The sequence below is a fragment of the Pantoea sp. Acro-807 genome, assembly GCF_011752675.1.
In the GTDB taxonomy this organism is placed as follows: Bacteria; Pseudomonadota; Gammaproteobacteria; order Enterobacterales; family Enterobacteriaceae; genus Pantoea; species Pantoea eucrina.
In genome coordinates, this window is the sequence record NZ_VWXE01000008.1 from 115,344 (window position 1) to 165,006 (window position 49,663).

General features: G+C 54.8%; 32 protein-coding genes and 5 pseudogenes (1 of these 37 running past the window's edge). 32 read left to right on the forward strand and 5 right to left on the reverse strand.

Annotated elements, in window-relative coordinates; genetic code table 11:
* The 22 genes and pseudogenes from F3J39_RS16250 to F3J39_RS18895 all read left to right on the forward strand — a co-directional run.
* A protein-coding gene (locus tag F3J39_RS16250) for a TerD family protein (RefSeq protein WP_094111573.1) crosses the window boundary here: on the forward strand, positions 1-309 show its 3' portion. Its footprint begins 270 nt before the window's first position; 309 of the gene's 579 nt are visible here — the last part of the coding sequence; its start codon lies off the left edge, out of view; its stop codon occupies positions 307-309.
* Positions 309-1,469, forward strand: coding sequence for a TerD family protein (locus F3J39_RS16255; RefSeq protein WP_166714427.1), 1,161 nt, complete (start codon positions 309-311; stop codon positions 1,467-1,469). Before F3J39_RS16250 ends, F3J39_RS16255 begins: the two co-directional genes overlap by 1 nt.
* A 12-nt stretch (positions 1,470-1,481) precedes the next feature.
* Positions 1,482-1,937 carry a tellurite resistance TerB family protein gene (locus F3J39_RS16260; RefSeq protein WP_065648021.1) on the forward strand — a complete coding sequence of 152 codons (456 nt, stop codon included), beginning with the start codon at positions 1,482-1,484 and terminating at the stop codon, positions 1,935-1,937.
* Positions 1,938-1,965: 28 nt separating this feature from the next.
* Positions 1,966-3,000 carry a TerC/Alx family metal homeostasis membrane protein gene (locus F3J39_RS16265; protein WP_065648022.1) on the forward strand — a complete coding sequence of 345 codons (1,035 nt, stop codon included), beginning with the start codon at positions 1,966-1,968 and terminating at the stop codon, positions 2,998-3,000.
* A gap of 68 nt (positions 3,001-3,068) precedes the next feature.
* Complete coding sequence (locus F3J39_RS16270) at positions 3,069-3,647, forward strand: TerD family protein (RefSeq protein ID WP_040113371.1); 579 nt, start codon at positions 3,069-3,071, stop codon at positions 3,645-3,647.
* A 69-nt stretch (positions 3,648-3,716) separates the two neighbouring features.
* On the forward strand, positions 3,717-4,292 hold the full coding sequence (locus F3J39_RS16275; protein WP_040113372.1) for a TerD family protein: 576 nt from the start codon (positions 3,717-3,719) through the stop codon (positions 4,290-4,292).
* A 75-nt stretch (positions 4,293-4,367) separates the two neighbouring features.
* Positions 4,368-5,600 (forward strand): VWA domain-containing protein, encoded by a 1,233-nt coding sequence (locus F3J39_RS16280; protein WP_166714428.1) that lies wholly within the window; start codon positions 4,368-4,370, stop codon positions 5,598-5,600.
* 168 nt (positions 5,601-5,768) lie between these two features.
* Positions 5,769-6,515 carry a MerR family transcriptional regulator gene (locus tag F3J39_RS16285; protein ID WP_065648024.1) on the forward strand — a complete coding sequence of 249 codons (747 nt, stop codon included), beginning with the start codon at positions 5,769-5,771 and terminating at the stop codon, positions 6,513-6,515.
* 216 nt (positions 6,516-6,731) lie between these two features.
* On the forward strand, positions 6,732-7,658 hold the full coding sequence (locus F3J39_RS16290; RefSeq protein ID WP_104085946.1) for an aminoimidazole riboside kinase: 927 nt from the start codon (positions 6,732-6,734) through the stop codon (positions 7,656-7,658).
* A gap of 203 nt (positions 7,659-7,861) precedes the next feature.
* Positions 7,862-8,086 carry a DUF6290 family protein gene (locus F3J39_RS16295; protein ID WP_065648026.1) on the forward strand — a complete coding sequence of 75 codons (225 nt, stop codon included), beginning with the start codon at positions 7,862-7,864 and terminating at the stop codon, positions 8,084-8,086.
* A gap of 339 nt (positions 8,087-8,425) precedes the next feature.
* Positions 8,426-10,477 carry a lipase family protein gene (locus F3J39_RS16300; RefSeq protein WP_166714429.1) on the forward strand — a complete coding sequence of 684 codons (2,052 nt, stop codon included), beginning with the start codon at positions 8,426-8,428 and terminating at the stop codon, positions 10,475-10,477.
* Positions 10,461-11,252 carry a hypothetical protein gene (locus tag F3J39_RS18890; RefSeq protein ID WP_247648276.1) on the forward strand — a complete coding sequence of 264 codons (792 nt, stop codon included), beginning with the start codon at positions 10,461-10,463 and terminating at the stop codon, positions 11,250-11,252. Before F3J39_RS16300 ends, F3J39_RS18890 begins: the two co-directional genes overlap by 17 nt.
* Positions 11,253-11,800: 548 nt before the next feature.
* Positions 11,801-13,009 carry an aldose 1-epimerase family protein gene (locus F3J39_RS16310; RefSeq protein ID WP_166714430.1) on the forward strand — a complete coding sequence of 403 codons (1,209 nt, stop codon included), beginning with the start codon at positions 11,801-11,803 and terminating at the stop codon, positions 13,007-13,009.
* Between the two features lie 248 nt (positions 13,010-13,257).
* A complete protein-coding gene (locus F3J39_RS16315; protein WP_108570192.1) occupies positions 13,258-14,778 on the forward strand; it encodes a carbohydrate porin in 1,521 nt (506 codons plus the stop codon).
* Between the two features lie 61 nt (positions 14,779-14,839).
* Positions 14,840-16,210, forward strand: coding sequence for a sucrose-specific PTS transporter subunit IIBC (locus F3J39_RS16320; RefSeq protein WP_065648030.1), 1,371 nt, complete (start codon positions 14,840-14,842; stop codon positions 16,208-16,210).
* Entirely contained in the window at positions 16,210-17,619 is a 1,410-nt protein-coding gene (locus tag F3J39_RS16325; RefSeq protein ID WP_166714431.1) for a sucrose-6-phosphate hydrolase, read from the forward strand. The genes F3J39_RS16320 and F3J39_RS16325 overlap by 1 nt, the downstream gene beginning before the upstream one ends.
* 29 nt (positions 17,620-17,648) lie before the next feature.
* Positions 17,649-18,656, forward strand: a complete 1,008-nt coding sequence (locus F3J39_RS16330; RefSeq protein ID WP_065648032.1) for a substrate-binding domain-containing protein — start codon at positions 17,649-17,651, stop codon at positions 18,654-18,656.
* A 21-nt stretch (positions 18,657-18,677) separates the two neighbouring features.
* Positions 18,678-18,877: pseudogene (locus F3J39_RS16335) on the forward strand (type II toxin-antitoxin system RelE/ParE family toxin); the annotation flags it as partial.
* 364 nt (positions 18,878-19,241) lie between these two features.
* Positions 19,242-20,903 (forward strand): ShlB/FhaC/HecB family hemolysin secretion/activation protein, encoded by a 1,662-nt coding sequence (locus F3J39_RS16340; protein WP_211049722.1) that lies wholly within the window; start codon positions 19,242-19,244, stop codon positions 20,901-20,903.
* 12 nt (positions 20,904-20,915) lie between these two features.
* Positions 20,916-32,603: a hemagglutinin repeat-containing protein gene (locus tag F3J39_RS16345; protein WP_166714432.1), complete on the forward strand. Its 11,688-nt coding sequence runs from the start codon at positions 20,916-20,918 to the stop codon at positions 32,601-32,603.
* A complete protein-coding gene (locus F3J39_RS16350; protein ID WP_108570188.1) occupies positions 32,600-32,965 on the forward strand; it encodes a hypothetical protein in 366 nt (121 codons plus the stop codon). Before F3J39_RS16345 ends, F3J39_RS16350 begins: the two co-directional genes overlap by 4 nt.
* 624 nt (positions 32,966-33,589) lie before the next feature.
* The gene (locus F3J39_RS18895) at positions 33,590-34,723 is read left to right on the forward strand and encodes a hypothetical protein (protein ID WP_233499593.1); all 1,134 of its coding nucleotides are present in this window, start codon (positions 33,590-33,592) and stop codon (positions 34,721-34,723) included.
* A gap of 160 nt (positions 34,724-34,883) precedes the next feature.
* Here the strand turns inward: F3J39_RS18895 and F3J39_RS16360 are convergent, their stop codons facing one another.
* Positions 34,884-35,654 (reverse strand): GntR family transcriptional regulator, encoded by a 771-nt coding sequence (locus F3J39_RS16360; RefSeq protein ID WP_104085952.1) that lies wholly within the window; start codon positions 35,652-35,654, stop codon positions 34,884-34,886.
* Positions 35,655-35,814: 160 nt separating this feature from the next.
* On the opposite strand from F3J39_RS16360, the gene F3J39_RS16365 reads away from it, so the two are divergent.
* The 6 genes from F3J39_RS16365 to F3J39_RS16390 are packed head-to-tail and all read left to right on the forward strand — an operon-like array spanning position 35,815 to position 43,297.
* Positions 35,815-37,014: a M20 family metallopeptidase gene (locus tag F3J39_RS16365; protein ID WP_166714443.1), complete on the forward strand. Its 1,200-nt coding sequence runs from the start codon at positions 35,815-35,817 to the stop codon at positions 37,012-37,014.
* Positions 37,015-37,032: 18 nt separating this feature from the next.
* Complete coding sequence (locus tag F3J39_RS16370) at positions 37,033-38,631, forward strand: ABC transporter substrate-binding protein (protein ID WP_104085953.1); 1,599 nt, start codon at positions 37,033-37,035, stop codon at positions 38,629-38,631.
* Positions 38,632-38,640: 9 nt separating this feature from the next.
* Entirely contained in the window at positions 38,641-39,588 is a 948-nt protein-coding gene (locus tag F3J39_RS16375) for an ABC transporter permease (protein ID WP_071669468.1), read from the forward strand.
* Positions 39,581-40,411: an ABC transporter permease gene (locus F3J39_RS16380; RefSeq protein WP_071669467.1), complete on the forward strand. Its 831-nt coding sequence runs from the start codon at positions 39,581-39,583 to the stop codon at positions 40,409-40,411. Before F3J39_RS16375 ends, F3J39_RS16380 begins: the two co-directional genes overlap by 8 nt.
* Positions 40,408-42,045, forward strand: coding sequence for an ABC transporter ATP-binding protein (locus F3J39_RS16385; RefSeq protein WP_166714433.1), 1,638 nt, complete (start codon positions 40,408-40,410; stop codon positions 42,043-42,045). The genes F3J39_RS16380 and F3J39_RS16385 overlap by 4 nt, the downstream gene beginning before the upstream one ends.
* 10 nt (positions 42,046-42,055) lie before the next feature.
* Positions 42,056-43,297 carry a M20/M25/M40 family metallo-hydrolase gene (locus F3J39_RS16390; RefSeq protein ID WP_166714434.1) on the forward strand — a complete coding sequence of 414 codons (1,242 nt, stop codon included), beginning with the start codon at positions 42,056-42,058 and terminating at the stop codon, positions 43,295-43,297.
* 408 nt (positions 43,298-43,705) lie between these two features.
* Here F3J39_RS16390 and F3J39_RS16395 read toward each other — a convergent pair.
* The 4 genes and pseudogenes from F3J39_RS16395 to F3J39_RS16410 all read right to left on the reverse strand — a co-directional run.
* Positions 43,706-43,942, reverse strand: a pseudogene (locus F3J39_RS16395) (ISNCY family transposase); the annotation flags it as partial.
* A 145-nt stretch (positions 43,943-44,087) separates the two neighbouring features.
* Positions 44,088-44,954, reverse strand: a pseudogene (locus tag F3J39_RS16400) (Rpn family recombination-promoting nuclease/putative transposase); the annotation flags it as partial.
* Between the two features lie 63 nt (positions 44,955-45,017).
* A complete protein-coding gene (locus F3J39_RS16405) occupies positions 45,018-46,139 on the reverse strand; it encodes an RNA-guided endonuclease TnpB family protein (RefSeq protein WP_211049725.1) in 1,122 nt (373 codons plus the stop codon).
* 89 nt (positions 46,140-46,228) lie between these two features.
* Positions 46,229-46,327: pseudogene (locus F3J39_RS16410) on the reverse strand (Rpn family recombination-promoting nuclease/putative transposase); the annotation flags it as partial.
* 36 nt (positions 46,328-46,363) lie between these two features.
* Here F3J39_RS16410 and F3J39_RS16415 point away from each other — a divergent pair.
* The 4 genes and pseudogenes from F3J39_RS16415 to F3J39_RS16430 all read left to right on the forward strand — a co-directional run.
* A complete protein-coding gene (locus tag F3J39_RS16415; protein WP_166714435.1) occupies positions 46,364-46,582 on the forward strand; it encodes a hypothetical protein in 219 nt (72 codons plus the stop codon).
* Positions 46,583-46,836: 254 nt separating this feature from the next.
* The gene (locus tag F3J39_RS16420) at positions 46,837-48,048 is read left to right on the forward strand and encodes an SfnB family sulfur acquisition oxidoreductase (protein WP_166714436.1); all 1,212 of its coding nucleotides are present in this window, start codon (positions 46,837-46,839) and stop codon (positions 48,046-48,048) included.
* 9 nt (positions 48,049-48,057) lie between these two features.
* The gene (locus F3J39_RS16425; protein ID WP_247648277.1) at positions 48,058-48,585 is read left to right on the forward strand and encodes an acyl-CoA dehydrogenase family protein; all 528 of its coding nucleotides are present in this window, start codon (positions 48,058-48,060) and stop codon (positions 48,583-48,585) included.
* Positions 48,524-49,207: pseudogene (locus F3J39_RS16430) on the forward strand (aliphatic sulfonate ABC transporter substrate-binding protein); the annotation flags it as partial. The gene F3J39_RS16425 and the pseudogene F3J39_RS16430, both read left to right, overlap by 62 nt.
* Positions 49,208-49,663: the final 456 nt, after the last annotated feature.

Consider the following 49,663-nt stretch of genomic DNA (forward strand, 5'->3'; position numbering starts at 1 on the left):
GGCGATGATGAGGTGATCAAAGCCGATCTGTCGCGTCTGCCAGCCAGCATTGAAAGCCTGGTGCTGACGGTAAACAGCTTTACCGGGCAAACCTTCAACGATGTAGCGAATGCCTTCTGTCGCGTTGTTGATCAGCAGGGCAAAGAGCTGGCGAAATTTACCCTGACCGAGCAGGGCTCGCATACGGCGGTCGTAATAGCTTCACTGCGCCGCAGCGGCGGCGAGTGGAACTTTACTGCGCACGGCAACGCTTCGCGTGCCCGCACCATTCAGGACATGATCCCCGATATTCAGGCGGTACTCTACTGATGAACCTGACGCCAGGGGGCAATGCCCCCGTACCTAATCAATCGCTGGTGGTGCGTGTCTCCTCTGGCGTACCGGTCGATATCTCAGCGTTTCGTCTCTATGACAAAGGCAAAGTGCGCGGCGATTCGGACATGGTGTTTTATGGTCAGCGCGAAAATGATGACAGTACAGTGCGTCTTTCCGCGTCCGGCAACGAAACCATGTTTACCGTTAATCTGGCAACGCTGAAAAGCGATGTGCAGAAAATAGCCTTTACCGCCACCTGTGATGCCGGCAAAACCGTTGCGTCACTGGCGCGTCTCGCCATTCAGGTCGAAGCCGGCGGAAGCGTGCTGGTGCAGTGTGATGTTGATACCACCGGACGCAGTGAGGCTGCGCTGATCCTGGGCGAGCTTTATCGTCGTAACGGCGAATGGAAGTTCCGCTTTGTCTCTCAGGGCTTTAACGGCGGCCTGCAGCCGCTGGCTGAACACTTTGGTATAGAAGTGGATGAGAGCAGCGCTGCGCCCGCACCGGCTCCGGCACCAGCACCACAGCCCGTCGTAAATCTGAGCAAAGTCAGTCTGACAAAAGAGAAGCCCTCCATCAGCCTGACGAAAAAGGATGACTATGGTCAGATCCGCGTCAACCTGAACTGGAACCAGCGCGCTGCCGGCAACAGCGGCGGCGGTTTCCTGAAGGGCATCTTTAACAATAACAAAGGTGTTGACCTTGATCTGGCTGCGTTTGTGGAGCTGAAAGATGGCTATCGCACTATCGTACAGGCGCTGGGCAACAAATTTGGCAGCTTCCGCGGCGAACCCTTCGTTGAGCTGAAGGGCGATGACCGTACCGGCGCCGTCAGCGACGGTGAGTGGATCCATATCAACGGCAGCGAATGGAAGCAGATCAAAGAAGTCCTGATCTTTACCTTTATCTATGAAGGTGTGCCGAGCTGGGAAAACACTGACGGCATGGTGACCATTCAGGTTCCGGGACAGCCGCCGGTGGAAACCGCGCTTACTGAAGGCAACAACCGGCAAAACATGTGTGCGATTGCCCGTCTGATTAACGACAACGGCGCAATCCGCGTAGAGCGTATCAACCGCTATTTCAGCGGCCATCAGGAACTCGATCAGGCGTTTGGCTGGGGCTTTAACTGGCGCGCCGGTTCCAAGTAATCAGGAGTAATTATGAGCTTTTTTAACTCTCTTAAAGACAAATTTAACGCCGGCCGCGACGAGCTGACAAAACAGGTAAGCCGCTACAAAAACCGCGCCTTTCTCGAAGGCACCGTGGCCGTCTGTGCCCGTATTGCTGTTGCCAGCGACGGCGTCAGCAGCGAAGAGAAGCAGAAAATGATGGGATTTCTGCGCGCCTCTCCGGAGCTGAGTATTTTTGATACCAATGAGGTGATCCAGTTTTTTGAAAAGCTGGTGACCTCATTCTCTTTCGATATGGAAGTGGGCAAGGGTGAGACAATGAAATATATCCTCGCCTTAAAAAATAAACCGGAACAGGCGCAGCTTGCGGTCCGGGTGGGTATTGCCGTGGCCAAAAGCGACGGTGACTTTGACGCCACTGAGCAGGCTAACGCCCGCGAAATTATTCAGGCGCTGGGCTTTCAGCCCGCTGAATTTGGCCTGTAACCGTTACTGACTTTTCTGGAGCTAATAGATGGAATCGACCCATATCGGGTTTCCGATTGAAACGGTAGCGGTGTTTTTACTGCTCTCTGTCGGAGCTATTTTTATCGACCTGTTCATGCACCGGCATGACAAACCTATTTCGCTGAAAAGCGCGGCGGGCTGGTCAGTATTCTGGATCCTGATGGCGCTGGCCTTTGCAGGCTTCCTGTATGTCCATCACGGCGCGGAAGTGGCCAGCCTGTTTGTGACCGGCTATGCGCTGGAAAAAGTCCTGTCGGTAGACAACCTGTTTGTCATGATGGCGATCTTTTCCTGGTTTGCCATTCCTAATAACTACCGTCACCGCGTGCTCTACTGGGGAATTATCGGTGCCATCGTATTCCGCGGCGTTTTTGTTGCCATCGGTACCGGCCTGCTGGCGCTCGGTCCGTGGGTGGAAGTGGTATTTGCCGTTATCGTAGGCTGGACCGCGGTGATGATGCTGAAAAGCGGCGACGACGATGATGAGATCGAAGATTACTCTCAGCATTTCGCTTACCGCATGGTGAAACGTTTCTATCCGATCTGGCCAAAACTCAAAGGCAGCGCCTTTGTGCTGAGCCAGAAAGAGGTCGATGCTGAACTCGCTAAGCCGGAGAACGCGGATGTGCAGGTAGGTCGCGTAAGCAAAGCGGCCCGCTACGCTACGCCGATGCTGCTCTGTTTAGCTGTGGTTGAACTTTCAGATGTGATGTTTGCGTTCGACTCGGTGCCGGCCGTGATCGCGGTCAGCCGCGAGCCGCTGATTGTGTACAGCGCCATGATGTTCGCTATCCTTGGTCTGCGTACACTCTATTTCGTGCTGGAAGGACTGAAGCAGTATCTGGTGCATCTGGAAAAAGCGGTGATCGTGCTGCTGTTCTTTATCGCCTTCAAGCTGGGCCTGAACGCGACCGAGCACTTCTTCCATCACGGTTACGCTATCGGCGCAACCACCAGCCTCTATGTTGTATTGGGCGTGCTGGCACTGGGGATTATCGCGAGCCTGCTGTTCCCGGGTAAAAAAGAAGAGCAGGCAGAGTAAGTCAGGGCGCGGCCCAGCCGCGCTATTGAATACCGCATACAGCGTATGCACGACGTGAGGAAAATAACATGGCAGTGACTCTCTCTAAAGGCGGCAACGTCTCCCTGGCAAAAGTCGACCCTTCACTGAAAAATGTGAAAATTGGTCTGGGCTGGGATACCCGCTCCACTGACGGTCAGGATTTTGACCTTGACGCCTCCGCTTTTCTGCTCACCGATGCAGGCAAAGTGCGTGGCGATCACGACTTCATTTTTTACAACAATCTGAAATCGGCTGATGGTTCCGTGACCCATACCGGTGACAACCGTACCGGTGAAGGTGACGGGGATGACGAATCGCTGATCGTTGAACTGGACCGCGTACCGCAGGACGTGACCAAAATTGTTTTTGTGGTCACCATTCATGATGCCGCAACCCGCCGCCAGTCATTCGGGCAGGTGGCAAACGCCTTTATCCGTCTGGTCAACAACGACAGCAACGTGGAAGCCGCGCGTTACGATCTGTCTGAAGATGCCAGCACGGAAACCGCAATGCTGTTTGGCGAGCTCTATCGCCACGCGGGCGAGTGGAAATTCCGCGCCGTTGGTCAGGGCTATGCAGGCGGCCTGGCCTCAGTCTGCGCGCAGTATGGTATCAACGCGTCCTGATCCGCAGTTACATACCCATTATCTGCCCGGTCTGGCCGGGCATCAGCCACAAGCAAAGAGGATTTCACCATGGCAGTTAATCTGACAAAAGGCGGTAACGTAAACCTGTCCAAAGAAGCCCCAACCATGACCAAAGCTATTGCTGGTCTGGGCTGGGACTCACGCGTCACCGATGGTCAGGCGTTTGACCTGGATGCATCGGTCTTTCTGGTCGGCGCAGACGGCAAAGTGTTATCCGATCAGCACTTCGTGTTCTTCAACAACGCCACCAGCCCGGACGGCTCTGTCGCGCATCAGGGCGACAACCGCACCGGTGAAGGCGAGGGTGACGATGAGCAGGTAAAAATTTCGCTGGCTACCGTGCCCGCCGACGTGCAGAAAGCCGTTTTTGCGGTAACCATCTACGATGCGGAAGCGCGTAAGCAGAACTTCGGTATGGTCTCTAATGCCTACATCCGTATTGTTAACGAAGACAACAACAGCGAAATCGCCCGTTACGATCTGTCAGAAGATGCCAGCACCGAAACGGCCATGGTCTTCGGCGAGCTCTATCGTCACAACGGTGAGTGGAAATTTAAAGCGGTGGGCCAGGGCTTTGCCGGCGGCCTGAAAGCGCTGGCAGCTCAGCACGGCGTATCCGTGTAACGGACTGCTGCAAAAGAGCCTCTTCCCCGTGAAGGGGCTTTTTTTTGTCTGTTAACCACCCACAGGGAGTGAAATATGGAACTGACCACCGGACAGAATATTGCTCTTAATAGCACGTGTCCTGAACTCTGCCTGACCTGGAAAACCAGGCCTGGATTCAGCAGCGACATTGATGCTTCAGCGTTTTTGCTCGGCGCAAATGAAAAAGTCCTCGGTGATTCGTCGATGATTTTTTTCAACCAGCCGCATAACGAAAACCGCAGTATTGTCATGCACAGCCATGCCGGAGAGGCGCGTTTTCAGATTCAGCTTCACGCGCTACCCGCTGCCGTCATGCGTATTGCTGTTACGCTGGTTATCGATGGCAGCGATACAGTAGGGGGTTTACAGCAGCTTACTCTGCAGTGTGGTGAACATCGCTACGATATCGCACCCGGCGATCGACGCGAGAAAGCCCTGATTGTCTGCCATCTCTATCGTCATAACGAACAGTGGAAACTGCGAGCGGTCGGGCAGGGATTTGATGGAGGCCTTCATCCGCTGGCGCTGCATTTTGGCGTGGATGTAGCAGAACCTGTGATCGCATCAGTACCCGCAGTTAGCCTGGAGAAGAAGCTTGAAAAACTGCCGCAACTGGTCAGCCTGGCAAAACCAATCCGCGTCAGTCTGGAGAAACACCGGCTCTCAGAAGTTAAAGCGCAGGTCGCCTTTGTGCTGGATGCGTCAGGCTCCATGACGGCACAGTTTAAGCGCGGTAATGTGCAGAAGGTGCTGGAGCGGGTAGCGGCGCTGGCCGTGCAGTTTGATGATGACGGCAGCATGCCGGTCTGGGCGTTTGGCGAAAAATTTCGTCAGTACGCGGATGTGTCACTGGATAACCTTGAGGGTTACATCGATCGTATTCGCAACGACGGCAGGCGGACGATGTGGGAAATCCTGCCGGGTCTGGGCGGCACGAACAATGAGCCACCGGTACTGGAAGCGATTAACAATACCTATCGCGACGCCACACTACCGGTGTATGTAGTCTTTATTACCGATGGCGGCATCAATAAAACACGCCTTATCAAAGAGAAACTCAGAGAGTCCGCCACACTGCCAGTTTTTTATAAATTCTTAGGCCTGGGCGGCAATAATTATGGCGTGCTGGAGCGTCTGGATACCTTTACCGATCGCCTGATCGACAATACACATTTTTTTCCGGTTGATGATGTCGGAAATATCAGCGATGAGCAGCTTTACGACTGGCTGCTGGTGGAGTTTCGTGACTGGCTGGATGCAGCAAAGCAAAAACGTATTCTGCGATAAGGTACGGCAGAGCGTTTTTCCTGCCGCTGCGGTTTACAGTCAGAACGCTGCAAGTTTTATGCAAATCAATGTCAATACGGTATCAATTGCGGATAACTAAGCGCACAATAGGGGTTCGTCGGCAGCGTTCTGAGCTACTGACCCACACCCGATATCGGGGGACCTGTAATGAGTTTATATTCTGTCGAGGCCATCTGCGACCTCACCGGCCTTTTACCCGCCACCTTACGCAACTGGAAGCGCGCAGGCCTGATTACCCAGCCACAGCATAATGGTGAATACACCAGCGGACAGCTAACGCGTATCTATAGCGTGCTGGACCTGACGGCTACCGGCAGCACGCTGCCTGAAATTTACGCCTTTCTGCAGGGCAGGTCACCGCTGCCGCAAAATCGCTGGCAATGCCGGCAGGAAGAGATGACGGACCAGCTGCGCGACAGCTCGGATTTAGCGCTGCAGGCGCGCATGCGACAGATGGGCAGCGACTACAGCGGTGATGATTTTGTTAACGCTTATCTGAAGCCGCTGAACCTGCTGTTGCGCAGTGATAACAGCGCAGATTCGGTTATAAAGCAATCACGCTTTCATGATGCCGTGGTTTTTCACGCACGCTGTATCATGCGTGCATCGGAGCGTCGTAAAACTGTCCCTGTTTTTCTGGAAGCTATCAGCGTGACAGACGCAACCGAAATCTGGCTGGAAGCTATTCGCCTGACCGGGCAGGGCTGCCGGGTCGAGATTTCCGAGAATGTGACCGGGTTGCCGGCCACCTCAATTTATCGGCACGATCACCATATGATGTGGTGTGGAGCAGGGATCTCGCAGCTGATGCAGTGGAACTATCGTGAAAAACTGCGCAACGATAAACCGGTGATGCTAAGCGGCCCCGATCGCACATTGCTGACTGCAGCCTGATAAAGTTTTACAACCCGGCTGGCTGCCGGGTTGTACCTGTCGGCTAGCCTTCAGCCACCCTCTGAACACTCTGCCCATCAACTTCTGCACCCATAAAATCTGGTATCACCCGCACACTTTCGCAAAATAGTGGCCTGAACCTTTCTAACCCCCTCCGTTTGTGCATAATAATATGTTATTGCTAAACCGATTTAGCTTGCGATCAGGAGAAGTGAAATGGTCAAACGGGTATGGTGTCTGGGCGATGCAGTTGTGGATCTGCTGCCGGAGTGTGATAACAGATTGATTCAGTGTCCCGGCGGTGCGCCCGCCAATGTGGCGGTGGGTATCGCCAGGCTTCAGGGCAACAGCGGCTTTATTGGTAAAGTAGGCGGCGATCCCTTTGGCACGTTCCTGATTGATACGCTTAATGCCGAGCAGGTAAACACCGAGTTTATGCAGCCAGATAACACGCAGCGCACCTCGGTTGTCGTGGTGGCGCTGGACGCAGACGGTGAGCGCAACTTTACTTTTATGGTGCGTCCTTCAGCAGATCTGTTTATCGAAACGCACGAGCTGCCAGCTTTCCGGGCGGGCGAATGGCTGCACTGCTGTTCGATTGCACTGCTCAGAGATCCCTCACGAAACACCACGCTGACGGCGATGCAGCAACTTCATGAAGCGGGCGGCTTTGTGAGTTTTGACCCCAACATCCGGCACGATTTATGGGCAGATGAAGCGGAGCTGCGCGACGCGCTTGCCCGCGCGCTGGCTCTTGCTGACGTAGTAAAGCTTTCAGAAGAAGAGCTGACCTTTATCTGTAACACCAGCGATATCGCGGCAGGTATGCAGCAGCTGGCTGAGCAATATGCTATCAGGCTTATTCTGGTTACCCAGGGCCGCCAGGGCGTGCAGGCATGGTCCCGTGGCACGCTGCAGCACTATCCGACGCGCCCGGTTGTCAGTGTGGATACGACCGGCGCCGGAGACGCTTTTGTTGCCGGGCTGCTGTGGCATTTAGCCGGTCAGGGTTTGCCGCAGGATGACGTGCAGCTCAGAGAGTGTCTGGAGCGCGCGCAGATCTGCGGCGGGCTGGCAACCACGGCGAAAGGCGCAATGACCGCGCTGCCTTATCTTGATCAGCTGCAGCAGCAGCTTGCCTGATTAAGGGGGCCTGAAGGCCATTAGCACCGTGCCGGGAGCAGCAGGCCGGCCGGTAAGCAGGATGTAAGATTACAGCGAGGAAAAACATAGCAGGGACATGTCATGTTTAATGCTGTTGTTTCAACCAGTGATTGGTTTTTTTTCATCCTGACAGGGTTATGATTTTTGCTATCCATGTACAGCACTTAAATTCAGGGGCCGTTATGCTTGCTATCCGTTTATCTGATGACATTGAGTCCCGTCTGGACTCGCTGGCGAAAAAAACCGGTAGAACAAAGACGTTCTATGCACGCGAAGCTATCCTTACGCATCTTGAAGATCTTGAGGATTATTACTTAGCAGCGGAAACAGTTGAGCGCATCAGGCGTGGAGAGGAATCCATGCATTCGTCCGAAGACGTGAGGAAGTCACTTGGTCTGGACGATTAATTACTCTGACCGTGCACTGAAAGTGTTGCGTAAAATGGATAAGCAAAATGTGCGACGAATAGTGGATTTTATGAACATACGCATTGCTGCTTCGGTAGATCCGCGCCAGTCAGTGAAGCCGCTAAAAGGTGATTTAGGTGAGTTTACACCCGTCGCAGATCCTGTCCATTAGATCCATAAATACCCGCCTTCATATTTTCATAGCTAACAGTTCATGGGTAAGCATACCCGCCCTGAATCCGCGATTTTCAGGTCCGTTTCTCAGCTTAATAATTTAGCAGGGAAACTATCCAGGGTATGATGCGCGCTGGTTAACCTTACTGCTCAAAAGGAATTGGCGTGGAAATCATCGGTGACAATACTCTGGTCACAAGTCTCAGAGGCACATACAAAACCGTTCAGTGTCGCGGCGAACAGCGGAAGCACTGGCTTGAGCTTCAGTTCGTGGATGAGAACAATAGCCCGGTTACCGGGCTGAACGTTAGGCTGGAGTACCATCCGCTAGCATCAGCAAAGGATGTGGAGATGTGGCGTAAATCTGGCTACGACTATAATCCGACGCCGCCGCCCCATCCTCCGGCAGGGGTCACCAACGAACAGGGCGTGGTACGCTTTGACGACCTGTACTGGATAGCGACTGACGTGAAAACGGACGGGCAGCAGCTGGCCGACGTCATGGAGCAGCGTCCGCTGGGCCTGCGCCGCAACCCGAACAGCCAGCCGGTGAGTAATAATATCTTCCGGCCGGAAACCCGCGACCCGGAATGGCGTTCGGACGTGAAGGAAAAAGCCGACGCGGCGGGATATGCGCATCACTACGTAACTATCGGCCAGCTCTGTGACCGGCTGCCGGAAATTGAAGGATGGACTGAGCCTGAGCCGCCAGCGTTTCATTTTCCGCCGGGAAAGGCATTGAAAGGCACGGAAATAGCGCGGGAGGCGCTGGACAGGCGGCACGTCTTCGAAGTCTGTCCGTTCCGGGCGTGGTCGCTGGTGCTGCATGACACGAAAGAGTATGACCTGGCGAACGGTTATAATCTCGGCCTGATGGCTGACATGGCCTATGCGAAAGGCGGGAATACGGTGATTAAACACTTTTTCCTGGAAAAGTGTCTGGATCTGTCCATGACACCGAGATATGAAGAATTTCCATCATATTTTTACACACTGGTTATGGATGTACCGTTCCGTGAGCGATATATCACTGCAGAATTTCTGGACTCCTCCCGCCTGAATGACAAAGCTCCTGCCCGGCTATGGCTTGACAGCACTCAGCTTTTTTACGTGGAAAATGTGAACCATGTGATTGTGGCATGGCGGGGAACGCAGGAGGTGCCAGACTGGGTTTCCGACGGCTGGTATTCGCCGCAGCCGTGCCCGAAAGAGCTGGCCAAAGCCGGTCGTATTCACGGCGGGTTTCTGGAAGCATATCAGCTGGCGAAGGAGCGGTTTGAGGATCAATTTACTCAAATAAAAAATGATCTCGCAGAAGCTAATGAAACAAAAAAGCTGTTTATCGCCGGACACAGTCTGGGCGGGGCGCTGGGGCTGACCTATGCGGCGGAGATGAAGGCATTTCTGCCGATACTTTACACGTATGGAATGCCCAGAACCTTTACCGCTGACGCGGTGGGGCACCTGTACCAAATCATTCACTACCGGCACGTCAACGACAGCGACACCATTCCCAGCGTGCCGTTTGATGCCAATCTGGATAACTGGCTGTACGGTAAGTTTGGCCCTCTCGGCACCACACTGGGCTTTTTCTGGACGCTGACGGCCGGGCTGCCGGCGCAGATGGCGGGAGCCTACATCGGAGAGCACTACTGGCATCACGGCAAGCCGGTGGTTTTTTTCCGCACCACACAGACCCGAACCTGGCTGGAATGCAAAGCGATCAACAACTACTCCTGCCGCCGCCTCAGCTCCAGTGACATGCACAAAGTTAAACTTTTCCTCGTCCCGTCGTTGTCTGAGACAGAGAATGTGGAGGCTAAAGAAGCGCAGGAGGCATTTGTGCGTGAGTTCCCGGCTGAAGATATCCGGAAAGTGTTCCCGCGGAATACCAATCCGGACTTCGATCATATGACCAGCCCGTTTCAGCACTCGATGACGAGTAAGTATCTGCCTTTCCTGAATAACCAGCTGCTCGAGCTGGCAGGCCCGGAACGGAAGCTGAGCCGAAAAACGAACCGTCAGAATTTCCGGGAGCAAATGGAAAAATACGGCGAACATTCTCCCTCGCAGGAGCTGAAGCGAAACCGGATGTTCCTCGCCCTGCAGGATATGCTGGGCATTTCGCTGACAGAGACCCGGAAGCTGCCGGGCGGAGAGCATGCCCTGACCCGCTTTAATTTCGTTGCGGAGGAAGAAGTTGAACCGTCCAGATAAAAAGTGCAATGCGCTGCTGGCAGCGATGGTAGTGCTGTCTCTGAGCGGGTGCGCCAGCCGCCCCGACTATACCCTTAATCCTCCGGCGGGTACGGAATGGTTAACGGTGGTGGTGAAGCTGCCACCTGACACGGAAGTGCTGCCGCTGGATGTTCTCTACCGCTCAGAGACCTGCAGGCGGAAAGTTTATGATCAGTCCACTGAGTCACATGTGAGCAAGGAAAGGGGGCTGAATCCCATGCAGATGGAGCTCAGTCCAGCCGACGGGAATGGTTTCCGCCAGATTCGCATCGCGCTTGACGGGGGAACAAAGTGTGGCTGGGCGCTCAGTGGTGTCAGGGTCGGGATTCGGTTAGCCAAAACCTCAGCCCTGGCAAAAGGGAAGGATACGACTCCCGCTAACTATGTATTCGACTTTGATGATGAGGGGTACAGCAACGCATTTGGTCATGGTAAACCAAAGTTTGTCAGCGGTGACCTGATATTTAAAACTGAGTTTTTCCCGATGATTATTACCAATAATATGCTCCATGAGACATATGCTCAGCTGTTTGCCGGGAATATAAAATATGGGAAATGGAACAGGTACTACAGGATTAGTGGCACAAAAAAAATACGCGTTGAACCAACATTATATTCTAAAAAAGTTGTCAGGCTTGAAAGCCCTAAAAGCCGTAATGATAGTCCAGGGATGACCGTGTTATACCCTGATGGTTCGACCGAAAAGATTCGCGGTATTGCACCTGACTATACAAAATTACTTTTAATGAAGTGATCATGTATTCATCGATCTGAACATGCCCTGGTGGAAGATTATCTGACAGAGACCCGGAAACTGCCGGGCGGGGAGCATGCCCTGGCCCGCTTTAATTTCGTTGCTGAGAAAGAAGTTAAAATTCCTCAGTAAAAACGTGGTTGTCGTGGTGGTTGTAACGCTGCTTACCGGATGTGATAACCGGCCTGACAGGATGCTGACGGAGTTGTTGCTAAAACTATTTCGTTCCATCAGACTTCAAACCCTCTTAAACGACACCATTCCGCAACCCGGCTGTTTTCGCAACTGAGCATCAGGCAGCACGCGTTTATTTATCCTACCCCTTTAAAGCTGAAACGATTAAATCAAACACCACCATTTCAGCTTGATTTCTCTCTCTGTGCGTCTAAAAACGCCGTCTTAACCTCTCAAAATGTGATCTAACCCAAATTTACAGAGATTACTGACGGTATAACCGACCGAAGTGAAGCACCTCACGGTTTCATTTTCCTCATGTTTGTACGCTTAGCTGACATTAGCTAAATCAATTCAGCAAAGGATGCATCATTATGAAATTAGCATTATTGGCCGGTGTGGTCATGGCGGGGATCAGCGTTCAGGCAGCAGCACAGACATGGGTGCTGACAGATGCTGAAGCAAGTACAGAGAAGGGAAACTGGCACATCGACAGCAAAACGCTGAAGCTGGGCGGCCAGCCGTTCAGCATCGAACAAAAAGTGCTGCATGGCGGCAAACAGGAAGGTTCGAAAGTCATTACGATTACCAGTCCGGAGGGCCTGACCATCGCGCTCAGCCCGACGCGCGGGATGGATTTACTGTACGTCAGGGGACACGGCGTGCGTCTGGGCTGGGATTCGCCGGTAGATGAAGTGGTCAACCCGGCCTATATCAATCTGGAGAGCCGCAACGGTCTCGGCTGGCTTGATGGCTTTAATGAAATGATGGTGCGCTGCGGCTATGAGTGGACCGGGCATCCGGTCACTAAAGATGGCCGCATCTATACGCTGCACGGTAAAGCGGGCAACACACCCGCTTCGCAGGTTGAAGTCACCGTGGATGATAAAGCCCCGCATGAAATCCACATTCGCGGCCTGCTGAAAGAGCATACGTTCAAAAAATCGAACCTCGCCACCTGGACAGAGCTCCGTTACGTGCCGGGTACAGATGCCTTCACACTGCATGATGTGTTAACCAACCACGGCGATTATCCGCAGGATTATCAGATCATCTATCACAGCAATTTCGGCACGCCGATTCTGGAGAAAGATGCCCGCTTTATCGCACCGCTGAAATCTGTCTCGCCTTTTAACGACTACGCGCAGAAAGGGCTGAATAGCTGGAACGTCTATGATGCGCCCGCCAGAGATTTTGATGAGATGGTATTTAACCTGGTGCCGAAAGCGGACAGCAACGGAAAAACGCTGGCGGCGGTGGTTAACAGCAAAGGCGATAAAGGGGCATCAATCGAGTTTGATACCCGCCAGCTGCCGGTGCTGACCATGTGGAAAAACACCGACACGCTTAAACAGGGCTACGTTACCGGTATTGAACCCGGTACCAGCTATGCCTATCCGGTCACCATTGAAAAAGAGCAGGGCAGGGTTAAGCAGCTACAGCCGGGCCAGAGCACCACGTTTGAGCTGACTTACACGCTGCTGAAAGATGCTGACGCCGTCAGCAAAACGGAACAGCGTATCGGGCAGATTCAGGGCGATGAAAAAGTCACCGTAGATCAGGCGCCGATTGCTAAAGAGTAACCGCATGGAGCAGAGCCTGGCTCTGCTCTTTTTTCCCTCTTTCTCCTGCTTCTCTCTCCCCCATGTATTACCCACCTGAGACGTCCCTTTACGTTTTCCTGCGCTATTTTGCGATGTACTTCACATCACTTAAAACGGTTTAGCAAAATCAGTTGCGCACAGTAACAAAGTTCATCAGGATTCAGCTACTAAAACGGTTTAGCAAAAAAAAATATCTGATAATAGCTACCTCTCAGGGACGCCATACCATGAAAAAAAGCATCCTCGCCCTTACCCTCAGCGCCTTATTAAGTTCAGGAACAGCGTGGTCCGCCACCGATATGAGCAGTATTGAAGCGCGTCTTGCAGCAATGGAAAAACGTCTCGCGGCGGCAGAACAGCGTGCTGACCTTGCAGAAACCCGCGCAAAAGCAGCAGAAAAACAGGCACAAATGCTGGCCACCGCCCAGCAGAAAAATCAGACGGCGATTGCCCGGGTTGAACAGCGTACGGCAAAAGCCGCACCCGCGACGACAGGCAGCGAGGATAGCGGATTTGAGTTTCATGGTTATGCCCGCTCCGGCCTGCTGATGAACAGTTCAGCGGCCAAAACGCAGGGTGGTCCGACCGTTACGCCGGCTGGCGAGACCGGAGGACATGTGGGCCGGCTGGGCAACGAGCCTGACACCTATGTTGAACTGAATCTGGAGCACAAACAGACGCTGGCAAACGGGGCCACCACCCGCTTTAAAGCGATGCTGGCGGACGGGCAGCGTACTTACAATGACTGGACAGCGGCCAGCAGCGATCTCAACCTGCGTCAGGCATTTGTTGAGCTGGGGCAGCTGCCCACTTTCTCCGGCGCTTTCAAAGACTCTACCGTCTGGGCGGGTAAACGCTTCGATCGCGATAACTTTGATATTCACTGGATCGACTCCGACGTCGTGTTTCTTGCGGGTACCGGTGCCGGGATCTACGACATGAAGTGGGGCGAAACCACACGCAGTAACCTGTCACTTTACGGACGTACCTTTGGTGATATCGAAAATAATGAAAACACCGCGCAGAACTACATTCTTTCACTGAATAACTTCACCGGACCGCTGCAGCTGATGCTCAGCGGCATGCGCGCTAAAGATAATGACCAGCGCACCGATATCGAAGGAAATCGCGTGAAAAGCGACGCGGCTAACACCGGCGTGCACGTATTAGCGGGCATCCATAACGATACTTTCTACGGCCTGCGCGAAGGCTCGGCTAAAACGGCCCTGCTCTACGGCCACGGTCTGGGCGCGGAAGTGAAAACGCTGGGATCTGACGGTGCGCTGCTGCCGGAAGCCGATACCTGGCGCCTCGCAAGCTACGGCATTACGCCGCTGGGCGGCGGCTGGCATATTGCGCCAGCACTGCTGGCACAGAGCAGCAAAGATCGCTACGTCAAAGGCGACAGCTATGAATGGGCGACCGCGAACCTGCGCCTGATTCAGGAATTCACGCAGAACTTTGAGATGCAGTATGAAGGCTCATATCAGTACATGGATCTGCGGCCTGAAGGCTACAACAGCCGCAATGCCGTGAGTGGCAATTTTTACAAGCTCACCGTAGCGCCGACGCTGAAAGCCAGCGACGTCGGCGACTTCCTCAAGCGCCCTGAAATCCGTCTGTTTGCCAGCTGGATGGACTGGGATCACCGTCTGGATAACTATGCGGGCGATGACGCCTTTGGCAGCAGCGGCTTTAAAGCTGGCGGCGAGTGGAACTTTGGCGTGCAGATGGAAACCTGGTTCTGATTCTCCGGCCCCTGCGGGGGCCACATTCTGGCAGGCATAACAACGAAAAACAGAGGTTACTATGGATGTTGTACAGATCTCCCGCGCGCTGCTGCCGCTGCTGGGAGGCCGGGAAAATATTGCCAGCGCGGCGCACTGCGCTACCCGTCTGCGTCTGGTACTGGTGGATGATGCCAAAGCAGATACCGCCGCGATCGGTAAACTCGATGGCGTAAAAGGGTGCTTCCGCAATGCCGGACAGCTGCAGGTCATTTTTGGCACCGGCGTGGTGAATAAGGTGTATGCTGCCTTTATCCGCGAAGCCGGCATCAGCGAAACCAGTAAGTCAGAAGCAGCAGATATCGCTGCACGTAAACTCAATCCTTTTCAGCGTATTGCGCGTCTGCTGTCGAATATTTTTGTTCCGATTATTCCGGCCATTGTCGCCTCAGGTCTGCTGATGGGGCTGCTCGGCATGGTGAAAACCTACGGCTGGGTTAATCCGGAAAATGCACTCTATATCATGCTGGATATGTGCAGCTCAGCGGCATTCATCATTCTGCCAATCCTGATCGGATTCACTGCCGCACGTGAGTTTGGCGGCAATCCGTTTCTCGGGGCGACGCTGGGCGGGATCCTGACGCATCCGGCGCTGACCAACGCCTGGGGCGTGGCGGCTGGTTTCCATACCATGAACTTCTTTGGTATCGAAGTCGCGATGATTGGCTATCAGGGCACGGTGTTCCCGGTACTGCTGGCGGTATGGTTCATGAGCGTACTGGAGAAACAGCTACGCCGGGTGATCCCCGACGCGCTGGATCTGATCCTGACGCCATTCCTGACGGTGATTATCTCCGGTTTTGTAGCGCTGCTGATTATCGGTCCGGCCGGGCGCGCGCTGGGTGACGGGATCTCCTTTGTCCTGAGCACGCTGATCGCCCACGCCGGCTGGCTGGCGGGATTACTGTTTGGCGGTCTCTACTCTGTCATTGTGATCACCGGCGTACACCACAGCTTTCACGCTATTGAAGCGGGGCTGCTGGGCAACCCGTCTATCGGCGTGAATTTCCTGCTGCCGATCTGGGCGATGGCTAACGTCGCACAGGGCGGGGCGTGCCTGGCGGTATGGTTAAAATCAAAAGATATTAAGATTAAAGCTATCGCGCTTCCCTCCGGCTTCTCGGCGCTGCTGGGGATTACCGAAGCAGCCATTTTTGGTATCAACCTGCGCTTTATGAAACCTTTCGTAGCGGGGCTGATTGGCGGTGCGCTGGGAGGTGCATGGGTTGTCTCGGTGCATGTTTATATGACGGCTGTAGGCCTGACCGGTATTCCGGGCATGGCGATTGTGCAGGCCAGCTCGCTGCTCAATTACGCCATTGGTATGGTGATCGCTTTCAGCGCAGCCTTTGTTATCTCTTACCTGCTTAAATACAAAACGGACGCAGAATAATGGCCTCATTAAACCTGTTCCCCGCTATCCTGCAGGCGGTCATGCGCGGTCAGCCGCGCGCGCTAAACGATGCGCACTATCCCGGCTGGCATCTTGCGCCTGTAACGGGTTTGCTGAACGACCCTAACGGCTTTATCCACATTAACGGACGCTATCACCTCTTCTACCAATGGAACCCGCTGAGCTGCCAGCATCAGCATAAATGCTGGGGACACTGGAGTTCAGCGGACCTGCTGCAGTGGCAGCATGAGCCGATCGCGCTGATGCCGGATGAAGAGTATGACCGCAGCGGCTGCTACTCCGGCAGCGCCGTGGACAATCACGGTGCGCTCACGCTGGTTTACACCGGTAATGTGAAGTTTGACGATGGCAGCCGTACCGCGTGGCAGTGCCTGGCGGTACAGAATGAAGCAGGAGGTTTCGATAAGCTGGGACCCGTTATTGCGCTGCCTGAAGGGTATACCGGACACGTCCGCGATCCAAAAGTGTGGCGGCATGGTGAGAGCTGGTACATGGTGCTGGGGGCACAGGACAATGCGCTGCAGGGCAAAGTTCTGCTGCTGCGCTCTGACGATATGCACACGTGGCACAGGCTCGGGGAGATTGCCGGCAGCGGCCTTAACGGGCTGGGTGCGGCAGGATATATGTGGGAGTGCCCCGATCTCTTCACGCTGGGCGACAGTACGTTTCTTATCTGCTGTCCGCAGGGGATCACGCCTGAAGAACAGCGTTTTCTCAATGCGCATCCCAGTGCATGGCTGGCAGGCGATCTGGACTATGACACCGCCCGCTTTACGCACGGCGACTTTCATGAGCTGGATGCCGGCTTTGAGTTCTACGCACCGCAGACCACACTGACCGCCGATGGCCGTCGCCTGCTGGTAGCATGGATGGGGGTGCCGGACGGTGAAGAGAGATATCAGCCTACTATCGCCCGCGGCTGGATCCACCAGATGACCTGCATCCGCGAGCTGGGAACGCGTGACGGCAAACTCTACCAGCGGCCGGTAGCTGAGCTGCAGGCGCTGCGCGGTGAGGAGCACGCTTTTCAGGGTCTGGCTGCAGATGCCCCCTTTATTGCCGCGCGACGGCTTGAGCTGGAGCTGACCGGTACGGGCGGTATCACGCTTGATTTTGCCAACACGCTGCTGCTGGAGTGGCATAGCAGCGGACTGCGTCTTGCGCGTCGCAGCCTGTCGAACGGGGAGTGGCACTATCGCTACTGGCAGGGAGCAGTGACGCGGCTGCAGATTTTATGCGACCACTCCAGCGTAGAGATTTTTATCAACGAAGGCGAGGGCGTGATGAGCAGCCGCTATTTTCCGGCAGCGGAGGCGCAACTCAGGCTGATCGGGGACACAGAAGTTACCGCGCGCTACTGGCCGCTGCGACGCTGCGTGGTACAATAAGTTATTGTTTCCCTGACTGATGCCATGACGTGAGAAAAACCAAACGCGTAACCATTACCGATATCGCCGCGCTGGCTGGCGTCTCGAAAGCGACCGCCAGCCTGGTGCTGAACGGCCGGGGTAAAGAGCTGCGCGTCGCCAAAGAGACGCGCGAGCGCGTGCTCTCCCTGGCCCGTGAGCATCATTATCAGGCCAGTATTCATGCGCGTCTGCTGCGCGATAATCGCAGCCATACGCTGGGTCTGGTGGTGCCGGAGATCACCAATCACGGTTTTGCCGTATTCTCAGACGCACTGGAAAACCTTTGCCGCGAAGCGGGACTACAGCTGCTGATCTCCTGTACGGATGAAAATGCCGGCCAGGAGCGGGTTGTCGTGGATAACCTGGTCGCCCGCCAGGTGGACGGGCTGATTGTCGCCTCCAGCATGTCCGGCGACAGCGACTATGTAAAACTCAGCGAACAGCTGCCGGTCGTACTGTTTGACCGCTATATGAATGATACGCAGCTGCCGCTGGTGATCACGGATGCGGTTACGCCTACTGCCGAATTAGTGGCGCAACTGGCGCGCGCTAATCCGGAAGAGATCTATTTCCTTGGCGGTCAGGCGCGCCTCTCTCCGACGCGCGATCGCCTTGCCGGCTTTCTGCAGGGGCTGGAGCTGGCGGGCGTCACGCCCCGACCGGAGTGGATTATTCATGGTAACTATCACCCCAGCAGCGGTTATGAGATGTTTGCCGCGCTCTGCGCCCGACTCGGTCGTCCGCCACAGGCGATCTTCACCGCCGCCTGCGGCTTGATGGAAGGGGTGCTGCGTTACATGAGCCAGCATCATCTGCTCAACAGCAACATCCGCATCGCCAGTTTTGATGACCACTATCTCTATGATTCACTGTCGGTAGCGATTGATACCGTCGAACAGGATGTACCGCGACTGGCGCAGGAGTGCTTTGCGTTGCTGAGCGCGCTGATTGCTGGCGATGAGCCTGCCAGTAACCGCAGAGTGCTGCCGGCCACACTCCGGCTGCGTCACGCATAGCGGCGCTTGTGATCGGAGCAGAGGCAACAGTTTGCGAAAAAGCTGAAGAAGTGTTGCGATAACCCCCATAGCGCATCTGCCAGACTGCGCGGGATAAAATCAAACTGCAAACGTCGGGGTTCCGGCTGGTTTATCAGGTGATCGACGATCAGCTGATCATCGCAGTCGGAAAGCGCGAACGCAGCGATGTGTATCATCCTGCCAGTGAGAGAATGCGATAGCATTAGATTTGCAATGGTAATTACGCATTCCACCCTGCACCGGGCGAAATAAGCTATATCTGCTCTCTTTAAGCGGGCTCCTGATACGGTTTTATTAACCAATCAGAGCGGGTTTACGTTTAATCACAGTGCAAACGCTAATGAGAAAAAGACGATATATCTGGAAAACACTCCCGATTGCATCCGCACTCGCAAATATCTCTCTTTATATTTGAGTTAGGCCAGACCGGAACGATGCTTTAAGTAATATTACGATTGCATTCTCGTTTTATAGCGCCATCAGGAACTTTCTGATTGTTAAGGTGATATTCTGTGCAGGCAAACTGACAGGAAACAGACAATCACTTTAACTTAAGTCTTTATAATGGCACATACAGGGATGGTACTGGCGCTGAGCGTCAGCTTATTAACTGCTTCAGCAGCAGCGGCACCGTTGAATCCGGGCGACCGTGATTATATTCAGAATCAGCAGCAGCAACGTTTACAGCAGGATCAGCATCAGCGCGATGCGCTGTGGAACGCGGTGTCGCCTCTGGCCGCCCCAGCCGGGGAGTCAGGCACATCCGGTCCGTGCTTCCCTGTTCATCATATCGTTATCCGTAACGCGTCTTTATTATCGCAGAGCCAGCAGCAGAATATCACCGCCCCCTATATCCATCGCTGCCTGAACTTAACCAATATTAATTCTCTGGTCCACTCAATTTCTGACTGGTATATGCAGCGCGGTTATATTACCAGCAGAGCGTTTTTAACTGAGCAGGATTTATCTTCCGGTGAGCTGGTTATTCCGGTGCTGGAAGGGAAGCTCGACGATATACGCCTGGACGGTGAGCACCCACGTGCGCTGTTAATGGCTTTTCCCGGCCTGAAAGGAAAGATACTCAATCTGCGCGATATTGAGCAGGGCATGGAGCAGATCAACCGCGTGCGCGCAATGCCGGTGCAGATCGAAATTCAGCCCTCTCCTGAAGCAGGTTATTCGGTGGTGAACCTCACGGCTAAGCCGGAATTTCCGCTCAGTACCTCGCTGGGTTTTGACAACAGCGGACAGAAAAGCACCGGTACCGGTCAGATAAACGCCTCGCTTACCGGCAATAACCTGCTGGGTCTCGCCGATCGCTGGTTTATCAGCGGCGCGCGCAGCAGCGCCTTCAGCCAGTGGCGCGATGCGCAGAGTCTGCAGACAGGCTTCAGCGTACCGTACGGCTATGGCCTGCTTGACTATAGCTACAGCTGGAGCAGATATCACAGCAGCTTCATCAACAATGATTTCACCTGGCTGAGCAACGGTGACAACGTCGCACACCGCCTGAACGGCTCCTGGGTACTTTTCCGCAACGGCGAGATCAAAACCGGCGTCCGGTTTGGACTGAACCACTACAGCAGCCACAACTTCCTCAATAACACGCTGCTCACCGGCAGCAGCCGGAAAATCACCAGCCTGCAGGCGGGTCTGGATCATACGCAGAAAATCTTTGGCGGCGTGGCCACGCTTAACCCGTCGTTCAGTCGCGGCATGTCGTGGTTTGACGCTGAAAGTGATGCGGGCAAAACCGGCGACCTGCCGAAAGCGCAATTTCGCAAGTGGAGCCTCAGCGGCAGCTTTCAGCGTCCGCTAACGAACCGCCTGTGGTGGCTGAGCAGCGTTTACAGTCAGTGGTCGCCTGACCGGCTATACGCCAGCGAGCGCCTGACGCTCGGCGGTGAAAGTTCGGTGCGCGGCTTTAAGGAGCAGTATCTCTCCGGCGACACCGGGGGGTATCTGCGTAACGAACTGAACTACAACCTGTTCACGCTGCCGGTCATTGGCGAAGTCAGCGCGCTGGCGGCAATCGACGGCGGCTGGCTGAAGAGCGATGCGCAGAACCGCGAGTTCACCGGCACGCTGTGGGGCAGCGCGGCGGGTATCAGCACCCGCAACCGTTTTTTCTATACCCAGTACACCCTGGGCATTCCGCTCAGCTATCCCGGCCATCTGCAGCCGGATCGCGTCAGCATTTACGCCCGCGTCGGGCTGGTTTTCTAAGAGGCTAAGATTATGGACGATCGCCAACCCGTTTCCCTCGCCCGTCGTGTACTGAGCTATCTCATCTGCTCTCTGGTGGCCATGCAACCCGTGCTGCCGGCTGTAGCCGCGCAAATCACCCCGGTGACGCCAGGCACGCAGATGGACAAAGCAGGTAACGGTGTGCCGGTTGTCAACATTGCCACACCAAACGGCGCTGGTATCTCGCACAATCAGTATCAGCAGTACAACGTTGGCCAGGAAGGCGTGATCCTCAACAACGCCACCGGCCAGCTCAACCGGACGCAGCTTGGCGGGCTGATCCAGAATAACCCTCATCTGAAAGCGGGCCATGAAGCGCAGGCGATTATCAATGAGGTCACGGGCGCCAGCCGCTCGCAGCTGCGGGGCTATACCGAAGTCGCGGGTAAGGCTGCCAACGTCATGGTGGCTAACCCGTACGGCATCACCTGTAACGGCTGCGGCTTTATCAACACGCCGAACGTTACGCTTACCACCGGCAAGCCGCAACTTGATGTCAGCGGCAAGCTTTCCGCGCTGGAGGTGACGAAAGGATCGGTCATCGTTGAGGGCAAAGGGCTGGACGGCAGCAGCGCCGACGCGGTAGCGATCGTCGCGCGCGCGACCGAAATCAACGCCGGGATCTACGCAAAGGATCTCTCCGTCACCGTGGGGGCCAACCGCGTTGGCGCAGACGGCTCCGTCACTCCGATAGCCGGAGAGGGTCCCGCACCGTCGGTCGCGGTCGATACCGGCGCGCTCGGCGGCATGTATGCCAATCGTATTCATCTGGTGTCGGGCGAGAAAGGCGTGGGGATCAACCTCGGCAATCTGGCTGCGAAGCAGGGTGATATCAGGCTGGATACAAACGGTAAGCTGACGCTCAGTAACAGCCTGAGCAGCGGCGCCCTGACGGCCAGTGGCGCATCGGTTGCGCTCAACGGTGATAACAAAGCCACCGGGCAAATTACCGTCAGTGCACAGCAGGATGCCACGCTGGGGCAGGGTACTCTTGTCAGCGACGCCGGTATCGCCGTAACCGCTAAAGGTCACCTGACCAGCAACGGCACCACCCTGACGGCGGGCGGCGATATCCGGCTGAAGGGATCTACTCTGACAGCGAATCAATCTACCCGCGCCAACGCCGCTCGTAACATTCAGCTTCAGGCTCAGAACCAAATCAGTAACAGCGGTCAGTTTACCGCGGCTGACAGCCTTACCGCTGATACCCGGCAGCTGGACAACAGCGGCGCGCTGGCCGCAAGTGCTATTAAGGTAAAAGCGGATAGCTTACAGAATCACAAGGAGGCAAGCGTCGCCGCGACCCGCAGCCTGATAGCGGTGAGCGACAGACTTCTTAACCAGGGCGTGCTCTCTGCACCGGCACTGAATATCAGCAGCGCGCAGACTGAAAACAGCGGGCTGCTGCAGGGAACCGGTGCATTAAGCTTCAGCGGCGACAGCCTGAACAATCTCAACGGCGGCACCCTGAGCTCTGATAACGCCTTTTCACTGAATCTTCCGACGCTGAACAACAGCGGGCTGATCAGCAGTGGCACCACGCTGACGCTGAGCGGTCAGCGCCTGACAAACTCAGGTGAGATCAACGCCGGGAATCTTACTGCGCTGAATAATACAATCCTGAATAACGCGGATGGCTCGCTACTTGCCGGACAAACGCTGCAGCTGAATAACCAGGAATTGACCAACAGCGGGAAATTAGCGGCTCTTCGCCTTACCCTCAACAGCGACGCCATTAATAACAGCGGTACGCTGCAGGCCAAAGAGATGCTGCAGACAGAGAGCCAGCAGTTTACCAACAGCGGGAGCGTGCTCAGTGAAGACCAGCTGATGCTGGATACCGCTGCGCTCAGCAACGCCGGTTCACTTCAGGGCCAGCGGCTTAATGTTAATGCAGATCGCTGGCTGAACAGCGGGAAAGCGCTGAGCCTGGCGGAAGGCACCTTAACGACCGGCAGCCTGACCAATACCGGCACTATTTTCGGTCAGCAGGCACTGGACGTAAACAGCGGCGAAACCATTAATAATGGCCTGCTTCAGGGGACAACGGCGCTCCGCTTCAGCGGTCAGCGCCTCACAAATCAGGCAAAGGGCATCGTCAGCTCAGATAACAGCTTCGGGCTCGATCTGCCGGAGCTGAATAACGCCGGGCTGATCTCCAGCGGTGCGGCCCTGACACTGAGCGGCGGCAGCCTTATCAACGCCGGAGAAATCAGCGCTGCCAGCCTTACCGCAGACAACGGTAGCGTCAGTAATCAGCAGGGAGGAGTGCTGCTGGCGGATAACGCCATGCAGCTAAACAGTGGCACGCTTTTCAACGCCGGACAGATCGCCGCCAGTCAGCTTGATATCAGCAGTACCACCGCCGGGAACAGCGGCCTGCTGCAGGGTAAAGAGACGCTGCAGGCAACAGGAGAGCAGCTGACGAACAGCGGCACGGTGCTGAGTGGGGGGCAGCTGACGCTGAAGCAGGACCGGCTGGATAATCGCGGGCAGATGCAGGGTCAGCAGCTTGACCTGAGGGCAGGCGACTGGCAGAACAGCGGTAGTGCGCTGAGTGAAGGCGACGCAACGATTGCTGCCAGCACGCTCGCTAACAGCGGTAAAATAGTGGGCCAGCAGCACATTGAGATTACGGGAAACGCCGACAACAGCGGCTGGCTGCTTGCACAGGCGCTAACGCTGAAGGGCGATCTGGTCAACGGCGGGCTGATACAGGGTACCGATGCCCTCGCATTACAGGGCGCTACGCTCGTCAATCAGGAAAACGGACAGCTGCTGACGGCAGGCAAAGCAGACATCCGGGGCTCAGCGCTGAACAATCAGGGCAGTATTCAGGCGGACCAGCTCGACCTGAAACTGGAAAACTGGCAAAACGCTGGCAGCAGCCGGGCAGCCAGCCAGCTTAGCGCCAGCGTGAATGGCGTGCTGGATAACAGCGGTACGCTGATAAGCGAACAGACGCTAAACCTGCTTAGTAGCGAACTCAGTAACGGCGGTACGCTGGCAGCAGACCGCCTGGACATCAACTCGCCACAGCTGACTAATTCAGGCCTGCTTCAGGGTAACAGCGCGCTCTCGCTCAGCAGCGCGAACGTCACCAATACCGCTACGGGTAAATTGATCACCGGTGATTCCCTCTCATTTGCGCCAGTGACACTCACCAATGCCGGCCTGCTGCAGGTGGCGGGTGATCTGAGTCTGACCGGGCAGCGCGTCACTAATAAAGGCCGCATTACAGCTACAAATCTGAGCGCAATGCTGGATGGTTCACTTGATAACGATGCGGATGGGCTACTGCTGGCACAGCAACAGGCAGTTATTCAGGCTAACACCCTGAATAACGCAGGCACTATCGCCGCACAGCAGGTAAAAACCACAGGGGTAAAGCTGCAGAACCAGGGTCTGTTGCAGGGTGATTCGCTGCTGACCGCAGAGTTTAGCCAGTTTGATAACCTTCTCCACGGGCAGCTTATCAGCGGTGATGCGCTCTCCCTCAGGGGCGGGGCGGCCAGCAATGCAGGCGTGTGGCAGGGTCAACACCTCGGCTATCACTTCACCTCACTCTCCACCCGGGGCACGATCAACGGCATCGCTTCCCTCAGCGGCACCACAGATACGCTGCTGGACAATAGCGGCAGCCTGCTCTCCGGTGGACACGCCAGCGTGACAGCCGGTAGCCTGACGAACAGCGGAAAGGTGATGGCAGACAGCCTCACGCTTCGCGGTGATGCGCTGAATAATCAGGGACTGTGGCAGGGTACGACGGCGCTGGATGCGCAGGCGACTGACCATCTGCAACAGTCCGCAGGCGGTCAGGCTCTGAGCGGGGGAGACCTGCTGCTGAGTGCGGGCACGCTGGAGACTTCCGGTACGCTGCAGGGTAAAAGCACGCATGTCAGCGCAGGAAGCTGGCAGCATCAGGGATCGCTGCTCAGCAGCAGTGACCTCACGGCATCGGTCAGCGGAGATCTGAATAATCAGGGCGATCTGCTGTCTCAGGGTGCAGCGCAGATTGACGCACAGAACCTGATTAACAGCGGCAGGCTGCTGGCAGAAAAAGCTGTCACGCTCCGCGGCGGTGCGCTGAGTAACAGCGGTACGGTACAGGGCGATACGCTCGCCATCTATCCCGCCAGCGTCACCAACCAGGGCAGCCTGATTGGCCTGCGGTCGCTGACGCTCGGACCGGCTCCCGCCAGCGGGCTGCGTTTGTTTATGGCACAGGCGCAGCCCGCACGCGCGCTGATTAACAGTGCAGGCGGCCAGCTTCTGACGCAGGGTGCGCTGCATATCAGTGGCGACACCGTGACGAATAACGGCACCTGGCAGGGGCAGCAGATCCTGCTGGATGCCACCAGCCTCACTAATAGCGGCGCTATTCAGAGCGCCGGCGACATGCAGCTGAATCTGAGCGATACCCTCACGTCCACTGCCGGCAGCAAAATTACTGCCAGCGGCAGCGCCGCGCTCAATGCGCGGAGTTTCACCAGCCAGGGGCAGTGGATTGCCCGTTACCTTACGCTGCAGGGTGCCGCGCTTAACAACAGCGGCGAGATCTCAGGCGCTGAAGGAGTGACGACAACGTTGTCGGGCGTACTGACGCAGCAGCCAGGGGCGGCATTGCTGAGCGGGGGTACGCTGGATGTGCATGCTGCTACCGTAGATAACGCAGGCCGGATGCAGGGCAGGGATCTGCTGCTCAGCAGCGGCAGCATCACGAACAGCGGCTACATACAGGGCGACAGCAGCCTGCAGCTCAACGCCAGTGGACGCCTTATCAATAACGCCAGCGGCACATTCCTGAGCCAGAACAGCCTGACGCTGACCGCGCCCGAACTCTATAACTATGGTGTGATTCAGGGAGCCACCAGCCGTATTACCACCAGCGGCCTGGCCAGTAACAGCGGCAAACTACTCTCTTCGGCAGATCTCACGCTGAATGTACCACAGCTGGTCAACAGCGGCTGGCTGCAGGCATCGCAGCTGATGCTCAATGCGGCCAGTGCCAGCAACAGCGGCACGCTGATGGCAGATCAGCAGGCGATTCTCACCGGCTCCAGCCTGCAGAACCAGGGCAGCGCACAGGGCGCAAACCTGACGGTAAATTACGCGCAGCTCACGAACAGCGGCACGCTGCTGGGTACAAATCAACTGAATATCAACGCTGCACAGGTCACGCAGCAGGCGGCGGGTAAACTGTTCAGCGGCGGCAGCCTGCTGCTTGAAAGCACGGGATTTGATCAGCTGGGACAAGTGGTGGCGCTTGGAGACGCCACGCTGAAACTAATTAACAGTTTTACCGCACACAATACCCTGGCCGCAGGAAACCGCCTTACCATCAGCAGCAAGGGTGCGATCGACAATCAGGGCACGTTGCAGGGGCAGGCGCTGACGCTGAGCGCGGACGGCGATTTGATTAATAACGGCCAGCTCACCACCGGAAGCGGCGACAGTAGCCTGAGCGGTCAGCGTATAACGATGAACAGCGCAGGCACGTTACAGGGCGGGGGAAATATCGCGCTGAATAGCCGCAGCGATGTGGCGCTCAGCGGCTTTACCGGTACGCGTGGCAGCCTTACCCTCTCCTCACCGGGCAGCATTGTGAACACAGCCCTGCTGTATGCTGGTCAGAATCTCTATCTGTACGCTGACCGCATTCAAAACCAGCGCGGCGATATCCTCGCGGGTAACAACCTGTGGATGCAGCGCGACGCGGCGGGGAATGCGAATAGCGAGATAATCAATACATCGGGCAATATAGAGTCGCAGCAGGGGGATATTACCCTGCAGACCGCGCACCTGCTGAATCAATGGGAATCCATCTCAGTGGGGCCAGTGACAACGGAGAATGTGGCAAATAGTTATGCGTCTGAAACGCCGGGCACCGTGGAAATCCCTCTGGATGCATTTCAGCCAGGAGAATTAAAATATTATTTTACGGATCACCCGATTCCGCCGGGACCTAATTTTAGAATTTTCGATGTCACCCCGATTCCCACTGACTTATCGAAAAGTCATGAGGCACTGGTCGCCCGGACCACATCCAGCACGCAGGTCAGTGGGCAAGCAGGAAGAATAGCGGCTGGCCATAATTTAAATGGCCAGGCCACCACTTTAGATAACCTCGGCAGTTATATTCTTGCTGGCGGGAACCTCTCGCTTACGGGTCAAACATTAAATAACCAATCTTATCTGTCAGGCACGCAATCTGTCTGGAGAACCTACACTCCTTCAGATGCTTACAATAAATATAAGCCGGTACTTGAAAGCGGTGGCAGCTCGCAATATCTCCGGGATAATTTAGATGATTTAATTTATAAAGGCGATGCCATCTATTTTCATGACTACAATACTGGCGTCATGCTTAAAAAAAGTGTGACTTACGTTGCCACAGAAAATTATCGCACAGAAGGCAGCACGTCTATTCGCGGCGTTATTCAGGCGAATGGGAACGTCAGCGCGAATTTTGCCGCTATCGTTAACAACAGCGAATCGAATGATGTTCGTGGCACCATTACGCCAACGCTTGCTGCACCTGCGATAGCCGGTCTGGCTAACGCCGGGATCGGCAACGGTTCGCAACGCCTTGGACTTGAGCAAGCTTCAGCCTTTACTGTGGGTAGCCCTGAGTGGGTTGATGAGGTATTCCGTGCGGTGCAAACCGTTAATGGTGCAGGATCGCTGGTGTCGCCCGATACGACGACCAGGGGGCTAAATATCATTACTGATAAAACGGTAGCGCTGCAAACAGGTGGTCAAAAAATTGCTCTGGTGCAAAGCGCTGAGGGTGCATTTATACCGCAGCCCGGAAGATTGCCCGAGGGGCAAAAAGTTGATATCAGCGCCTGGCCGATTCCGTTAACACAGAATGGCTATTTTACGGTCTCGCAGGATCCTGCCAGCCCCTATTTAATCACCGTCAACCCGAAGCTCAATGGCTTAGGGGCTCTCGATCAGAGCCTGTTTAGCGATCTCAATACCCTGCTTCATCGCCAGCCTTCAGCCGCGCCGGCTGAGACGCGCGGTATCTATACCGATACCCGTCAATTTCTGGGATCTTCCTATCTGCTGGATCGGTTGCAGCTCAAACCGGAGCAGGATTATCGCTTCCTTGGCGATGCGGCATTTGATACCCGTTATGTCAGCAATGCGCTCCTGAGCCAGACCGGGAATCGTTATATCAACGGCATGGGTTCCGATCTGCAACAGATGTCCTGGCTGATGGATAACGCAGCGAAAGCGCAGCAATCGCTGGGATTAGCGTTCGGTGTATCACTGAATGCTGACCAGATTGCTGCACTTGACCACAGTATATTGTGGTGGGAACAAGCGACCATCAATGGACAGACAGTGATGGTGCCAAAACTTTATTTGTCACCTGATGACGCCACCGTGGCCAACGGCAGCGTGATTGCTGGCAATAATGTTGCGCTGACGGCAGATAATATCCGCAATAACGGCAGCACCATCAGCGCGAAGCAGAATGTCGCATTAACCAGCCAGGCGCAGATTGATAACATTAACAGCAGCTTAATTAAGGCGGGCGAGGGCGTAAATCTGAGTGCCTTAGGGAATATTAATAACATCGGTTCGACGATCAGTGGCAGGCAGGTGGCGCTTGAAAGCGTCAGTGGCAATATTGTTAACCTGACCAGCACTGCCAGCATCAATAATAATTCAATCTGGAGCCGCTACGCTCTGACAGAGCAGGGAAATCAGGCTGCCATTATCTCAACAGGTAATCTCTCTCTTGTAGCCGGAGACAGCGTTCTCAACACGGCCTCTCTGCTGAAAGCTAACGATGACCTGAAGATTCAGGCGGTGAACGATGTCTGGCTCGGCGCGAATACAGTTAACAGCAGCTTTACTAATCGTTATCGTGACAACGCCACCACCGCCGCGGTGGGCAGCACGCTATCTGCTGGTTCGGCATTAACGATTAATGCCGGCAAAAACCTTTCCGTTGTGTCAGGCCAGCTTAATTCAGGCAAGGATATGTCGCTGACGGCAGGTAATGATCTGGCTCTATTATCTCAGCAGTCTGGCACCCATGATTATATCCGTAATACAGAAAGTCATCGCTCTGGTGCCGAACGCACGACCGTTTCCAGCGGCGGAAAACTGACGCTGGTAGCCGGACAGGACATCACCAGCCAGGCGACTGCGCTGGTGGCAGAAGATGATATCGGACTGAAAGCGGGCCGCGATATTAACTTAAACGCTGAAGAGTTCATATCGGGTAACAGCGAACGCGGCAGCAGGAAAACGATCGTCAACGAAACGGTACGCCAGCAGGGTAGCGAAATCGTCAGCGGTGGCAGCACCACGCTGCTGGCAGGGAATGACATTACCAGCCAGGCCTCGACGCTCACAGCCAACAAAGATCTGGCATTGCAGGCCGGACATGACGTCAATATCACTACGGTAACTGAAAGTGATTACGCCTACCGGGAAGAGACCAAAACCCGGAAAAAGCACTTCAGCAAAAAAACCACGCATACGCTCAGTGAAGAGAGCGCTACGGCAGAAAAAGCCTCCAGCCTGAGTGGCGATCGCGTTTCAATTATTGCCGGCAATGACCTGCTGGTGAAGGGCTCATCGGTTGTGGGTGAAAGTGACGTCGGGCTGAAGGCAGGTAACGATCTCAACATTACTGCCGCCACCGATACCCAGACACGCTATCGCCTGAGCGAGACCAAAAAAAGCGGCATGTTCAGCGGCGGCGGTATTGGCGTGACCTTCGGCAGCGCATCATCAAAACAGGAGCTGAAACAAAACGGAACAACCGAAAGCCAGAGCGCCAGCACCATCGGCAGCACCGGCGGCAACGTTACAATGGTGGCGGGGCAGAATGCGCGCGTGGCGGGTTCAGATGTGATTGCGAAGCAGGATATCAGTCTGGCTGGCGGGTCCGTGACCATCGATCCGGGCAACGATACGCTTACCCGCCGTCAGAGTTTTGAGCAGAAGCAGAGCGGATTGACGCTGCAGCTCACCAGTCCCATTACCGACGCGCTGCTCAGCCTCGGTTCGCAGGCCAAAGCTGCTGGTGAGGCGGGAGACGATCGTCTGAAAGCGCTTAATGCCGTGAAGATGCTGGAAAGCGGTTGGGCAATGTCGAAAGGCGCCACGCAATCCGCGACCGCGCTGGCTAACGGCAACGTACGCGAAGCCGGCATTAAGATTGCGCTTAACGTAGGCGCCAGCAAGAGCAAATCCTCATCTGAATACAACACAAATGTGGTGATCGGCAGCTCGCTTAACGGCGGTGGCAACGTAGCGGTCGTGGCCACGGGCGCCAAAGGCACCAGCGGCGACCTGACCCTGGCTGGCAGCAATATCACCGGCGGAAACGTTACGCTCGCTGCCGCGCATGACCTTAATCTGGTCGCAGCCAGTAACAATACCGAACAGAAGAGCAGTAACAACGCCTCCGGCTGGAGCGCCGGAGTGCACGTGGCCATCGGACAAAAAACCGGTATTGGCGTACAGGCCAGCGGCTATATGGCCAGCGGCGCGGAGAACGGCAGCAGCACCACATACGTCAACAGTCGCGTCAACGCCAAAGAAAACCTGACGCTGAGCAGCGGTAATGACACGCTGCTCTCTGGTGCCCAGGCACTGGGCAATAGTATCAGCGTGAACGCGGGGAATAATCTCACCCTCTCCAGCCTGCAAGATACGGATAACTACCAGAGTAAGCAGCAGAGCGCCAGCGGCGGCTTCAGTTTCACCTTTGGCACTATGAATGGCTCATTCGGGCTAAGCCTGAGCCAGACTAAGGTCAACAGCGAGTACGCCAGCGTCGGCGATCAGAGCGGGCTGTTTGCCGGTAACGGTGGCTATGACATTTTTGCCGGCCATCATACGCAGCTCAACGGCGCGGTGATTGCCTCGACTGCAGATGCGGCAGACAACAGGCTTTCCACAGGTACGCTGGGCTGGGACAACATTGAGAACCACGCGGAATATCACGCCAGCAGCACCTCTGTAGGGATCAGTGGCGGCAATGACGGGACTAAACCCTCTCTTCTCCCGACTCTGGTGAATATGAGCGGCAGCGCTTCCGGTACCACGCGATCTGCTGTTGCAGACGGGACGCTGGTCATACGTGATAAAGCACAGCAGATACAGGATGTCAGCGGGCTGAGCCACGATACGGACAATGCCAACGGTCACATTGATAAGATCTTTGATAAAGAGAAAGTCGGTAATCAGCTGGCCTTTGCGCAGGGCGTACAGGAGCTGGCCGGTAAAGTAGTCGGCGACGTTAAAGCCTACAAACTGGACGCGGCAGCTGAAGAAACCAAAGCGCGCCTGCTGAAGGAGCACCCTGACTATGCCGGCAAATCATCGGATGAAATGAACACGCTGATAGAGCATGACCCGGGGTATAAGGCGGTCGCAGATAAGTGGAGCACAGGCGGCACTTACTCTATGGTGGCGACGGCGGTAGCCAGCGCATTGGGAGGACTCAGCGCCAATAATCCGGGAGCGGCTGCCAGCGGCGCCATGGCACCTTTTATCGCAAATCAGATTAAAAAGGCCACCACAACTTATGATGCAGACGGTAAGGAGCATATCGATCTGCTGGCCAATACTATGGCGCACGCTGTGGCAGCCGGTGTACTTGCCAGAATGGGAGGCGGGGACAGTACTGGCGCAGCTGCCGGCGCGGCAGGCGGAGAACTCACTGCGCAGGCAATCATCAAGGTCATGTATCCGGATACGCGGCCTGGCGAACTGACTGAGAGCCAGAAGCAGACCATCAGCACCCTGAGCCAGCTGGCAGGAGGATTTGCTGGTGGCATCGCGTCAGATTCGTTAATGGGTTCTGGCGCCGGCACGATGGCAGGTAAAAATGCAGTAGAGAATAATTCTCTGGCAGTGATTGCGCGCGGCGGTCAACTTGCGGTTGAGGGCTGCTTAAAGCTTACGGCATGCCGTAACCAGTTGATCGAGAGCGGTCTGGGAGCGCTTATTGGGGCCTCTGCTGCAACCTCAGCCGTTGAGCAACTCTCATTCACTGAGAAAACAAACGTCATGCTGGCGGCTATGTCCGCCGATCCGGCGTTGGTAGAAAAACTGTCGTCCGCTGAACGTAAAGCCTATGATGAACTACAGCAACAGAAAGGGCTGATTACGGTATTGCCTGTGCCGGAACAGGATCCAGCGGGTGGTAAGCTCGTTAATCCAGTTCAGGATATGAATAGCGGAACGTCTCTGACGTCACCTGACCAACGGGATCAGAACAGCAGCAGTCACACTGGTAGCGTGAGTGGTGCACCGGACACCAGTGTTAATACAACGGCCACACCGATTGCTGAACAAAATAAAGAAGAGCTAGCGTATCTGGCAGGCGGTTATGAACCGAACAAAGGTGCTGTAGGGAATATGGGCGAATTCTTTAGGCAACAAGGCTTTGGTAGCCTGGTAAAAGATGGTTCACAGAAAACCAGCAAAATTTATCAAGGGCAATCTGTCTATAAAGCCTCTGGCAACCTCAGTGATGAAGTTCGCAAAGGCGATCAATTTTATCTTGATGCCAGCCATAAAAATCATCTTGAAGTGTTTGACAGTAAGGGTAACTTTAGAGTTGTTTTGAACTTAGATGGCTCCGTTAATCCGATTAAAACAAAAGCAGCTGCTGCTGAAGGGCGGAAATTACCCAAATGACGAAAGAAATTAACTTTGACGAATTAAAAGACATTTACCTTCAGTTGCTTGAGGCGATGCCAAATCAGCCAATAAATGAAAACGATCTTTTGATAGATTATAGTGCGCAACAATGTGCCTCATTTCATCGCGGCCTTGAGTTGCTTGGGAATGCTAAGGCGTTTCTGGAAAAGGCCCGAGTGAATGATGATAAGATTGCAATGCAAGTAGCGCTGGTTTATATCCGGGTGCACTCAATGAATTTATCAAGCTTTTTTGATGCATTTAAAGAAGATGCTGATGCTTTGCTGAAGTCCTCTGACTGGCCGGATATCCCTGAAGATTACGAAATACCTTCGCACTATAATTATCCTGTTAAGTAATACGGAAATGATAGCCATTAAATGGCACTCAATCATTGGGTTGCCATTTAAAAATATTGAGAGATATGGGAGTAACTCAGAAGGTAAACGGCAGTTTTTTAAGATCCAAGCTTAATTAAATGGCAATTAAAACCAGTGCGACTTTACCAGGGGATAATTTACTATCGGAGACAAATTGTCTCGCTCGGACCTCTATAGGCGCACAAAATTCAAGCGAAACTGGCAGTTGATGCACACGCGGAAGATAACACTCTCTCGCTGAACTATCAGCATAATAGCTGTAGGATAACATACTTGAAGCCTTATTTATTACAGGAGCTATAACAGCCTGTTAATGCCTGAAGGACGACATGAACACTATCATTTGACAAAAAAATATAGTAAGGAAACGGCATGGTCAGTAGATTTTAAATTAAATAATTGCTCTCTGGCATTGTCATTAGATGCTGAACCAGATAACAATCCTACTGAAATTAAAAATCATCGGAAAAAGGTCTAAAGTATCTCACATGCAGAAGTTTTAGAAAAGTAATGTGCGCTTTATTTATTCTACGAAGATTAATTAAAGAGTCCATTTTCAGATCGATTGCAAACAGCCTTTGGATTCATAACTAAGGAGTCGTAATGAATAAATTTTCCTGGTTTCTCAGCCTGATGCCACCTTTGCTAGCCATCATCATTTTAAGAACTTATCTTGGATATTTTGACAATGTATCTCTCTTTACTGAAAACCTGACGGTAGCTGGTATATTTAACTTTGTCTTTATTTTTATGATCCTGACCACGGCAGGATTTTCGATAATTTTCTTTTCTTCTTCAATACTTTTTGCTCTTTTCATACCAAAAAAATCACCAACGATACATAATTATCGAGAAGTGAAAATTAAAATTACGGTAACAACACTGTCTTCAATTCCACTGATTGTACTTTTCTTTTTTGGCTGGGCTTACCTTTCCACCTTTTACCCTGCGTTCGGGTCATTGATAGCTTGGGCAGCATTTATAGCGTGGGTAACCCTGGTTTTTTTAGTAAATTATTTTTTTATGATTCAACCTGTCAGAAACGCACAGGGCTATCAGCCTATAAAGCTTCGTCGAAAGACCTATTTTATCCTGCTTGGAGGGTGCCCTGTTTTCATTCTGTTCATTGTGGCCCTGAGTTTTTCATTCTCTTTCGGTACCATTATTAGTTGGGTAGACAAAAAAACAGCAGGAGACAGTCTGGCTGTGATGCTTAAGCTTGCCGTACTGGCCACTGGGTTAGGGATCCTTCTTATTTTGCCAGGTGTCATCTATGCTAATTTAGAAGAGAAAGAACTTGATAACGTATGGTTTATCCGAATATCTGCTGCGATGATCTTACTATGGCCCATGCTTATCAGTACATTCGTGCCGTCATTCTTCCCCATGCTGGTGGATAAAACGTTGTCTTTTGGAGGGGTGTCAGACTGGAAAAGCAGGTATTATCAAATTGACGAGAGTAAAATTCCGTCATCTCATTTTGGGAGTAAAGTTTGGCAGACCAGCGTCATGGTTTCAGGTAAAAGCTATAGCGTAAAGGGCATGCTAGTATATTCACTCAATAACGCTAAGCTCTTATGTCCGGATTCTGTACAACAGCACTACCGAAATATGCTGCGATTTGTTCCATGGGACCGTGAGTATGATAAACGTATGGCATTAAAGCTTAAAGACGTTTCCACCCGATGTCAGCCATTCCCTCAGGGTGGAGTAGTGAGATTATCTGAAAAGTCATAAATATCTTCAGTATAATGCCTGCTGACTGACAGGCATTTGTCAGAGCAAACCAGAACTGACAATCAAGCCGAGGCTATATCCTATAAACCCGTGGCGATCCAAGCGGCAGAGCCTCTGCAGCTAAGCATAAGGACACTGAATCGTCTGGCTCTCTTCACCGCTATCTTATCTCATTTACGTACATAAAGTGCTCAGTGCTGTAGCGATGGTGCGCCAGAATCACGGGGATGGCGCTCTGATCGAAGGAGACTTCATCTATCACCATAACGGCCTGCGGGAGCGTCAGCTCAAGCAGGGTGGCATCCTCTTCATTAGCCAGAGATGCCGTGATCTGCTCGCGTACCGCGGCCAGACGAATGTCGAATTGCTCAAACAGATACCGGTAGAGCAGAGGAGGCAGCTGTTCTGCGGCGGGAAATGCTGGCAGGCGACTGGCTGGCAGAATGAGCGTCTCATGCATCGCCGCAATACCGTTGACCCGCCGCAGGCGCTTTAAACGATAAACCTTGTCACCCGCTGCAATTTGAAGCTTTTCGGCTTCCCCGGTTGTTGCCAAACTTTCCTGATAATCCAGCAGCAGGGTTTCAGACAGCAGCAATCCCCCTGTTTTATCGTGCAGACGAAAATACTGGAAGAAGTGACTCAGGTTATGCAGCGGGGCCCAGCCCGTGACCACCGTACCGGTTTTTCGCCGGCGCATCAGCATCCCCTCCGTGGTAAGCGCGCTTAACGCTTTGCGCATTGTGCCCACCGACACACCAAATCTGGCCGCCAGGCTGCTTTCGCTTGGCAGAATCGTGCCGGCTGGCAGCTCTCCCTGCAGGATGGACTCACTGATGTGACGCTTGATCACGTCATGCAGCGGGGCACCTTCGCCTGCATTCAGCCGTGTAAACGGCACGGTGTTACCTGCGTCATAGTTTTTTTGCATAGCTGCGATTACCGGTTGACCCGTGTTGATAAATTGCATTATCTATAAACTATATAGTAATACAACAGGTAATCGCCCGGTGGATAAAAATAATCGTTTTAACAATGCGTTAGACGTCATTAGCCAGGATACCTTACGTATCACCGAGGATCTTCAGCGCATGCTCGCCGCGGATACCTGTTTTCCGCCGGGCAGCGGTTACGCGGCGTTTGCAGACCTGATGACGCAGATGCTGGCACCGATGCAGTTTGCTTTTCAGCGCGTGTCTGTTCCGGAAGCGCTCTGGCAGGTCCCTGACGGCAGTGCACAGGGTGAGCGTGTAAATCTGCTGGCGACGCTCAACTGCGGGGCAGCTGAAAACTGCAATCTCTATTTTCATACCGATACCGTACCTGCAGGTGATGGCTGGCGCTTTCCGCCGCTGGCGCTGACCGTGGCAGAAGGCAGGCTCTACGGTCGCGGGGCAGCCGATATGAAAGGCACGATCGTGGCAGCGATTGCCGCCATCCGCTCAGCACAGGCCTGCGGCCTGCCGCTGCGCTTCAATCCGGTATTTCTACTGTGCACCGACGAAGAGGGCGGTCTCTATCCGGGTATTCGCTATCTGGCAGAGCAACAGCTTTTTTCCGGACATCTGCTGAGCTTCAACGGCGGTGCGGTACCGCGCATCTGGGCCGGATGCTTTGGCAGCATTGACCTCAAAGTGATTGTGAGCGGGCGATCCGCGCACTCCGGCGATCCAGTCGCGGGCATCAATGCCATTGAAACAGCGCTTCCCCTGATGAACGCGCTGTATCAACTGAAAGGGCAGGTTGAGCAGCGCACGTCTGCCATGCCGCCGCCACCGCATTATCAGGGAAAACCTCTTACGTCACTGCTGACGCTCGCCGCGGTACACGGCGGCAGCAAAGGCTCCACAATCCCCGAACGTTTTGAACTGCTTATTAACCGCCGGTATGCGCCTGAAGAGGCGTTTGATGAGGTCTGGCAAGAGCTCACATTATGCATCAGTCAGGCAATGGCGGAGAGCCGCGCGCTGGATGTCTCCGTGCAGCTGATTGGGCATCTGGCACCGGTAGCCGATCCTTATGGACCGCACTGGCCACGCTGGCAGGCTGCGCTGAGCCAGGGGTTTGGCTTTCCTGATAACGCTTTTAAACCGTGGGGATCATCCACCAGCTCAGATATGGGTTGGGTGCAGCGTGCAGGTATTCAGGAGATTTTACTGGGTGGCTTAGCCCGCCCCGACAACCGTATTCATGCCACCGACGAGTTTACAACGATGGCAGATATCATCGCACTTTCGCAGTCCATTCTGGCGTATCTCGCCAGTGATTTTCAGCCAACCCAGGGTATTTAAACCAGCGAGGAAGAGAAAATGTGCGCAATGAAAGCAGTAAACCGCCGGCAGTTCATCGCCGGTTCTGCGGTTCTGACGGGTGCAGCTGCGCTGTCCGGATCTTTCTCTGCCAGCGCCGCGCCGGTGACGAGCGCCACACCCGGCGGCTCACCTCGCAAGGGGGGCGTGCTGCGCATCAGTGTTGACCAGGCGATTAGCGTGATCAACCCGCATCAGGTACGCGTCAATCCGGAATATCTGGTGGCCGAGCTGCTTTACAGCGGGCTGACGCGCCTGACGCAGGAGATGAAAGCGGAGGCGGATTTGGCGCAGTCATGGCAGGCCAGCGCCGATCTCACGCAGTGGACGTTTACGCTGCGCCCCGATTTGAAGTTCAGCGATGGCACTCCGCTCACCTCCGCTGACGTAGTCGCCAGCCTGCAGGCGCTGCTCGACCCAAAGAACGCGTCGCCTGCGCTGCATAATATTGGCCCCATCAGGTCGGTCAGTGCGAAAGACGACAGCACCGTACTGATTGAAACCGATACGCCTTACGCCGATCTGCCGGTCATGCTGGCCTATCCGGACGCCAAAATCATTCCCGCCAGTATTGCTCAGGGCCAGATAGACAAACTTAGTAAGCGTTCACTGGGCGCGGGTCCGTTCCAGCTGGTGTCATACGATCCTGAACGCAAAATTGTGGTGAAGCGTAACCCGCACTATTACGACCCGGCGCGCCCCTATCTCGACGGCGTTGAAGTGGTGGTCTATCCCGATGGCATTGCAGAGAGCTCCGCGTTGATCTCCGGCGATACCGATCTGATGCTGAGCGCTCAATCAAGCGAATTTGCCCGCCTTTCCCGATCATCCGGCGTACTGCCATTGCGGGTAGCGTCAGGCCAGTTTTTAAACGTGAACATGGGCTGCGATCAGAAACCCTTTAACGATGCGCGCGTGCGTCAGGCGCTGGCGCTGTGTGTGGATCGCCAGGCCTCCGTGGATTTTGTCGCTGACGGACTGGGTTCACCCGGCAATGATACCCCCATTAATGCCGCTTACCCCTGGTACGCTGATTTGGCCCGTAAGGCCGTGGATTACAGTAAAGCCAAAGCCCTGCTGGCAGAGGCAGGTTATCCCGACGGCCTCGATTTAACCCTGGTTGCCTCAGATAAACCTGCGACGCGAACCCAGCTGGGCATCGCGCTGCGTGAAATGGCGAGGCCTGGCGGCTTTCGCATTAAGGTGCAAACCATGGCGCACAGCACCTATCTCGATCAGGTGTGGAAAAAGGGCAACTTCTACGTGGGTTTCTACAATATGCAGCCCACCCCGGATGCCGTGTTTTCGCTGCTCTATACCTCAACTGCCGCATGGAATGAAACCCGCTGGAATAACGCTGACTTTGATGGCGCGATCAAAGCTGCGAGGGAAACCCGCGATGAGGCTCAGCGCAGCACGCTGTATGCCAAAGCACAGCAGCTTATGCATGACGACGTGCCTTCAGTAATCCCCACCTTCTTCGACCTGCTGGCCGCAGGTCGCGACTATGTGGCGGGCTATCACCTGCATCCTCGCGGCGCGGTGTTCCGTCTGGATCATGTCTGGCTCACCGGCAAAGCGCCCGTACGCAGCGTTTAAGGAGAGATCGTGACCGCAAGCTATCTGCTTAAACGCCTTCTGCTGATGATCTACACCCTGCTGGTGGTGTCGTTGCTGGTTTTCGGTATTACACAGCTGCTGCCGGCTGACGCGGCTGTTACCTTGCTGGGGCAGAATGCGACGCCGGAAGCGCTGGCGGCAGTACGTGAGCGCCTGGGGCTGGATGCCCCTGCATGGCTGCAATACTGGCACTGGCTGACACAGGCGCTGCAGGGTAATTTTGGTGTCTCCATGCGCAACGGGCTGGAGGTGGCTCCCGCACTGCTGACGGCGCTTTCGCGATCGCTGCTGCTGGCGGCCTGCGCGCTGATACTCATGCTGATCGTTGCTATTCCGCTCGGCATCTGGGCGGCCGTGCGACGCGGAAAAACCGCCGATGTGCTGGTAAGCGTCATTTCCTATGCGGGTATCTCTTTTCCCGAATTTGTTACGGCGACGCTGGTGCTACTGCTGTTTGCCGACGTCTGGCAGGTTCTGCCCGCGACGGGTTATGTGCCGCTCAGCGAGGATTTTGTAAGCGGGATACAGCACCTGATCCTTCCCGCTGTCACCGTGGCCCTGATTCTGGTGGCGCACGTCTCGCGCATGGTGCGTTCAGAAATGGTGGATGTGCTGCATACCGATTACATCCGTGCCGCCTGGCTTAAAGGACTGTCGCGCCGGCGTATCCTCTGGCGTCACGCGCTGCGCAACGGTCTGTTGCCCACCATTACCATTGTGGCGCTGGATGTGGGCTACCTGCTGGGCGGTATTGTGGTCGTGGAGGAGATTTTTGCCATCCCCGGCATCGGTCGTGAGCTGATCGTCGCAGTACAGGCGCGTGACCTGCCGGTGATTCAGGCTGGCGTCATGATCCTTGCCGCAACCTATTCGGTGGTTAACTTTCTTGCCGATCTGGCCTACGTCATTCTGGATAAGCGGATTTCCTATGCCTGACATTTTAAAACGTTTACTCCGTTCACCGCAGGGCGCAGCGGGCGTTCTCATCATCCTGCTGGCATTACTTATGGTGGCCGGCGGCGCGCACGTAGCGCCCTTTGATCCCGAGTCCATCTCAATCCTGACACGCTACAAGCCGCCAGGTGCAGAACACTGGTTTGGCACCGATCAGATGGGGCGCGATATCTTTAGCCGGGTGCTGGTGGGTGCGCGCTCTACGATTTTGCTCTCTCTGCTGGCGACCGCACTCGCTATGGTAATTGGCTCGGTGCTGGGTACGGCAAGTGCCTATCTGGGCGGCAAAACAGACGAATTTATGATGCGTACCATGGATGCCGTTATGGCTATCCCGAGTCTGCTGTTCGCGCTGCTGATTGTCAGCACGCTGGGGCAGAGCAGCATGAATGCGGTGCTCGCTATTACCATCGCCTTTGTACCCGGTATGGTGCGCATTTCACGCAGCGTGGCGCTGGCTGCGCGTCAGCAGGACTACATTAATGCGGCTATCGCCCGCGGCGAAGCAGCCCACTACATCATCCTGCGCGAGATGCTGCCAAATATTCTGGCACCGATCATTGTTGAGGCCACCATCCGCGTGGCATTTGCCATCATGCTGTTTGCCACCCTGAGTTTTCTCGGTTTAGGCGCCCAACCGCCTGAACCGGAGTGGGGCTTAATGGTGTCAGAAGCGCGAACCTACTTCTTCAGCGCGCCGTGGATGATGCTGATTCCAGGCCTGGCAATTGCACTGGTGGCCATTGGCTTTAACTTACTGGGCGACGGCCTGCGTGATGTTCTCAACCCACGGAGCCACGGATGATTGTACAAACTGCACCGGTGCTGTCGGTAGAAAATTACAGCCTCGATTACCGGCTCACAAACGGGCAGGCGCTGCCCGTACTGCGTGATATCAATTTACAGGTGATGCCCGGTGAAGTGCTGGGGCTGGTAGGGGAATCCGGCTCCGGGAAAACCACCCTTGGCTGGGCAATCATGCGCTGGCTGGCGAACAACGCGCAGGAGAAAAGCGGGGATATCCGCCTTAATGGTGACAGCCTTCTGAATTTAGCGGCGCCGGTACTGATGGCGCTGCGTGGGGCGAAGCTCGGCATGATCTTTCAGGATCCGGGCGCATCGCTTAATCCGACGTTAACACTGGGCGAGCAGGTCACAGAAGTGCTCCGGCGCCACCGCAGGCTGAGCGCCCGTGAAGCGCAGGAGCTGGCTGAATCCCTGCTGTATGATGTAGAACTCAAACACCCGGCACGTATGATGCGACGCTACCCGCATCAGGTTTCGGGTGGGGAAAAACAGCGTATCCTGATTGCCACCGCGTTTGCCTGTCAGCCAGCCTGTATGATTTTTGATGAGCCAACCACGGCCCTGGATGTGATCAGTTCCGCACAAATTCTCGATCTCTATGAACGCCTGCGCGAGGAGACGGGCGTGGCATCGCTCTATATCTCGCACGATCTGGCACTGGTAACAAAAGTGGCCGACCGCGTCTGCGTACTGGAAAAAGGCCGTATCGTCGAGCAGGCAGAGACACAAACGCTCTTCACCGCACCGCAGCACAGTTATACCCGCCGGCTTATCGCGGCGGTGCCGAATCCACAGCACCGGCTGATCGCGGATGCTGCGGGCACGCAGCCGCTGCTGACGCTGAATAACCTCACCATCCATTATGGCCACCACGGCTTTATCGATCGCCTGCTGAAGCGCGAGGCCAATACCACCCGCGCCGCAAATGCGGTGTCGCTGACCGTGCATCAGGGGGAAATTCTGGGTGTGGTCGGCGAATCGGGTTCCGGAAAATCTTCTCTGGGCAGAGCCATTACCGGACTTGTGCCGTTTCACGGCGAGTTAAATTTCTGTGGTTCGGGAATGCAGGGCCCTGCGCAGATGGACAAAGCGTATCGCCGCCGCGTACAGATGATATTTCAGCATCCTGATGCCTCACTCAACCCCCGTATGACCATCGGTGAGATAGTTGCGCGTCCGCTTCGTCTGTACGGCTTGCCGCCTGGCGAAACGGAAGCGCAGGCGGTAGCACGTTTGCTTGAAGAGGTGCGTCTGCCGGCGGAGTTTGCCACTCGCTATCCCCATGCGCTTTCGGGCGGACAGAAACAGCGCGTGGCCATTGCACGCGCCTTTGCCAATCCTCCGGACCTGGTGATTTGCGATGAGATCACCGCAGCGCTCGACGTATCAGTGCAGGCCACCATCATTGAGTTGCTGCTGACGCTACGCCGTCGCTATGGCACGGCCTATCTGTTTATTACCCACGATCTCAACCTGATCCGTCAGATTGCCCACCGCGTGGCGGTGATGTATCGCGGCGATCTGGTCGATGTTTTGCCCGGCGGGAATATGTCGTCACTGGCGCAACACCCTTATACGCGTGCGCTCCTTGACGCTGTACATGTTCCCGATCTGTCTCCGTCCGTCGCTTAATGAGAAGCACATGAATCCTGAACAGTTAATCCATCATATCGATCGCGCGTTTTGTCTCTCTTTCCTGGCCAAAATGGTGCAGCACAAAAGCTACAGTGCCACCGACGGCGAACGCGCGCTGGCAAGCTTTATGGCTGAACAGATGTCGCAGCTCGGGCTGGAAACAGAGCTGCAGAAGGTGCCGGGCGATCGTCTTAATGCGATTGGGCGTCTGGCAGGCAGCGGCGGCGGTCACAGCCTGCTGTTTAACGGGCATCTTGACACCAACCCGGTTACCGAAGGCTGGACCGTCGATCCCTGGGCCGGCAAAATTGACGATCGGTTCATTTACGGTATCGGTGTTTCCAATATGAAAGCAGGCGATGCCGCCTATTTCTGCGCGCTGAAGACGCTCATTGATGCCGGCGTAAAGCTCAAAGGAGATGTGATCCTCACGTATGTTGTGGGCGAGTTGCAGGGCGGGATAGGAACGCTGGCAGCCATAGAGCAGGGCGTGCGCGCTGACTACTTTATCAATGCTGAACCCACTGATTTACAGGCGTTAACCATGCATGCCGGTTCGCTGATGTTTACCATCGAGCTAACCGGTAATACGCGTCACCTTTCAAAGCGGGAAGAGGCGGTCGATGCTATCAGCGCCGCAGTTGAACTGATTCCGCAAATCAACGGCATGATTTTCAGCGGCGCTAAAAGCGACGAACATCGGAAAATTAATCGCGGCCATATCGGTACGGTGCACGGTGCGCTGGGGCGAGAGCTGGAGGAGTGGCGTCCGCCGCAGGTTGCTGATTTTGTCCGTCTGAAAGGATCGGCGCGTTTTGCACCCGGCCAGACCGTTGAAGGCGTGCTGGCCGATCTTCAGGCGCTGCTCGACAGGCTCTGTCAGCAGTATCCAGGCCTGAAAGCGGAGCTGTTTGATGACGGTATCCGCGACAAGCCCACCATGCTGCCTTTTGAAGTCTCACCGGCGTCACCGATTGTGCAGGCGGTAAACCGCGCCTGGAAAACCGTGCGCGGCACCGAGCAGCCCACCGGGGCGATCACACCGCCAGCCTTTTATGGTACCGATGCAGCACACTTTTATCAGCATGCGGGCATGGAAGGTATCGTCTGCGGACCCGGCGGAAAGTACAACACCATGCCTGACGAGCGCGTCGAGATAAGCGAATATCTTGATATGGTACGCATCTATCTGCTCGCCATTCTGGATATCTGCCAGCAGGATGAACAGCCAGTGAAGCGCGATGTATGACTGCGGAGGAAGCTGTGCGACTGACCACTGTAGAGGGAAGAGGGGCGTTAGTGAGCCTTCAGGGCTTTATGGGCTGAGTGCCAAAAACACTTATAAAACAACAACAACGGCAAATCTGCGCGGCAAAACCTCTTTTCAGCGGACCCCGAAAAGCGAGTTTACTGTCTATAGTGGATATCTGGTGCAGAGAACAGTTTACATACAGATATACAGCAATGCGGCTCTGAATCAGACGATGAACAAGCCGTTATGGCGGGCTGAATCCCGATTAACGGAGGCTGATTACTGAAAGCCCAATGTGGCGGATCGGCAGTATCATCTGCGATAAAAAGAGAGATCCGGCCAGCAAAGCAGGGGTGAGGCTAAATCTGACGGCCTGGCGATAAGTAAGAACGATCTGCGTAGCAGTCAGTACCGGATTTGCGCCAGATCATCTTCAGTCAGGCCGGTCATCTGCATGACCATATTCTGGTCGAAGCCATTCTGTAGCATGGCTCGCGCAATTCTCAGGCTTGCTGCGCGTTTGCCAAGTTCAATCCCCTCCTGGTGACCTTCCATACGGCCTTCCATGCGTCCTTTCTCAATGCCCTTCTGCTCGAGCTGCTGTGCGATGGTCATGAGTGCATCTCCGTGTTGCGGGATTCGTTATCGCCAGGGATTATATTCCTGCCAAACTGAAAAGAAAAAGAGAGCGACGATGATTGCTGAAACATCTTCTCCTGAAAGGAACCGGAAGCTTCAGAAAACATATCTGGATACCTGAAAGATCGCTCAGAAATGGCCGGGCTGCTCAGTGGTGAATTTGCGCCAGCTCATCCTCAGTCAGGCCGGTCATCTGCATAACCATATTCTGGTCAAGACCGCTCTGTAGCATGGTTCGCGCAATTTTCAGGGTTGCTGCGCGAATGCCTTGCTGCTCGCCAAGCTGAATCCCCTCCTGGCGTCCTTCCATGCGGCCTTCCATGCGGCCTTTCTCAATGCCCTTCTGCTCGAGCTGATGTGCGATGGTCATGAGTGCATCTCCGTGTTGCGGCACACGCTGTGCCAGTTCGCGAACGAAGGCTTCAGAGTCGGCCGACTCTCCTGCCTGCAGTAAATAGTGTATCAGCACTGTCACCTGAGATGAAGAAAGATAGTCCGCCATCAGCAGTGTGGCCAGCCGGTCGGTCAGCGTGGCTATATCGCGCTGGTGTATGTGCTTCTGGAGTAAGGTAAGCGCTGCCATGCTGCGATGATTCATAATGTCATCATCCGGGATAACGGTGATGTCTGTCAGCGGAAAGGGGCCGCCATATAGTTTCTCCGCGACTGCCGGATTGTCGAACTCATCCAGCCAGCGGGTGGAATAGGGATACGGGCTGCGTTTTCCGGTATAGAAGAGCACGGGTATCACCAGTGGCAGCTTTTTGTGCCCGGCCTCAAGGTGGCGCTGCATGGCGGCCACGGCGTAGCGCAGCAGGCGAAAAGCCATATGCCGGTCCGGGGAAGACTGGTGCTCAATGAGCACGTGAACGTAAGCGTCTCCGGCGGTGGTCTTCAGGCTGTAAAGAACATCGCTGAAGTATTGCCGCAGATTATCCTCCACGAAAGAGCCAGACTCCAGCTTCAGGGTGCTGAGATCGCAGAGCGAGCGCAGCTCTGTCGGGAGGTGAAGCTCCTTGACTGCTCCCCGCCCTAAAGGGCGAGGATTCCCACTTCAACGCAACCTACCTGAGCCGCATTACGCGGCTTTAGGGTTTACAGTCGCTCCGTGGGCTAACACTGCCAGCCCGGCAGCTTTGATATTCTTTGCGGCGTTTATATCCCTGTCGTGGTCGGTGCTGCATTCAGGGCAGCGCCATGCACGGACGTTAAGCGCAAGTTTCGGCAGCGTGTAGCCGCAACTGCTGCAACGCTTCGTTGACGGGAAAAACTGGTCAATCGCGACAACAGAACGTCCGGCCCATTCGCCTTTGTACTGTAGCTGGCGAACAAACTCACTCCAGCCCGCATCCGCTATCACTTTGGACAGTTTAGGGTTGCGGATCATGTTCTTCACTTTCAGGGATTCGACGCAAACAACCTGGTTTTCGTTAATGAGTTTGCGGGATAGCTTGTGCAGGTTATCCAGGCGGCAATCAGCAATTTTCGCGTGAATGCGGGCGACTCTGGCGCGGGCTTTGGCGCGGTTCTTTGAGCCTTTTTGTTTCCTGCTCAAACGTCGCTGTAGCAGGGCTAATCGCTTCGCATATTTAGCGGTATGGCGGGGATTGCCGGTTTTGAATCCGGTATCGGTGACGAACAAATCTTTTAAACCAACATCAATGCCGACCGTGGACGCGGTGATCGGCAGTGATACAGGTTCAAACTCGCAGAGGCACGAAACAAAGTAGCGCCCCGCTGAATCTTTGGACACGGTGACGGTAGACGGCACGGACGGCAAAGGGCGACTCCAGCGCACGTCTAAAGGCGCTTTGCTCTTTGCCATGTACAACCTGCCGTCGCGGTATTTAAACGCGGCATCCGTCAGCGTAGCGGCCTGTTTATGGCGCTTGCTTTTGAATGTCGGATACTTTGCCCGACCTGCAAAGAAGTTAGAAAAAGCGGCTTGTTGGTGGCGCAGGGCTTGCTGTAGCGGCACGCTGGAAACGTCATTGAGCCAGGCAAAATCTGGCTCTTTTTTCAGTGCGGTTAATCGTGCGCTGGCTTGTGTATAGCCGATCTTCTCTTGCCGTTCGTAATAAGCATCGGTGCGCCAGCGCAGGATGCTGTTATAGACAAAACGCACACAACCGAACGTTTGAGCCAGTAACTCAACCTGATCGGGTGTTGGATAGAATCTGTATTTATATGCGCGTTTCATGATTTACATATTACGGCGCATTATGTAAGAAGGTCAAGGGATGTTACGCAGTTACCGCGCTTATATCCCCGCCCGATTGGGCGAGGTCTTACGCGCAAATTGATAAAGTCCCGGGCAATCTCCGGCTGCGTAAGAAATTGCCTGAAAGTCGCGTCGTGAGGCGTGGGCGTGCTGTTTTTCTTCTTCATCCGTGCTGACTCATCAAATAACGAGAATATAATATCATGACAGCAAAAGCGCTGTGCCTGGAACCATTTTCATCAGATGTCCGAAACTATTTTCACGCCAGTAATAAAGCGACAGACAAAGGCGTTTATATTTTTGCCTTCAAATATGGCCCACACGTCAAAATAGATTACCTGTTCTATTACGTGTGGGATGACAGGGGCTGGAAAATATCTGTTCACCCTTCTGCAGCACTGCCAGAAAATGAGAGTCAATAAAGCATAATTAAACAGGAATGAATATTTTTCCTCTGAATATCTCAGAGGCGTTTGCCGGTAAACTTCCATTAAATCCCCTCAGGGACGCTATAAAAATCAAAGCTCAATTACTGATTAGCTTTGCGGATATTGTAATAACCACGCTATTTACTTCGTTTTGAACAACTGACTATTATCGCTCTCACTCTGTTAATAAATGTAACGGGCTTAATTCAGCCTGCATGCTTTGACGCCCTTTTTTTACTGGAAACGCCATGAATCTCTCTTTTACTGTACCCGAAACCTGTCAGGCGGCGGTCATCACCCGACGCGAACAGGCTATTCAGGCGGCGCAATCGCTGGCTGAGCAGGCGAAGCCCGGTGCCGTTGAGCGCGATCAGCAGCGGATTTATCCCGTTGATTTGCTGAATCAGTTCACCCGGCTTGGTCTGGGCAGTATCAGCGTTCCGCGTCGTTTTGGCGGAGGCGGGCTGGACTATCAGACCCTGGCGGAGGTTTTTCGCATTATCTCCGCCAGCGATCCCTCTCTGGGCCAGATCCCGCAGAACCACTTTGGGCTGATTCAGTTCATCCTGGGCGAAGGCGAACCGGAACAGCAGCAAACGCTGCTGCAGGCCGTCGTGAACGGCAACCGACTGGGTAACGGTGGTCCTGAAAAAAATACCCGTCATACGCGTGATGTTCAGGCCCGACTGAGCGGAGATGGGAACGCGCGGTTTCTGACGGGAGAGAAGTTTTATTCAACCGGCGCGCTGTTTGCCGACATTCTGGTTACCACCGCTCTTCAGGATGATGACAGGCCTGTGATGGCTTTCATCCCGCTGCCTGCCCCAGGCGCAGAGATTGTCGATGACTGGTCTGGCATGGGGCAGCGTACCACGGCCAGCGGCACGGTCAGGCTTCATCAGGTGGCGGTCGATCCGGCCTGGATTATTCCGCTACCGTCGCCGGAGAAACCGACGCTGCGCGGTGCCGTTTCACAGTTCATCCAGGCGGCGATCGATGCCGGCATCGCGCAGGGCGCGCTGGACGATGCGCTGGCGTTCGTTCGCGATCACTCCCGTCCCTGGGTCGATGCCGGCGTGGTGCGCAACACGGACGATCCTTACATCCTTGCCGATATCGGTCGCATCAGTACCGAACTGAGCGCCGCCAATGCCCTGCTGCGAAGGGCGGCCCGCGTGCTCGACGCCACAGACCCGGCCGCGCTGACAGCCGAAAACAGCGCAGCCGCCTCAATTGCCGTGGCAGAAGCCAAAGTGCTGACCACGGAGATCGCCCTGCGAGCCAGCGAAAAGCTCCTGGAGTGGGGCGGCAGTCGCGCCACGCTGCTACAGCATGGTCTGGATCGCCACTGGCGCAACGCGCGCACCCACACCCTGCACGACCCGGTGCGCTGGAAAACCCACGCTATCGGCAACTACTACCTGAATGCAGTCTATCCCGCGCGTCATGCGTGGATTTAAGGAGAAAGTATGAGTCAGGTTCAGCCGAAACAGCCTGCGGAGAGCGTGCGCAGCGAACAGCAGGCGCTGGATGTCGCCGCACAGCTGGCGCAGCAGTTCCGTGAAGGTGCCGCAACCCGGGATCGCGAACGTGAGTTACCGCATCATCCGCTGCGGGCACTGTTTCAGTCCGGATTAGGGGCGATTACCGTGCCCGAAGCCTATGGCGGTATCGCGGCGTCGACAGCCACGCTGACCTCGGTGATTAGCCTGCTCAGCGAGGCCGATGCGGCAGTGGGTCAGGTTCCGCAGAACCATTTCTACGCGCTGGAAGTCCTGCGCCTTAACGGCAGCGAGTCTCAGAAACAACGCTTTTACGGTGAAGTGCTGGCTGGCGTCCATCTGGGAAATGCGCTGGCAGAATTTTCAGCCCGCGCCGCGCATCAGCGTACCACAGCGATCTGTAACAACGTCCTCAACGGCAGCAAATTCTACGCCACCTGCGTTTGCCCAGGCAGCACAGGCCGATCTGGTTTATCTGGCGCACTCGCCAGCTAATCCGAAAACCGAAGCGATTGTCGTTCCGGCCGATTCACCTGTCAAAAGTGTGGCGGACCTCAGGGGTAAGCGCGTGGCGCTGAACAAAGGGTCTGACGTTAACTATATGCTGGTCACAGCCCTGGAGAAGGCAGGGCTAAGCTATAAGGATATTACGCCGGTCTATCTGCCGCCCGCCGATGCGCGGGCGGCTTTCCAGCGTGGCGCGGTCGATGCGTGGGTTATCTGGGACCCTTACTACGCGGAAGTTGAAACCAACGCCCACGCCCGGTTAATCAGCAACGCTGAAGGGCTGGTGCCGCATTACACCTTCTATCTGGCCAGCCGCAAATTTGCGGAGAGTTATCCGGCAATCGCCGGCAAGGTGGTAGATGAGCTGGACACACTCAGCGCCTGGGCCAATCAGCATCAGGATGAAGCGGCATAAATCATGTCCACCTCGACCGGTCTGCCGCAGCCCATCTGGCAGCGCGCGCTGGCAAGGATGCCCTTTGGCGCAGAGCGCATGACGCCTGAAGTCTTTACGCAGCAGCAGGCCCTGGCTGATACCTTTACGCGGATTGGCCTGCTGCCGGTAAAGGTCGATATCCGCAGCGCGACCTGGTCACAGGATAAAAAATAGGGCGGTCGGGCAGAGGTTCGCGATCCAGGCCTCTGCCTGATAGAGAGGAGCGTTAATTCACTGCCTGACTCTTTGAGCTTAGCCCCAACGTAAAGAGCATTCTGATATTAATATGATTTTCTTCAAATTTATGGCTCAATCGCGTCAGGAGTATGAGTGCAGCAAGCTGAATCTACTCGCTTACAGTCATAGCTCAAGCCTTAATTTAACATAATTATGATTATGCGAACTTAATAGCACTTTTTTTGTTAAACCGCTTTGGCTGATTATGACCATGTATCGCAGTTCAGGAAGCTTATCAGGCAACGGCAAAATCGGCAGGAGTTGATTCTCATGTTACAGCCGCTTTGCATGAGCTGAGGTATGGAAGGCGTCAAGATCAAATACTCAGCGACAAGAGTGCTTCAGCTCTTCCTCAGTCAGACCAGTCACATTCATAACAGACTGAATGTCCAT

Excerpts from the sequence above, each read along its gene's own strand:
- F3J39_RS16255 (WP_166714427.1), top strand. The coding sequence starts at position 309 with ATGAACCTGACGCCAGGGGGCAATGCCCCCGTACCTAATCAATCGCTG.
- F3J39_RS16260 (WP_065648021.1), top strand. The coding sequence starts at position 1,482 with ATGAGCTTTTTTAACTCTCTTAAAGACAAATTTAACGCCGGCCGCGAC.
- F3J39_RS16265 (WP_065648022.1), top strand. The coding sequence starts at position 1,966 with ATGGAATCGACCCATATCGGGTTTCCGATTGAAACGGTAGCGGTGTTT.
- F3J39_RS16270 (WP_040113371.1), top strand. The coding sequence starts at position 3,069 with ATGGCAGTGACTCTCTCTAAAGGCGGCAACGTCTCCCTGGCAAAAGTC.
- F3J39_RS16275 (WP_040113372.1), top strand. The coding sequence starts at position 3,717 with ATGGCAGTTAATCTGACAAAAGGCGGTAACGTAAACCTGTCCAAAGAA.
- F3J39_RS16280 (WP_166714428.1), top strand. The coding sequence starts at position 4,368 with ATGGAACTGACCACCGGACAGAATATTGCTCTTAATAGCACGTGTCCT.
- F3J39_RS16285 (WP_065648024.1), top strand. The coding sequence starts at position 5,769 with ATGAGTTTATATTCTGTCGAGGCCATCTGCGACCTCACCGGCCTTTTA.
- F3J39_RS16290 (WP_104085946.1), top strand. The coding sequence starts at position 6,732 with ATGGTCAAACGGGTATGGTGTCTGGGCGATGCAGTTGTGGATCTGCTG.
- F3J39_RS16295 (WP_065648026.1), top strand. The coding sequence starts at position 7,862 with ATGCTTGCTATCCGTTTATCTGATGACATTGAGTCCCGTCTGGACTCG.
- F3J39_RS16310 (WP_166714430.1), top strand. The coding sequence starts at position 11,801 with ATGAAATTAGCATTATTGGCCGGTGTGGTCATGGCGGGGATCAGCGTT.
- F3J39_RS16315 (WP_108570192.1), top strand. The coding sequence starts at position 13,258 with ATGAAAAAAAGCATCCTCGCCCTTACCCTCAGCGCCTTATTAAGTTCA.
- F3J39_RS16320 (WP_065648030.1), top strand. The coding sequence starts at position 14,840 with ATGGATGTTGTACAGATCTCCCGCGCGCTGCTGCCGCTGCTGGGAGGC.
- F3J39_RS16325 (WP_166714431.1), top strand. The coding sequence starts at position 16,210 with ATGGCCTCATTAAACCTGTTCCCCGCTATCCTGCAGGCGGTCATGCGC.
- F3J39_RS16340 (WP_211049722.1), top strand. The coding sequence starts at position 19,242 with ATGGCACATACAGGGATGGTACTGGCGCTGAGCGTCAGCTTATTAACT.
- F3J39_RS16345 (WP_166714432.1), top strand. The coding sequence starts at position 20,916 with ATGGACGATCGCCAACCCGTTTCCCTCGCCCGTCGTGTACTGAGCTAT.
- F3J39_RS16350 (WP_108570188.1), top strand. The coding sequence starts at position 32,600 with ATGACGAAAGAAATTAACTTTGACGAATTAAAAGACATTTACCTTCAG.
- F3J39_RS18895 (WP_233499593.1), top strand. The coding sequence starts at position 33,590 with ATGAATAAATTTTCCTGGTTTCTCAGCCTGATGCCACCTTTGCTAGCC.
- F3J39_RS16360 (WP_104085952.1), bottom strand. The coding sequence starts at position 35,654 with ATGCAAAAAAACTATGACGCAGGTAACACCGTGCCGTTTACACGGCTG.
- F3J39_RS16365 (WP_166714443.1), top strand. The coding sequence starts at position 35,815 with ATGCTCGCCGCGGATACCTGTTTTCCGCCGGGCAGCGGTTACGCGGCG.
- F3J39_RS16370 (WP_104085953.1), top strand. The coding sequence starts at position 37,033 with ATGTGCGCAATGAAAGCAGTAAACCGCCGGCAGTTCATCGCCGGTTCT.
- F3J39_RS16380 (WP_071669467.1), top strand. The coding sequence starts at position 39,581 with ATGCCTGACATTTTAAAACGTTTACTCCGTTCACCGCAGGGCGCAGCG.
- F3J39_RS16385 (WP_166714433.1), top strand. The coding sequence starts at position 40,408 with ATGATTGTACAAACTGCACCGGTGCTGTCGGTAGAAAATTACAGCCTC.
- F3J39_RS16390 (WP_166714434.1), top strand. The coding sequence starts at position 42,056 with ATGAATCCTGAACAGTTAATCCATCATATCGATCGCGCGTTTTGTCTC.
- F3J39_RS16405 (WP_211049725.1), bottom strand. The coding sequence starts at position 46,139 with ATGAAACGCGCATATAAATACAGATTCTATCCAACACCCGATCAGGTT.
- F3J39_RS16415 (WP_166714435.1), top strand. The coding sequence starts at position 46,364 with ATGACAGCAAAAGCGCTGTGCCTGGAACCATTTTCATCAGATGTCCGA.
- F3J39_RS16420 (WP_166714436.1), top strand. The coding sequence starts at position 46,837 with ATGAATCTCTCTTTTACTGTACCCGAAACCTGTCAGGCGGCGGTCATC.
- F3J39_RS16425 (WP_247648277.1), top strand. The coding sequence starts at position 48,058 with ATGAGTCAGGTTCAGCCGAAACAGCCTGCGGAGAGCGTGCGCAGCGAA.